Here is a 57,671-nt window from a genome sequence, read left to right on the forward strand (position 1 = left end):
AAGGCTAAAACCTTACTCAAACGAGCCTAGCTTCAATACTTAAACAAACACTCTGCTAGCACAGTCACCATCAAGCCTTCGCTCGGCTGCAATTCAGGTAAATAGCCTAATTTTATAAACTGAAAATAGGCGTTTGTAATAATCAACCAAAGTCTCAATCCAGAGCCAAAAAATCACTCATATATTGGTAATTAAATGGACGAACTTATATAAGTATTCTACCTTGGGTGTCTTATTAACTTTAACCTTGGGTGTCTTATTAACTTTATTAACTAATGAATATAGTGAAGTCTTCGCAGATAAAAAGTTGTGCAATTAGATTTATTTGGTCTTTACTATGAGTGCCTACCTCCCCTTTAGCTATCATTTGGGTGTTCGCAAAGGTTTTATATACGCAGTAAGTAAACTTACTGTATTAGTAACCGATAACATAAATAGATTTAACATTAAATTATGAATTAAGGATCTGAATGAGCACTTGGTCTATCAAAAAGAAGTTTATGATACTTTTGGCGTCTCTAGGGGCACTATGCCTAACTAATGTTATTAGTATGATAGAAATTTCAAAAACAGGGTATTTTACATACCTTGAACGGCAACACCTAGTTGGCGTAGAAACAATACGTTTAAGCTTAGAGCGCATAAAAGCAAGTAATCCAGATAATAATGAGTTCATATCGTTTCTAGATATTAATAACCCAGATTCTAGGCAGCAAGGCGTGAAGCAAGGCATTCGCTTTGCGGAGTTACAAGCTAACCTATGTCTTGATGCAGTCAACCCTGTTGAGGTGTTGCTGTTTAATATCCTTGGGTTTGGCAAAGCAATTGAAATTTGTAAGTTAGATATACTTGCCGCCCAGTCAGCCCTTGAGGTAGTTGATAGAGCACAAAATGAAGGGGTAAGTGCATTGCAGTTTTTGGATGACATATCCCCATTTATAAAAAAAATAGAAACTAATACTACTGAGTTTGCCATTCTTATTCCTGAAATTCGAAGCTTTATGGTGTCGTTGATCCTCTCAATTACAGTGATTGCGTCAATCATACTGCTTGTTTGCTTTGCCGTTGTATTACGGAGTGTGCGCGTAGAGTTAACTGAGTTGAAAGATGATATTAAGAAAGTAGAACTGCACAATGATTTAATACATGAGAGCGCAATTATAAGGCCAAATGAAATAGGTGAGGTATCTGCTTCATTTAATCAGTTAATTGAAAAGTTTGCGTCAATTATTCGTGAAATTAAATTAGGAAATTTAGATTTAAATGCAGAAAGTGATCACTTACAAAGTATGGTTTCTCAATTATTTCAAAGTACAGAATCACAGTTTTGTTTGACTGAAGAAGTGACAAGAATTGTTGCCGAATTTGTACAGTCTATTGATAGTATTTCCGATAATGTTGAAAAAGTAGTTAGTGAATCAGGTCAAATTGATTTAAAAGCGCATGAGGGACGAAATACAATAGAAACATCTTTACAAGATTTAGGTGTTTTAGAGAGCAGAATTTCAGAGGCTGCAACACATGTTAATGAACTTGCAAACAGTAGTGGTCAAGTTGGTAATGCACTTAACGTAATTAGTCAAATTGCTGAACAAACTAACTTGTTGGCGTTAAATGCTGCAATAGAGGCCGCAAGGGCTGGAGAGCATGGACGAGGGTTTGCTGTAGTTGCTGACGAAGTTAGAACACTTGCCACACGTACTCAAGCTTCAACTCAAGAAATAACCACCATTATAGACAACTTTAAGGCAGGCTCAGACGCGGCTGTATCTTCAATGCAAAAAAGCCAAGAGCAAACTGTCAAAACGGCTAATACTGCAAAGCTTGCTGAACAGTCTTTAAGTGACATTGTTGACTTGTCAGTAAATATAAAAGGTTACGCAGACCAAGTTTCTAAGTCAGTCCAAGAACAGTTCAGTTCTGTTAACAAAATCAACGAAAGTTTTGAGACGTTAATTACCACCTCTGAACAAGTTAAGAGTATTGCTAATGAAACAAATTCTAGTACTGAAGTGCTTAACCTCAATGTATCTAAAATGAAGGTTCTTGTTAGTGAGTTTAAAGTGTAATCGCCCGTATTATTAGATCTCATTGGTTGTTTGATACATCAACATGTGCCCCAGTGTCGGTGTGTTTTTTAACAATGCTACAACCTCGAATGAGCCTAGTAGCGTGGTTTTAACAAGAGCATGTTCTAGGCTTAAATTAAGCGCATTGTGATGAGCAATGCGTTATATCTTTACTTAAATTTTGATGTTTTTGACAAAACACTTCACAAGTATCCCCTTCGGCATATTTTTCCATGAGTTTATTATTACCCCTTCATATCACAACGCTCTTATATGTAACCTATACAATTGAAGGGAGAATATCACGTTGTATTACGCGCTCATTGTCGCGCAAATAACTGATACTTATTTCTTTTACCAGCTTACCAAGAAGGTTTCAGCCAACACATAAAAAGGAGGAGTACTCACAACAAAAGCGCTGATTTTCACCCTTTCATTATTTACATTAATGAGGGGGATTCTACTAATTTTTCCGACCTTAACCATTAGGTCAACGGCTAAATAGGGATATAAGACCAAGGTGGTATATCTGATAAAAACAAAGCTTGCTAGTGTTGCTTATAGTTGAAGTTGTATATGAATTGTTATTGTTTTAACAATTAGGTTACTTGATGCCTAGGTGACATTTCTATACTTAAACTTTTTCTCAAAACACACCGTTATTACAAAAAACTGCAAGGGTAATAAATAAAATGGCATCAGTGCTAGGAGAATAATGTGGAAAAGAAGACAACATATTGGCAGGAAAACCTGCGCTTGATAACAATATGTCTAGTCATTTGGTTTATCGTATCATTTGGCTTTGGCTTGTTATTAGTAGAACCTCTCAACGAGTTTCGTCTTGGGGGGTATAAGCTCGGATTCTGGTTTGCACAACAGGGGGCTATTTACGTTTTTGTGGGTTTGATTTTTTGGTATGGCTATAAAATGAACAAGCTCGACAAAAAGTATCAAGCTGAGGATGAATCATAATGGATGAATTAAAACTATATACCTACATTGCAGTATTTGGGTCTTTTAGTATTTATTTTGCTATTGCTTGGTGGGCTCGTGCTGCTTCTACAAGTGACTTTTATGTCGCAGGTGGTGGAGTAACGCCTATGCAAAATGGTATGGCAATTGGCGCAGACTGGATGAGTGCTGCTTCCTTTATTTCTATGGCGGGCTTAATTGCCTTTCTGGGATACGGTGGTTCGGTCTTCTTAATGGGATGGACTGGGGGTTATGTACTACTCGCCATGCTGCTAGCACCCTATATGCGTAAACATGGTAAATTTACTGTTCCTGAGTTTATATCAGATCGCTATTACTCAAAAACAGCCCGTATTGTTGCTGTTGTGTGTTTAATTTTAGCGTCATTAACCTATATTATTGGTCAAATGAAAGGGGTAGGCGTGGCCTTTTCTCGCTTCTTGGAAGTTGATTATGGCTTAGGTTTGGGAATAGGTATGGCTGTGGTTTGGTTTTACGCTGTACTAGGTGGCATGAAAGGGATTACCTACACTCAAATTGCTCAATACTGCGTGCTTATATTTGCATATACTATTCCTGCTATTTTCATTTCGTTCCAATTAACGGGTAACCCTATTCCACAATTGGGGTTAGGCTCTACGCTTGCGGATGGCAGCGGTGTTTATTTGTTAGATAAGCTCGATTTGGTCGTGACCGAATTAGGTTTTAAAGAATACACCACTAGCAATATGAACGGCTCATTAGATATGTTTGCTTACACTATGTCGTTAATGATTGGGACAGCTGGTTTACCCCATGTCATTATGCGTTTCTTTACGGTTCCTACTGCGCAGGCTGCGCGTTCTTCTGCGGGCTACGCCTTAGTATTTATTGCATTGTTGTACACCGTTGCTCCAGCTGTGGGGGCTATGGCACGCCTTAATCTGATGAATACTATTGAGCCAACTGCTGGCCAACATTTAGAGTATGAAAAACGTCCTCAGTGGTTCAAAGACTGGGAACAGACCGGCTTATTAGAATTTGAAGATAAAAACGGTGACGGCAAAATTCAATATTCTGCAGATGCTACAACCAATGAAATGGTTAAAGTGGATAACGACATTATGGTACTTGCTAATCCAGCGATAGCTAACTTACCAAACTGGGTGATTGCTCTAGTGGCTGCAGGTGGCTTAGCGGCAGCACTATCAACGGCAGCTGGCTTACTCTTGGCTATTTCGTCCTCTATATCCCATGACTTAATGAAGGGGGTTCTGACACCAGAATTGTCAGAGAAAAACGAGTTGTTGGCAGGACGTGTAGTGATGACACTAGCCATTTTAGTCTCTGGGTATTTAGGGCTGAATCCGCCTGGTTTTGCGGCTGGAACGGTGGCTCTTGCCTTTGGTTTGGCTGCCTCATCAATTTTCCCTGCGTTGATGATGGGTATCTTCTCTAAAAAAATGAGTGGTACTGCTGCAGTAGCGGGGATGTGTGCGGGTATCGGTATCACCATGCTGTATGTATTCCAACATAAAGGCATAATGTTTATCCTTGGCACCTCATTCTTAGGTGATATGGCACCAAATTGGTTCTTTGGTATTTCACCTAACGCATTTGGTGTTGTAGGGGCCATAGTTAACTTTGGTGTTGCCTTTATAATATTGCAGTTTACCGGCCCTGCCCCTGAAGAAATTCAAGACTTGGTAGAAAACATGCGAAGTCCGGGAGGTGAGGGGGCAATTAGCGATCATTAGTGGCAACCTGCCGATGGGCAGTTTGCTAACCTAATGTGATTAACATTAAGGGGTAAAGAGCTTTTCTTTAGCCCTTATTTTTCTAAAATGTCTTATAAAAAACGGTAGCATAGAACCATGTTATAGATACATTACGCTTTAACATGGCAATTGATCTTAGTGAATAACGTGGGCTTTTAAAAAGAATTAAAAATGAATAAACATACAAAAATCGCGTTTATGGTAGCTCCTATTTTAGCTGTGATTGGATATATAGCAGCTGATTATTATGTTGAAAATCAAGCTGAAAATGAAAAGGTAGTGCAGTTAATCCCTACAGATAATTGTGATGTTATTAGTCAAACATGTATTTTGAAGTCAGGCGATTTTGAAGTAAATGTGTTTGATAAAGATAACCTAACTAGTATTAATTCAACTTTTCCACTGGATAGCGCAACGTTATTTTTAGTGGATAGTAACAACGAACCAACTGCTTATCCATTAGGTATGATCCAAAGCCCGTATTACTGGCATACAGAAACAGACCTAAGAGAGCTTGTTGGCAATTCTGGACAAAGCTATAAACTGAGGTTGGTACTAAATATAAAAGGTGGCAGTTATATTGCTGAGTTTTACACCACTACCCAATAGTGGGTTATCGCATTAACAGGGCTGTGATCTTTGTTGTTGTAAGAATATAAATAGCTGAATATAAAAAATCAGAGTTAAGGTTAACTCTGATTTTAAAGGTGTGATACATTTAGATATTAAGCAGAGCGCTCTGTTATCTCTAAGAGGTGGTAACCAAATTGGGTTTTAATTGGGCCATGAACCACATTTAATTCGTCGTTAAATACAACTTTATCAAACTCAGGAACCATTTGGCCTTGGCTGAAGCTACCTAACGCTCCACCTTGCGCACCTGAAGGGCATGAAGACTGGCTAGCAAGCTCTTCAAATTTCGCACCATTTGCAATTTCTTGTTTCAACGCTAAACATTTTTCTTCTGTATCAACCAAAATATGGCGGGCGCTAGCTGTAGGCATAGGAGTTTTCCTCTCGTTAGATTAAAAATTTAAGTGGGTATGTGTTCCCCATTACGGTGGGCATTCTAGGTTAAATGAGAGGTGGTCTCAATAGCTAGAGTAATGTACTGAGTAGATTGTCTATCGCTACAGAGAAGAGAGGTGATTCTGTTCTATTAACACAGCTTTAGCGATTTATCTTCCTCTCTGGAGGATAGCAAACGGGAGAAACAGGTATTTGGGGTTTGGCATAGTGAGGAAGAGTTGCTTCATAAGGATTATTTAAATGAGATTAAAACGGCTAGTGGCGAGGATGTTTATTACAGTAATGGGGCTGTTGAAGGTTACATTATGTATGAATACCCTAATAAAACTCAAGTTTGGTCATACCGTGCAAAGTGGTTGATTGAAAATGGGTATTTATACATGTAACTAATTTGGGTTCGTAATGATAGCCTTGGTAAGGGACGTCAGTCAAAAGACACAAATTGTATCTATACCGGATAAAGAACTTATTCTGCTAGCTGAGTAGGGGGCTCGTTTGGTTCGATATAGAAAATAGATTTTTTAAACGTAGGTAAGACTCTTATCTCTTTTACTATTTCAAGAAGTTTCCCACTCTAGATAATATACCTGCACTATTTAATTGCAGTTCTGCATACATTTCCTGTTGCGTACCTTGCATAATAAACTCATCGGGTAGGCCTAGCTGTAATAGTTTGCAACTATGCTGACTTGCCATTAAGTGTTCACCAACAGCACTACCAGCTCCGCCTATTATGGCGCCATCTTCTAGGGTAACCAACAGCGCGTGGTTGGCTGCCAACTCATCAATTATTTGTGTATCTAGAGGCTTAACAAAGCGCATATCGATAACAGTGGCATTTAGTTCTTCAGCAGCGTGTATAGCCTGCTCTAGCAACACTCCAAAGTTAAGAATAGCTACTTTTTGACCTTGTCTAATCGTACGACTTTTACCTAATGCTAGTTCGCTCATGCTTTTTTCAGGTTTTACCCCTGTAGCTGAGCCTCTAGGGTATCGAACTGAAGCGGGCTTTTGTAGTTTATGCCCTGTGTACAGCATTTGCCTGCATTCATTTTCATCAGCTGGTGTCATGATGACCATATTTGGAATGCAGCGTAAAAATGGAATGTCGAAAGCACCTTGGTGGGTTGGGCCATCTGCGCCTACTATGCCTGCTCTGTCTATGGCAAATAGAACGGGTAAATTCTGTAAAGCAACATCATGAATAAGTTGGTCGTAGGCACGTTGTAAAAAGGTTGAGTAAATGGCTACTACGGCATTTAAGCCTTCTTTGGCAAGCCCTGCTGCAAACGTAACTGAGTGTTGTTCTGCTATTGCGACATCAAAATATTGCTCAGGAAATTTTTGTGAAAATGTCACCATGCCCGAACCTTCTCTCATGGCAGGTGTTACTGCCATCAATTTAGGATCTTGGGTTGCCATGTCGCAAAGCCAATCACCAAATACTGCTGAAAATGTCGGATCACCAGGAGGGGCTTTAGGCAGGCCGTGTGCATCTGGATTAAACTTAGGAACGGCATGAAATTTAATGGGATCTTGTTCAGCAAGTCCGTATCCTTTTCCTTTTTTGGTCACCACATGCAAGATTTGTGGACCTTTTATGCCACGCATATTTTTAAGGGTGTCTACTACGCCATTTACATCGTGGCCATCTATGGGGCCTATATATTTAAAGCCAAGCTCTTCAAAAATGGTGCCGGGTACTACCATACCCTTAATGTGCTCTTCTGCGCGGCTAGCAAATTCTTTGATTGGAGGAACGTTACTAAGTAGCTTTTTACTGCCATCGCGAATTGAGTTGAATACGTTTCCTGTTAAAAGTCTGGCAAGATGACTATTCAACGCTCCTACGTTTTCTGAAATTGACATTTCGTTGTCATTTAAAATCACAACTAGATCTTTGTTTATATCGCCGCCATGATTTAAGGCTTCAAATGCCATGCCTGCTGTCATCGCTCCATCGCCAATAACCGCCACTACTTTACGACCAAGTGCTTCTTTCTCTGCAGCGACTGCCATGCCTAATGCGGCGCTAATAGAAGTTGATGAATGTCCAACAGCAAATGTATCGTATTCACTTTCTGGGGGCCATGGGAAAGGGTGCAAACCGTCTTTTTTACGAATAGTTTGCATGCGCTCGCGACGGCCAGTAAGAATTTTATGAGGATAAGCTTGGTGGCCTACATCCCATAATAAGCGATCAAAAGGTGTATTGTAGACATAATGTAAAGCCACAGTTAATTCAACGGTGCCTAATCCAGAGGCAAAATGCCCGCTACTTTTACTTACACTCGAAAGCAAATATTCTCGCAACTCTTTAGAAAGTTGTTTTAGTTTTTCTTTGGGTAAGTCTCTCAATTGCTCTGGAGTGTTAGCTTCGGCAAGAGTAGGGTAGTGGGCAATATCTAGTGTCATTAAGTGTGTATCAACTCATTAATAGGCGCGATGAATAACAAAATTGGTAAATTCGGCCAGTATTTGCGTATTGTAAGGCAAAGTGTGCAAAGCTTGAAGTGCTTGTTTATGTAGATTGGCCAGATAAGTTTGAGCTTGCTCTAAACCCAGCATTGCAGGGTAGGTACTTTTATTTTGCTCTTGGTCTGAGCCTTGTGGTTTCCCAAGGACTTCTGAATCTCCAATGACATCTAAAATATCATCTTGAACCTGAAAAGCTAACCCAATAATTTGAGCGTACTTTTGAAGATTTTTACGACTCTCTTCGCTTACATTTTCGGATAAGACTATGGCCATTTCAACACATGCTGACAGTAATGCCCCAGTTTTTTTGTTGTGCAGTGCTTCTAACTGACTTTGGCTAATCAATTTATCAGTCGCTGCTAAATCCATTGCTTGTCCGCCACACATCCCTTTATAACCAGAAGCTTGACTTAATATGCTTACTAACTGAATACGTTTACTGTCGTTAGCCGAACTTAACGGGTGCTGACATAATATTTCGAATGCGAGGGTCTGTAATGCGTCGCCGGCAAGAATGGCAGTGGCTTCATCAAATTTTTTATGACACGTTGCATGGCCACGGCGCAGATCGTCGTCGTCCATAGGGGGTAAATCATCGTGTATTAATGAATAGGCATGAATTGCTTCTATGGCCGTGGCTGGACAATCTAAGTCTTCTTTAGTTACACCTAACATCTCGCCAGTGGCATGCAGTAAAAAAGGGCGCATCTTTTTGCCACCAATAAGTAGCGAATATGCCATTGCCTGTTTGAGCTTCTCAGCATGATTGGGTAGGGCTTGTATAGTTTGACTTAAGGCTTTGTTGGTTCTGTCACAAACCGCTGTTCTGTATGTATCTAAACTCATTTGATGAACTTAATTGTTTGCGTCAAATACATCAAGGTTTTGTTGACCATTTTTAGTCGTCAGTATTTGCACCTTTTGTTCTGCGTCTTTCAATTTTTGTTGACTGAACCTGGCTAATTCAATGCCACGTTCGAAGTTTTTTAACGCGTCTTCTAGTGGTAAATCCCCTTGTTCCATTTGGCTAACAAGGTCTTCTAATTCCTTCATTGACTGCTCAAAGGTAAGAGAGTCTGCTTTTTTACGAGTGGTCATAATATTCTTTATATCAATGATGGCGAATGCTGAGAGCCACGCACCATACCTGAGCTCAAAAATGGGGTCAATTACTTTTAGAAATACACATTACAAGAGACTTATATAAGATAATGGTTTTAATCCATCATTTATACTTGATGCCAGCTACAGAAAAAAAGAAGATAGTCGATATTAAAGATTAACAACTGATTCAACTGGTTAATTTTTAAAGTTGTATGTCGGGATAATCGGCATTAATCTTAACTAAATATTCAGACACGTTTTTACCACTGTTTTTGGAGCATAATGTGGATTTAGCAACCATAATCGGGATTCTTGGCGCTATAGGTTTCGTTGTAATGGCAATGATTCAAGGTGGCGATATTGCCATGTTTATCAATGTACCTTCTATCTTGATTGTATTTTGCGGTAGTTTATTTGTCGTTTTATCTCAATATACCCTTGGGCAGTTTTTTGGTGCAGGCAAAGTTGCCGGAAAAGCCTTTATGTTTAAAATTGATTCCCCAGAATCACAAATCGAAAAGATTGTAGAAATGGCTGATGCGGCCCGTAAAGGCGGTTTTTTGGCCCTAGAAGAAGCGGAGATTGATAACCCATTTATGCAAAAGGGGGTTGATATGTTGGTAGATGGGCACGATGTTGATGTGGTTAGAGCTACCTTGGGTAAAGATATTGCCATGAGTGCTGAACGGCATGAGTTTGGAGCCACCATGTTTAAAGGCTTAGGTGATGTTGCTCCAGCTATGGGCATGATTGGTACCTTAGTTGGTTTGGTGGCTATGTTGTCTAACATGGATGACCCAAAATCAATTGGTCCAGCAATGGCTGTAGCGTTATTGACAACCTTATATGGTGCAATGCTAGCGAATCTATTATGTTTACCAATATCCGTGAAATTAGGTAACCGCTCTGAAGAAGAAAAGTTAAATCAAAGTTTAGTACTTGATGGCATTATTGGTATAGCCGATGGTCAAAACCCCAGAGTAATTGAAGGCATTTTGAAAAACTATCTAGCAGCCAGCAAACGTGGCACATCAGAAGACGCTGAGTAAATAATGGAAAATGAATGCCCTAAATGTCCCCCTGAAGGGCTACCTGCTTGGATGGGAACCTTTGCTGACCTAATGTCACTATTGATGTGTTTCTTTGTTTTACTTTTATCTTTTTCGGAGATGGACGTACTAAAATTTAAACAGATTGCAGGGTCAATGAAGTTTGCATTTGGGGTGCAGAACAAAATTGAAGTAAAAGATATCCCTAAAGGTACCAGTGTGATTGCCATGGAGTTCCGTCCAGGTAGACCGGAGCCGACTCCTATTGACACCATTCAGCAACAGACTACTGATATGACTCAAGAAATGTTGGAATTTCAAGATGGTAATGAAGATTCTGCTGGCGGGCGTCAAAAACAAAGGGGTGAGCAAAAAGGTGGAGCAGCGCAACAAACTGCTTCAGAGCAAAGCACATCTAGTCAAGCTGCCAGTGATCAAGCAGTGGCAGAACGTATGCGTAAAGTGGCTCAAAAACTTGAAAAAGAAATCGTTGACGGAGCTATTGAAGTAGAATCTTTGGGACAACAAATTACGATTAGAATCAGAGAGAATGGCTCTTTCTCAGCAGGTTCGGCTTTTTTACAACCTCAATTTGTACCTATTTTACGTAAAATAGGCGTATTGTTAGCAGATATGCCTGGAGATATTGAAGTGTCGGGCCATAGTGACAGTCAACAAATTTCTAATGAGCTATATCGTTCAAATTGGGATCTTTCTTCACAACGAGCCGTCGTCGTAGCAGAAGAGTTAAGACGTGCTCAAGGATTCGATGAAAGTCGAATGTCTGTGGTCGGTAAAGCCGACACGGATCCTTTACTTGAAACCGATGATGCAACTAGCCGCAGTAGTAATCGCCGTGTTGAAATTGCAATCAATCAAGGCAAGCCTAAAATTTCAGATCCAATCTCTGTTTTAGAGTAATTCTTAACACTATTCCAATAGCATCCATGGGAGTATTTAAGGCAAGTCGCTTTGAATCATGCTTAGAAACTTTCTGACGTTTTGATGGTGATGATTTTCCGTTTTAATTTTTGATAAAGAGTGCATAAAGATTAATGAAAAATAAAACAGAACTGAGTATCGCTTCTCCCTGTATTGGAAATTGCTGCCTAGATGAGCAAGATATGTGTGTAGGGTGTTTTAGGTTAATAGATGAAATTTTGATTTGGGGCCAAGCTGATGACCATCGAAAAAAGCAAATTTTGCTGCTGTGTGATCAACGAAAAAAGCTAAAATTCTAATTTAAAATCAGCTCTTTTAGTTTGGTCAGTTGTTGGTCCTAGTGCTTATAAGCAATTGATATTACAATGCGCCGCTTTCTTGACCTATAACTTACAGTATAATATTTAATGCAAATTACTTTAGCCCCTATGGAAGGGGTCGTTGACCACCTTATGCGTGACATGCTAACCCAAGTGGGAGGCTTTGATTTATGTGTTACAGAGTTTGTAAGAGTGGTGGAGCTACTTTTACCTAAAAAGGTGTTCTATCGACTATGCCCTGAATTAAGAAATGGTGGTCTCACTCCAAGTGGTGTGCCTGTTAAAGTGCAATTGTTGGGACAGCACTCTAACTGGTTAGCAGAAAATGCAGTGCGGGCAATTGAGCTAGGCTCTCATGGCGTTGATCTTAATTTTGGTTGCCCTGCCAAAACTGTTAATAAAAGTAAAGGTGGGGCTGTGCTTTTAAAAGAGCCTGAAACCCTTTATCAAATCGTTGCTGCAGTGCGCAAAGCTGTCCCTTCTGACCAGTTGGTTACCGCTAAAATGCGCTTAGGTTTTGAAGATAGCTCATTAGCCATTGAAAATGCTCAAGCTATTGCCAGTGCTGGGGCCGACTCTTTAGTTGTTCATGCTCGTACTAAAGTGGATGGATATAAACCACCTGCATATTGGGATTGGATTGCAAAGATAAAACAACAGGTAGATATCCCACTTGTCGCCAATGGCGAAATATGGAATGGTCAAGATGCTATCGCTTGCCAACAACAGTCTGACTGCGAAAATATAATGTTGGGCCGTGGAGCTTTGGCTATGCCAAATTTGGCGCAGTCGATTAAACACAAGCAAGCGCCTATGCCTTGGGAGGAGGTGCGTGAGTTGTTGATTCACTATTCAGGTTATGAAATTTATGGTGATAAAGGCAGATACTACCCTAATCGTGTAAAACAATGGCTTGGATATTTAAGGCGTCAATATTTCCAAGCAGATGCCTTGTTTATGGATATTCGTGCTTTGCAGCATTCTGGAGATATTTTGAAATACATAAAAAGGTGATTAATTGAGCTTACTTATCATTAGTTTAATTTAAGAAATAAAAAACGAGTCAGTTGACTCGTTTTTTAGTGTAAGTTTTATATTAAACCGTGGTATTTATAATGCTACCAACTCGTTCGTTACCCTGAGGTTGGGTGCTCTCAATGGCTTGGTTAGCACCTGAGTCGGCACTTTCCTGTTGTTCAGCTCTTACAACTTGTTGTTGAGACCCTGTTTGTGTGGGAATGTTTTGTGAAACTGATCCAGCCCCTGCTGATCCTACGTCCATTATTAACTCCTCTAATTACATATCAATGTTGTTTAAAACTAGTGTAGTGGTTTGAATGCTATTCTGCTAGGGGAAGATTAATACTTCTAAGGTTTGTTGCATACCTTTTGCAATGATTACTTGAGCTTCTGCTGTAGGGTGAATACCGTCTCTTTGCATTAAACCTTCGTTTAACGCTATGTCTTCTAAGAAAAAAGGCAATAATGGGATGTGGTTGTCACTGGCCAATTGAGTGTAACTGGTTGTAAACGATTCGGTATAACGGCGGCCGTAATTAGTTGGAATTTGCATCTGTTGTAAAAAAACTTTACTGCCATTCTTCAGACTTAAATCAATGATGCTTTGTAAGTTATCACGCATCTTAGTGATAGGGTGTCCTTGTAATCCATCATTTCCGCCCAATTCAACAAACACATGGGTAGGTTGATGTGTCTCTAGCAATCGCGGCAGTCTTGCTAAGGCTCCGTCTGTGGTTTCTCCACTAATAGCGGCATTTATCACGGTTATAGGTTTGTTTTGCCACGCATCTTGTAACAAACTAACCCAACCTTGTTCTTGCTTTAACCCATAGGCTGCGCTTAGGCTATCACCAAGAATAAGTAATTTAGATTCTTTCGCCATTAACTGATCCGAAATCAGTATCAATGGTATAAGGATCAGTACTGTATAGAATTTATTAAGCAACGAATTGGTATTAAGAAAAACCACTATGACTCCTAAAGTAATGATAAAGACAAATAAAATTAGTAAAACAGTTCATACGTCTCAAGGTAAATTACAGATCCTCAAGCCTATTAGTTTCGATGTCAAGGCCGGTGAGTCAGTTGCCATTATCGGTGCGTCCGGTTCAGGTAAGTCTACTTTGTTAAGCTTGTTAGCAGGGCTAGATGAAGTGAGCGAAGGACAAATTGCATTGGATAGTGAAGCGATGGAAGCGATGGATGAAGAACAACGAGCGCAACTTAGAGGCGCAAAAGTTGGGTTTATCTTCCAAAGCTTTATGTTAGTGCAGAGCTTAACGGCCATTGAGAATATTATGCTCCCCGCAGAAATAGCTGGCCATTCAGATGCGAAACAAAGAGCCGAAAGAATTCTGGCATTAGTGGGGTTAGAGCACCGTGCTACCCATTATCCCAATCAATTATCTGGTGGTGAGCAGCAACGAGTTGCCATTGCTCGAGCGTTTATTAGCGAGCCCAAAATATTATTTGCAGATGAGCCTACAGGAAACTTAGATGCGGCCAATAGTGAAAAGATAGAAAAACTATTATTCGAGTTAAATCAAAACTCAAACACCACGCTTGTTTTAGTGACGCATGATCAAGGGTTAGCAGATCAATGCCAGCGCCAGTTGCATATGCAGGCGGGTGAATTAACTGAGGTATTTCCTGAGTCTGTAATTGAAAAGGTAAGTTAATGAACAACCAAGCATTTAGTTTAGCCTGGCGTTTATTTCGCCATGAAACCAAGCGCGGCGAGTTAACTATTATATTATTGGCAATTATTTTGTCTGTTGCTTCCGTTTTATCACTTTCACTTTTTAGTGAGCGTTTAGAAACAGCGCTCACAGAGAAAAGTGCTGAATTTATTGCTGCGGATAGGGTACTTGAGTCTGGTAAGCCTGTTGATTTAGCTTGGATAGAAAAAGCTAAGGAAATGGGTCTAAACACCGCTCACCAAACCTATGCTAGGTCCATGGTGTTTGCTAATGAGCAAATGGATTTAGTATCTTTACGTGCTGCTGGCCAAGGATACCCCTTAAAAGGGACGCTCAAAACTGCAGATGAACCTTTCAAAACAGGCACCGCTACCAATCGTTTACCTAATGAAGGCGAAGCTTGGATTGAATCTCAATTATTTCAAACCTTAGGGGTGGTTTTGGGGGATAGTATTGAGGTGGGCGACCAAGTTTTTTCTGTTACCAAAGTTTTGACTGAAGTACCCGACGCAGGATTTAGCGTATTTGGGGGTGATCCTAAAGTTTTGATTAGAAAAGCAGATCTAGCAGCAACAAATGTTGAAGGACCGGGTAGCAGAATTGACTATAGTTATTTTTTTACTGGTGACAGAGGGGATTTAGAGAGCTTTTATGATTGGCTAGAACCTCAATTAGATAAGGAAATTCATGATTGGGACTCTATTGAAGATGATGAGTCTGCAATTGGTCGTTCTGTTAGCAGGGCTGGGCAGTATTTTCTATTAGCCAGTTTATTAGCCATAGTTTTAGCTGCAGTGTCGATTGCTGTTGCGGCACAGCGATATAGTCAAAGGCATTATGATCCAGTGGCTATTATGAAAACCTTAGGGGCACCTAAGTCAATGGTGCAGCAAATTTACTTACTGCAAATACTGTTTATCACTACGTTAGGGATAGTGATAGGTACGATATTAGGTTACGCCATTCAGCAAGTAGTGGTGATGGCTGTCGCTGATAGAGTCGATGTGTCCATAGATGCGTGGCACTGGAAGCCATTGATCATTGCTATTTTTACAGGCTCTATTTGCGCCATTTTATTTTCTTTATATCCACTGATGAAGTTGTTTTCAGTTTCTCCTTTACGCGTATTACGTCGAGATTTAGGGGCAAATTTAAGTTCGCGCATGTTGCAATTTATAGCCTCTGGGGGCGCAATATTTTTACTTATGTGGGCATACAGTCAGAATCTGAAAATTAGTGCAATTTTGTTTGTATCTGGCATCACGTTAGTTACAGCCTTATTGTTTGTTACCTTTGGATTAATTAGAGTCGGCCGGAAATTTGCTCAAGGGAAAATGGGGCCTTGGCAATTAGCATGGGCTAGGATTAGTCGCCGAGCTATGGACAACAGCGTGCAACTGATTAGTTTTGCAGTAACTATAATGTTGCTGCTGGTGGTACTTGTGATGCGCAATGATATGGTGCAGCAGTGGCAAAATCAGCTGCCCGAAGGGACGCCTAATTACTTCTTAGTTAACATTAGCCACAGCCAGCAGCCTAATTTACAAGCTCACTTTTTAGAGCGTGAAGTTAATGTTGAAAAGTTTTATCCAGTAGTAAGAGGCCGTTTTGTTGCCGTTAATGATGAAAAAGTACGTACTTCTGTATCCAAGGAGGATCCTGATGAAAGGAGCAATGGCCGAAATGGCTTGGGGCGAGAAGCTAACCTAACGTGGAGTACAGAGCTACAAAAAGGCTCTGAAATAGTCGCCGGTCACTGGTTTGAAGAAGGGATTACGTTAACTGAAGCGCAACGGCCTTTTGAGGTGTCTATTGAAAAAGGGATCGCTGAACGTTTAAGGCTTGAGCTAGGTGACATGTTAACCTTTAATATTGGTAGTGAAATTGTCAATTTAAAGGTGACTAGTGTAAGAGATGTAAATTGGCAATCAATGCAGCCCAACTTCTTCTTTGTCATAGAGCCCAGAGCTTTGCAGAACTATATTCCTACTTATATTTCTAGCTTTAATTTACCGGGTGATCGAAAGTCAGACATTACAGCGTTAATGAGACCCTTTGCCAATGTTACTTTAATTGATGTTGACGCTAGAATTAATCAATTACGCAATATTGTTGATCAGGTCTCTGTGGCGGTAGAGTTCATTTTGGTGTTAGTACTTGCTGCTGGAGCATTAGTGCTAATTGCACAAGTTCAAGCGAGTATGGACGAGCGCCAAGAAGAGCTAGCTATTTTAAGAACCTTAGGGGCCAAAGGTAGGTTGATTCGCTCAAGTGTGGTCTATGAATTTATAATTATAGGTGTTGTGGCTGGTGTGATGGCGGCCGCGTCTAATGAGTTTAGTTTATATTTGTTACAAACTCAGGTGTTTCAAATGCCAGCAGGAATGCATTGGGAATACTGGGGAATTGCACCGGTCGTAGGCGCTGTTGTTGTTGGCTGCTTAGGAGCAATAGGCTGTTGGCGTTTGTTATCTTTGAATACCAGTCACCTGTTACGGAAAATGGTTTAAGTCCTATTATTAAAGCAGGGCGTTGTTTAATGCTCTGCTTTAAATTATTTTCGAAGGCAGTCAAAAACCCTCGACAACTCTGGATACACAAACTTATATCCACTATCTAGCAGGCGAGTTGGTACAACTCTTTGACCATAAACAACCAGGTCAGCCATTTCTCCCAGCAATCCTCTTAGCATAAACTCAGGAACTCTCACCAAACAGGGACGGCTCAATGACCTTGCCAGTTCTTGGCTAAACTCTTGATTGGTTACGGGGTTTGGAGCTGTAAAATTGTATACTCCTTGACAGTCTTTGTTTTCGATTAGGTGAACTATTCCTTGCAGCATATCCTCCAGGTGGATCCATGACATATATTGTTGACCGCTGGCGATCGGGCCTCCTAATCCTAGTCTAAAAGGAAATAGCATCTTTGCTAATGCCCCGCCTCTTTTACTTAGAACTATACCAGTCCTCAGTATGCACACTCTGGTTTTATCTGATTCAGCTTGTTGGGCTAGAAACTCCCAATGAGCACATAACTTATGGCTAAACTCATCATTTTCAACAGTGAACTGTTCATCAATTGCATCATTAGTTTGATTACCGTAATAACCAATAGCAGAGCCACTAATGAGAATATTAGGAGGGTTGTCTCCAGCTTTGATTAAGTTGACTATTTTTTCAGTCAGTTCCCACCGACTTTTTTCTATAATGCGCTTTTGATCTTGAGTCCACTTCTTGTCAACTATTGGCTCGCCAGCTAAATTGATGACCACATCGTATTCGTCTAAGTTCTTAAGATGGGATAGAGTCGATAAAAAATGAATTTTGTGACCGAGTATCTGCTCAGCTTTAGCCACATTACGGGTATAAACCGCTATGTCGCAGGGGCGCAAAATTGGTACTAGGTTAGAGCAAATCAACCCAGAACCGCCAGTCATCAGTATTTTCATAATAGTTTCATGGTGTGGTGGCCACCTTAGTGTTTGTTACATGATAAACATAAAAACAAGGAATCACAAAAACGTGATGCATGGGTTTTATCAACTTCAGCATAGTTCACCCAAGCACGTTCTGCAGCTATAGTTAACACCTGAGCTGTTAATTTCTTGAGGAATGAAAAAAGATTGTTCTCAACTAAGTTGCTAACATGTTTAATAATGACTTCACAATTCAGAGCGTTAGCCATTTCGTAATCATTAGTATCAATATAAGTACGAAGTCGTGAGCTTTTAATTTCTTTTTGTTCTTTGCTACAAAATACTACATAGATCTGCTAGTTTGCTCACAAGGTATTTATCAAGACTCAATTTATGCAGATCAATTCTCAAAGACCCGTCAAAATTTTATTAATACTCGCGAGTATTGTGGTCATTTTAGCCGGTATTAAAGCCGCCAGCGCTATTGTTGTACCCTTTCTATTATCAATCTTTATCGCAATGGCATGTAGTCCAATTATTACATGGGCTAACCAGTACAAGTTACCTAGAGTCCTCGCCGTAATAATAGTCATACTGCTAATTGTTGTTTTTGGATTAGTTTTGGCAGGTTTAGTTGGGCAGTCAATGAACGAGTTCAGTCAGAATGTGCCTAAATATAGAGAGCAGCTAGTGCAAGAGTTCGGTTGGGTGATAGGGCAACTTGATAAAGTGAATATCAAGATCAATAAAGATACGCTGATTTCTTACCTTGACCCAGGCGCCGCAATGAATATGGCAACTAACCTGTTATCAAGTTTAGGGGGCGTGTTAACCAATTTTTTACTTATTTTATTAATTGTGGTTTTTATGTTGTTTGAAGCAGAGTCTTTTCCTAAGAAAATACATATTGCTTTGTCAGATCCAGATATGAAAATGCAACAAATTGATAAGTTTCTCACATCGGTTAAAAACTACTTAGTTATTAAAACTCTCGTAAGCTTGGGAACTGGCTTTATTATAGGCGTGTGGTTGTATGTATTAGGTGTTGATCATTTCTTACTTTGGTCTGTACTCGCATTTTTGCTGAATTATGTGCCAAATATAGGCTCTATTATTGCTGCTGTTCCTGCTGTATTACTCGCATTTGTTCAATTAGGACCAACTACTGCGGGGCTAACTGCGATAGGGTTTATTGCGTCTAATATGGTGATGGGGAATGTGATTGAGCCAAAGTATATGGGCCGTGGCCTTGGGTTATCTACTTTGGTTGTCTTTTTATCTTTGATTTTCTGGGGATGGTTGTTAGGTACGGTTGGTATGTTGTTGTCGGTTCCGCTTACTATGATTGTAAAAATAGCTCTAGAGTCTAACCCTGATACACATTGGTTTGCGTTATTACTCGCTAGTGAAGATGTAAAGCAACCTAGCAAATAAATATAATGTAGCCCTCTTTTATTGAATAAAAAAGGGCTCACCGTTGGTGTTTAGAACTTCCTAGCTTAGGTTTTGTTATTGAAAAGTGTTTTCATTTGATTAGCAAAGGTCACAAACTTTTCTTTTATTGTGCGTTTTATCTTTATGTCTAGTCCACCAAATAAAACTAAGCCTTCAATGGTGAGAGTAGGGGCTTGGCGAGAGGCAATTGATGGCGCTTTATTATCTATGCCACCAAAAATGCAAAATGCTTTTGAGATGACATTTATGTTCTCTGGTATGTAAATATTATCACCACCAAATATACAAAGGACTTTTACAGTGACATCTGGGCTTGAAAATATAGCGTCAGTAAAGTCTATATCCCCTCCTCCAAAGACGGTTAAAACTCTTATCTCTCGCGGTACTGTCCATTGCCCACTTCGGTTAGAGCCGCCAAAAATATTGACTATGCTTTCGGTTTCAACACTATTTTCAGCAGAATAATTGATATTGAATTTTTGTTCTTTTTGAGAGGTAAACTCTTCACTGGTGTTTTGTTTTAAGTCTGAAACCAAGTCAGTTAATTCATGATGATGCTTACTTGCCATGGCTGAGTCTAATCTTCGCTCAAAGGCTTCATTAGATAACACCCCATGACTGTAGTTGAAAATAAGCTTATCAATGACTTCTTCTCTTACTTGTTCAATAGGTCTATCTTCTAATTTTACAGCCATGTTTATTCCTTATGTAATCTCAATCAGATAGTTAATGAAAAGCAAATACAACGCCAAATATAAATTCTAATTAAATCAGAAGGTTGCATTTTTATGTCAATCAAGGATATAAAAATTTAACCAATAATTAGTGAGTTTCACTATGTAATGGGAAGGTCAATGTAAGCTTTGCTCCGCCTAGGTTTCCTGTATTTATATCAAGACTTCCTTGATAAGCCGCTACTAAATCGGCTACTACAGCCATACCTATGCCTTGTCCTTCTTTGTAACTATCTAAACGTGTGCCTCTTTGTAAAAGGTGTTCTCGTTTATCTTCAGGGATCCCCGGGCCATCATCTTCTATGGTGAGGTTTAACGTATTTTGCTTGGCAATAACAGATATTTTGACTTGGCTGGCAGCAGCTTTACAAGCGTTATCCAATACGTTTCCGAGTATTTCCATAAGGTCAGTTACGTCGCCATGAAACCCAATGTCTTGTGGCTGAATGGTTTGCGTTAACAAAAGCTGTTTATCAGCATAGACCTTGGTCATAGCATTAAATAGTTTATCTACCACTGGTTTCATCGGGGTGGCTTGCTCAAATGAGCTGGTGTTGCCTGCCACCGCACGTTTTAATTGTCTTTGTATTTGCAGATTAATTTGGTTAATAGGTTCATTAGCTTGTGGTGGAAGTCCTCGTGTCCCTGATAACACCGCCAATGGGGTTTTAAGGCTATGGGCTAAATCACTTAAGCTATTTTTGTATCGGCTACGTTGCTGTTGTTCCGTGTCTAATAAGTTATTAATACTACTTTTTAATTTTTCTAATTCAGGAGGGTAAGTTTGGTCAATTCGATTTAATTGCCCACTCTCTGCTTGGCGTATTTGTTTGTTTAAGCGGCTGATAGGGAGTAAGGCTGCATTTAAACTCACTAATAATAATATCAGTAAAAGCAGAGCTATCAGTCCAAGCCAGTTCCATAAAGTGGTCGCAAACTTTTCTTTTTCTACGTTGAAGGTTTGCTTATCTTGTAGAATATAAAAGCTGATAGGTTGGTAACCCTGTGAGGTTTCAAACTCGGCAGTATAAGCATATAAAAAGTAGCTTTTTTGCATGTGGAAATCTTCAATAAAGTCTTCTGCACCAATTTTAGGAGGCGAAAATTGCGGGGTTAATTGCCAATTTAAGGTAGACAAAGATTGCCATAGTGTGGCGTTGTTAGACTGAATAAACGCATACAATCCAGAACCAGGCATGTTGAACTCATCGTTATATAGTTGTTCTGGCATGATAGCACTCTCGCCAATTTCATCTAATTCAAACTCTGAAATTAACGTTAAGCTTTGCACTCGAAGTTGTTCTAGCATGGACTGACTTAAACTGCTGTTGAAAGCTTTTTCTAGCGTAACAGCAGTAAGAGGGATGAAAATTAACAGTGCTAAAAGCGCAGCGGCAAAGCTTCTAAGTCTTAAAGAAAGGTTACGCATCAATAAGTGGGTGTATTAGAGTTCACGGTTAATCCTGTAGCCTCTACCTCTTAGGGTTTCTATTGGGTTGACATTGCCATTTGGGTCGATTTTCTTGCGTAGTCTACCCACAAAAACTTCAATGACATTACTATCAAGATCAAAGTCTTGGTCGTAGATATGCTCCGTTAGTTCTGTTTTCGAAATAATCTTTTGTGGATTTAATAAAAGGTATTCGAGAACTTTGAATTCGTATGCGGTAAGCTCAACGTACTCACCATTTACCGTAACTTCTTCACTAAGAGTATCTAAAGTGATGGGGCCTTTTTCTATGATTGGGTGGGCTTTACCTGCTGCACGACGAATTAGTGCGTTAATACGAGCGAGAAGCTCCTCATTGTGAAAAGGCTTAGTTAAATAGTCGTCGGCTCCCGCATCGAGTCCTTCGACTTTTTCTTGCCATCTATCTCTCGCTGTTAATATCAATATGGGGCAGGTGACATCATTTTTTCTGGCTTTTTGAATGACCTCAAAACCATCAACAACAGGTAAGCCAATGTCAATAACAGCTAAATCATATGAGTGCTCTTGTAGTAAAAATAAGGCTTTAGCGCCATCATCGGCTAAGTCAACACTGTAACCATTATTTTGTAGTAACACATCTAGTTGAGTCAGTAGACGACTATCATCTTCAACGATTAAAATACGCATGCTTGTGTTGACATCCTTAATTTTTAACTTTTTTCTTACTCTTTTTGACGGATTTTTTATTGATATCTACAGACACCACACGACCTGATTTTTGTAGAACTTTCACGCGATATTTATTTTTATTTTGATCAACCTTAAGTACGCGCCCGCTAACTCGCTTCTGCGCCTTTTGTGCGGCCTCTGATTTACTTTTTGCCGAAATTTTATCTTCTTTGGCAAATGCTGGAGTACTATTTAACATCAGCAATGCAAGGCAACCGGCTAGTAACATAGAGTTGGTTTTTGACTTCAAAATATCACTCTCGAAAAAAATTATAAAATCAGTTTACCTTAATCATGAATCGACGTAAAAATTATTGATACAGCGCGTTCATGATTATATAAAGTGCGGATTTGACCGCCTACTAGAAACAATTACTATCTATAGTCTAATGATGGGGCTTTTTATGAATAACTTTTCTGTATACATTTGCTTTATGTGTACTTGTTAGTTTTTCAACTTGATGACCTATGGTACTTCCGATAATCACTCCAGCTACAGTACTTAGGATTTTATCGCGGCCAGTACTGGCATTATGTCCAATTACGCCTCCAATAAGACCTCCAATGTTTACCCCCGTTCTTGGGTTGTTTTTGGAAATAGTGTTTGTTTTTACTTTTACGTACTTTTGCTGTTTAACTTGGTGGTATTTATGAGTAGGACTTATCTTAACAGCCTTAATTGTGTGGTGGCTTTTAGCGTGAGCTAAAGGTGAAAGAGCCATTAATAATAGTGTGATACTGAATATAGTTTTCATGTTATTACTCCGTTTTGAAAGTGATAACAATGTTAATATTTCTTGCCTGAACTTTAGCTGAACTAATTTTGAACCTTAGTTATTTATTACTTAGCTCCTTATAAAGTGCAGTAGCTGCCTCTTTTTCAGTAAAATTTTGCTTTTTATCAAAAAGTGATTCTAGCTCAGACTTTGCTTCATTAACTAGACCTAACATATTCAAACTAACAGCTATGTAATAGCGTAAAGCTAGGTTTTTCTGGTCTCGCGAGTAGGCTCTTCTTAGTAACTCCAGTCCTTGCTTAGGTTGTTTATTTTGAGTCAACAACCAACCATAAGTCGTTAACGTGTTTGGTTCTTTATTATTTATCTCATAAGCCTGCGCTGCATATTGCATACTCTTTTTTATGTCAGAATTCATGTATATTTTTGCTAATCTATTTAAAATCCCTTGAGGATCTTTTAAATCTGAGTGTTGTAATAGGCGCTCATATTGTTGTGCTGCTAGCTCGTATTCTTTTTGATAATAATGGTACTGGGCGAGCAAATTACGAGGAAAGAAACGCTCTGGGTTATTATTAACTATCTGCTCAATTTTATTCTTAAATGGGCTAGAAGGAACCCCTTTTAACGTTAATGCATACATCTTGGCTAATGCTAGTTCAAAGTTTTCGTTTATATCTAAGGTTTTTAAATAAAGCTGGTTAGCCGTGTTTAAATCACCTTGTTGTTCAGCTAATCTACCTTGTAAGAACGATACTTGAGCTTGTTTAGGATACTTATTCGCCAGCTTGTCGAGTTCAACGGCCGCAGCTTTAGTTTCATTTTCATTAAGTAAAAATTCAGATACTTGCACTGCCAACCTAAGACTACCTGGCTGCAATTTTTGCGCTCTAATTAGAGACTGAGTTGCGGCTTGTCTATCACCCGTTAGTAATTGTAACTTATGTAGTGCAATCATTAGTGCTGCATTATTATTACTTAGCCTTTGCAATTCCTGCATTGTTCGTTGACTGTTTTCTTTGTCGTTTTGAGCAACGTAAATCTGTGCTTTTTGGATAACATATTTGGGGTTCTCTTGGTCACTACTACTCAGTCGATTAAGCTGAAGCAATGCGCTTTTATATTCTTTCCGAGCAACATAAATAGACGTTAGCCCTTCTAACGCAGCTACATTCTGTTTGTCGCTTAAAAGTACTTTTCGATAGTTTTTTAACGCGTCTTCGGGGGCGTTCTGCTTGATCTGTATTTCAGCAAGTAATAAAAGCGCAGCTTGATAGTTAGGGGTACTAGTTAATATGCTTGCAATTAATTGTTTAGCTCTAACCGAATCTCCAAGCAAATACCAAGTAGATGCTAAATTATAGGTCGCTGATGTAAAATCAGGGTGTATTGATAGGGCTTTGTTAAGGTAAGTTTGTGCCTCGGCAACTTGGTTCAGCTTGATTAATATTGCACCTTTAATATTTAAGGATACTGGATCATCTGGTTGTAGCGTTAATAGTTTAGTCACACTTGTATCGGCGCGAGAAAAACGTTTCGCTTGTAAATTTAATATACTGTGAACCAATAACACAGCTTGATTATCAGGCGCTTGTTTTAGTAGTTCATCAAGGTTTTGCAGCCCTTGGTGTATTTTTCCTCTAGCAATTAACAACTTTGTCTGTAGCAGTTTTACCTGAATGTTGTCTGTGTGGTTTTCATTTAGTGTTTCTATTAATGATAGTGCTTTAAAGTTTTTATCATTATTTATGTACAAATCTCCTAGCATTATTAAAGTATCAGGAAGCGCTTTAAACATATGCTGATTGTCTTCTAATATCGCCATAGCTTTCTTTTCTTTATTAAGTGCTATATAGCTTTTAGCTAAGTAAATAATTGGTGATAAATCGCTTTCATCAAATTTCCGAAGTGCAATAAAGTCTCGTATAGCAAACTCATAGTTTTCTTCTCTAAATTCAATCAAGGCCCTTAAAAATAGTAGAGATTGTTCTTGTTTAACTAGTTGATTAGGATAGTTTTTAATTTTTGCTGATAACTCATTAAATTTTATCTCAGCGTCGGGCGCTAAAACTGTTCCCTGTTGTAACCAACTATTTACCAAAATCGCAAACGGATCATTTGGGTCAGCAGTTAATATGGTATTGACGGTTTTCTTAGCCGCTTCTTGATTACTTGATGCTAAATAGACATCAGCAAGGTGCCTCAAGATGTAAGGGTTGTCAGGATTTAACTCAAATGCTTTTTCAAGGTAGATAAGTGCATCTGCTAAGTTATTTTGCTGTCTTGAAACTAAGCCTTTTAATTGCCAAGTAACTGGGTTTTTGGTGTTAATATTTCCCGCTTGTGATAAATAGCTTTGTGCTTCTAAATAGTTTTTTTGCGTAAGTGCAATATTTGCTAAGCCGTTTAATTGTTCAGTTTTATCTTTTGAAACCTCGCCCAACTCTACATAACTCTCAGTTGCACACTCGTAGTTTTTGGCTTGCATACAAGCATTGGCTCTTAGCCTTAACCAATCTTTTAATTGAACATTTGGAAATGAGTTATAGTCGGCATAGTCAATAACTCTTTGATACTCTTTTAGTTTTATAAGCGTAATTCCCCAAGAAGTGGCAAATAAGCTTACATCTGCGCCTTGAAATATAGCTTCTTTAAATTCAATTTCTGCAGTTCTATATTGCCCTTGTTCCGTTAATAGCTGACCCATTAACACTTTTGAAGGAAGGTTTTCGGGGTTCTCATGCAACGCATTTTTAAGGTGAATCATTGATTCGTCGAACCGTTCTGCTTTATATGCCGATAATGCATTTTCGTAGTGTAATTGAGGATCTGCAAATACTAGCGTGGAAGTAAAAACACCTAACGCTATTACTACTCTTCGATTCCAAGTAATAGTCAGAATATCTCTCAATTTCTTGTGCATTTATTTAACCTTTAAAAATAAAAAAGACGGATAAATCCGTCTTTTTTATCATACCAGTTATGTTATTTTAACTGAAATCAAACATTACTTTTTAAACTGTCGACGGGTAATAAATAACAACCCTAGACCCATCAGGGCTAGCCCAGTTGGAGCGGGAACTTCTGTTGGAGTTGTGGTACTTGTGTCTGGTGTATACGCAAACAAAGAGTTATGAAGTTCAACATTTCCACTATATGACTTGGCCGCCAATGCCCCTTCTAAATGACCTGTAGAGCTTGATACATCTGCATAAGGAGCGAGTATAGAGCCAACCCAACCATCTCCTTGAAAACTAATAGATGTGGCTGTATTAAAATTCCACAAAACTAAAGAGGCTAATGAGTCACCTTGAAGGCCAGCTCCTTTATTACCAATTTTAGTCGTTATGACTATATCTCCACCACCAATGACATTAACTACGACAGGGACGTCAGGTATTTGTGCAAGGTCAAGTTCTCCACCATTACTTAAGTCACTAGCATTGATATTAATAACATTTAAGCCAGAAGTTTCATTTGCTGTGATTAACTTGTTGTTTTGATCAGAGCCGTCAAAGCTGCCATTTGTTTCTAAACCTGCAAAATAGTTACTATCACTTATGACTTGGTCATAGATGCTGTTAAATTCAGATGCGAGTGTTGATTGTGAAACGTTAGTGGCGCTACCGCCACCGTTTAGGTTAAAGCCATTGGCTGATGTGCCGCCATAAACTGCATTATGCCCGTTTTGAATCGTTAATTTAGGACTAATATTTCCAACAACGGTAACAGCGTCAACATTAGTCTCAGAAGACAAAGCGGCGCCAAATACAATTGTATTTCCATTTATGTTACCACCTATATATGCACTGCCTTCAACTTCAGCATTCGTTTGCAGGTCATTCTTAAGAATCAGATTGTACGATCCCACATGGGATTGGGTGTTAACAGTTGCATTTACCTGACTACAAAGCCCACCTAGTAAAATTAACGCAGTAAATAAAATTTTGAACTTCATAAAATATACCTGAGAAATCGACAATAACACATTTTCTTGGCGTATAGCATAAATCATGCCGAATTTGCATCCTTTTGTTTTTAAAGATTTTTATTTCATTTTTTCTTTATGTTTTGAAATTTATGTAAAAATACTCGACAGTTTAATATACATAAAGAGACTAAATATTGTACTTTTGTAAAGAAATCATACAAGTAGTAGAGTGGTCAAATGTATGTTTATAGTATAAATATTGATACTGAGCCGTATTAATAGTCTACTCTGCGTCGCAATGCTTTAGTCTTTCCTGATTTTACTTTTCTGTCGACTCGTTTTCTTTGAGAGCTACGAGTGGGTTTGGTGGCTCTGCGGGATTTTTGCAATTTACCCGCTTCTACCAATATTTCAGTTAATCTTTCTAGTGCATCCTGCTTGTTCATTTCTTGTGTACGATGATTTTGTGCTTTGACAATTAAAATACCTTCTTGGGTAATACGTTTATCATTTGCTGATAACAACTTTTGTTTTACATACTCCGGAATAGATGCATGTTTGATATCAAACCTTAAGTGAATAGCGCTAGATACTTTATTGACGTTTTGCCCCCCAGCCCCCTGCGCTCTCATTGCACTCAATTCTATAGCGGGAGATAGTAACTCTAAATTGGGGGTGTACAAATTTTGCTCCTAAAGATCAAATTTTCATTAGCCTTAAACAAGATGCATCGACAAATTGCTTTTGGGTATTAAGCGCCTTTTATTAAGTAGCGTCATTAAACCTCGCTTTTTATTTATAATGGCAGCACTACTTTATAGGGCTTAACCACAACTTTTTGATATACGCCTGCCAGGGCGTAAGGGTCTGTATCTGCCCAAGCTTTTGCTTCTTCTAAACTTGGAAAGTCGATAATAACCACCGAACCTGTAAAGCCCGCTTCTCCTGGATCTTCGCTATCGATTGCAGGGCAGGGGCCAGCGACTAGCACTCTACCTTGATCTGCTAATCCTTGGATCCGTTCTAAATGCGCAGCTCGAGTTTGCTTACGCAAAGGTAAGCTGTTTTCTACATCTTCAGAATAAATGACGTACCACATGGTGTTTCCTTAGTGAAAGCCCTTAATGATTGACGTATATCAAGGGCATAATTTGTTACTTATGGGTTGCAGCTTTCATACTTGAAACAAAGCCTTTGAGTTTTTCTAACATTACTTTAGGTTGCTCTAAGTTTTCTGCAATGATATTTACCGTTGCTGAGCCAGAAATTGCCCCCGCAGCACCGGAGTATATGGCGTCTGCTACTTGGTCTGGGGTGGATATTCCAAAACCAAGCAAAGGTGGTGCAACTTTAAATTTAGTCAGTTTATTGATTAATTCACTAGTAGGAATACTCACTGCAGTTTCGGCACCAGTTACACCTGCTCGACCAAGCAGGTAGGTATAGCCTTGTGATTTTTCACCAATCTCAGCTAAGGTTTCATCACTGGCATTTGGCGGAGCAATTAATATTTGTTTAATACCGGTTTGTTCAGCCATGGCTATAAAACGGTCAGCTTCACGTAGTGGTACATCCGCTATTAAAATTGAGTCAACGCCCGCATCAGCGGCGTCTTGATAGAATGTTTCAATGCCACGTTTTAGCACTAAATTACTATATAAAAGCAAACCAATAGGAATGTTCTTATTACCATTTCGCACTTTTTTTATGACTTCAAAACATTCTGACGTTTTAATGTTGTGACTTAATGCGCGAATTGCTGCATTTTGAATGGTAGGACCATCGGCAATAGGATCTGAATAAGGAAAGCCTAATTCCAGTGCATCTGCTCCTCCTTCGATGAGGGCATTAATTATATCAACTGAGGTATCTGCATCAGGGTCACCTACCATAACAAAAGGGACAAATCCTCCTTGATTTTTTTCTTCTAAGCTTTTAAACATATCGTTGTAGCGATCGATAGAGTTAGTCATGGTTATTATCTCCCATAAAGGCATCACCAAGAATGCTATGAACATGGGCTAAATCTTTGTCGCCTCTGCCTGATAAATTAACCACAATTATCGTCTCGTCTTCAGTCTCATCAGCCATATTTAAAGCATGAGCTAAAGCATGAGATGACTCAAGAGCAGGGATAATGCCTTCTTTACGAGATAAAATTTGAAAAGCGTTTAATGCTTCATCATCTGTAACAGACACATATTCAGCGCGGCCAATATCAGATAAATAAGCATGTTGAGGGCCAACTGCTGGGTAGTCTAACCCCGCAGATACAGAGTAAGACTCTTCAATTTGGCCGTCTTCGTCTTGCATAATATAGCTATAGGCACCGTGTAATATTCCAGTCGTACCGTTACCTAGCGGCGCACCATGTTCTTTGGTGTGAACGCCTTTACCAGCAGGTTCCACGCCTATTAATTTCACACTTGGTGTGTCAATAAAATCGGCAAACATGCCAATAGCATTGGAGCCCCCGCCTACACATGCCACCACAGCATCTGGCAAACGGTCCTCTTTTTCTAATATTTGAGCACGAGTTTCTTCACCTATCATGCGATGAAACTCTCTCACTATAGTCGGGAATGGGTGAGGGCCCGCAGCCGTACCTAAAAGGTAGTGAGCTTTGTCATAATTCGCAGACCAGTCACGCATTGCCTCGTTTACAGCATCTTTTAAAGTGCCAGAGCCCGCAGTGACGGGGATAACCTCAGCTCCCATCAAACGCATTCTAAATACATTTGGTGCTTGACGCTCTACATCTTTGGCCCCCATGTAAATTTTTGCTTTCAAACCCATTAAAGCACAGGCTAATGCCGTAGCTACACCATGTTGTCCTGCGCCTGTTTCGGCAATAACCTCAGTTTTACCCATTCGCTTGGTAAGTAATGCTTGGCCTAAAACTTGATTGGTTTTGTGGGCTCCACCATGTAATAAGTCTTCACGTTTGAGGTAAAGTTTTACCTTTGGGTTGCTGACTAAATTACGGGTTAAGGTCATGGCTGTTGGGCGGCCAGCGTAATCTTTTAATAGGCCCATAAACTCAGCCTGAAACTCAGGATCTTTTTGAGCGTCAATAAAAGCTTGTTCAAGTTGGTCTAATGCAGGAATTAGCAACTCAGGCACATACATGCCGCCGTATTCCCCAAATTTACTATCTAAATGATTCATTTATTACTCACTCACTTTAACTTTTGTAGTTTTTGAGACTTTCGCTTTGGCTACAGTCACAAATTGCACTTAATATTTTCTTAATTCACTAAACGCTTGGTCAACTTTTGCTTGCGCTTTAATACCCGGAGCGCTTTCTACTCCTGAGTTTAAATCAAGCATGGCAAGTCCATAATTAGCAGCTTGTTTTATATTGTCGGGATTGATGCCACCGGCTAAAACAATGTTAGATTTACCAGCGATCCCATCTAGCAATTGCCAACCAAATGTTTGGCCTGTGCCCCCAGATTGCTCACCTACTTGGCAATCTAATAAGAATAAGTCGACATTTTTTTCGTCCATGTCTGGCAGGCTGTCTTTGACACCTTTAGCTAACCATATTTGACAATTTGGGTGCAATAGGACACCTAGTTGGTCTATATATTTTTGGTCTTCTCGACCGTGTAACTGCACAGCAGCTAAGCTAAATTCTTTAGAGTACCTAACGACTTTTTCGATAGGTGCATTCACAAACACCCCAACGTAGTTAAATGGCACAGCATAGGTAATTTGTCTAGCTTGCTCTAAGGTAACGTAGCGCTTAGATTTCTCAGCAAATATTAAACCGGCATAGCTCGCGGGACTGTCCTTAACCATTTTTGCGCCAGACAAACTGGTGGTACCGCACACCTTTACTGTTCCGTAAATCAACTGTTTGGTAGCAAGCTTAACGTCATCTTCTGCCATTAATGAACTGCCCACTAAGAAGCCATCAGCAATAGGAGCAAGCCTTAATACATCTTGATGAGTGTAAATACCAGACTCAGAAATGATCACATGGTCATGACTGGCATATTCTTTAATAAGCGGAACTAAACGTTCGGTGGTAGCCAAATCGGTACTTAAATCACGTAAGTCACGATTATTAATACCGATAATCTTGGCTTTTAACTGGCACGCTCTTAGTACTTCTTCTTCGTTACTGACTTCTGTTAATACGTCTAGTTGGTAACGCTCAGCTAGGGTTGCCAAGGTGGTGTAATCTTCATCGCTTAATACAGATAGCATGAGTAATACGGCATCTGCATTATGATAACGGGCCAAGTAAATTTGATAAGGCTCAATGAAAAAGTCTTTATTGATAACAGGCTGAGTGACATTGGCACGCACATACTCTAAGTATTCAAATTTACCCTGAAAGTATTTCTCATCGGTCAATACCGATATACATGCGGCATAAGGGCCGTAAGCTTGAATAATTTCATCTAGGTTAAAGTTTTCACGTATTAACCCTTTAGATGGAGACGCTTTTTTACATTCTAAAACAAAGCCCGCATTAGGCTGTGCTAAGGCATCATAAAAACTTCTATCAGATGAAGTTAAGTCATCAATAAAGGTTTCTAGCGGTAAGTCTAGTTTACGTTGTGTGATTTCTTGCTGTTTGTCTAAAACAATTTTTTCTAATACGTTAGCCATCTGACTTAATTATCCCCTTATGAATGTTGGCTGATATCAGCAGATTGGTTAATGGTGGCTAAAGGTAATTTTTGTGCCATGGCCGCTATTGCCATCTCTGCACCTAGTGCATACGTGTCAGTTTTGCCACACAATTTAAGCAGTGCACCGGTATTCATGGCGACGGCTGCTTGGTGTGCAGGTTGACCATTTCCTACCAACACATCTTCGATTAGGGCTTTATTTTCTTCAGGCTCTCCACCTTTAATGGCCTCAAGTGGATAGTTTTCAAGACCAAAGTCTGCTGGCGACACAGAATATTCAGTGAGTACTTCGCCATTTACCTCTACCACCTGTGTTTCTCCGTGCAAAGCAAACTCATCTAAGCCGCTGCCATGCACAACAAGTGCTTTTTGATAACCTAAAAGTTGCAAGGTTTGTGCAAACGGCTTTAAAAGTTCAGGGGCATAAACCCCAATGATGATATGACTGGGACGAGCGGGGTTAACTAAAGGCCCTAACAAATTAAAGAGGGTTCGTGTTTTAAGGGTGGTTCGAACTGGCATCGCATGACGAATTCCCGAGTGATAATTAGGAGCAAACAAAAAACACAAGTTTGAATCATCAAGGCACTTACGAGCAATATCCGCTGACATGGGAAGTGCTAAGCCAAAGGCATTAAATAGGTCTGCAGAGCCAGATTTGCTTGATACGCTGCGGTTACCATGTTTTGCCACTCGCAAACCACAACTGGCAGCAACAATAGCCGAGGCTGATGAAATATTAATAGTGTTGTGGCCATCACCCCCAGTGCCTACAATATCTGCAAAGTCATAATCAGGGCGAGGAAAAGCAGCGGCATTAGCTATTAAAGCATTGGCTGCACCAGCGATTTCGCTAGGTTGTTCACCTTTTATTTTTAACGCAGTTAGCAAAGAAGATAAAATAATATCGTCTACTTGGCCTGTGACTACCTCAGAAAAGATCTGGGTAACGTCATCTTGTTTTAAGTCTTGGCCTTGATATAGCTGTTCAAGAATAGTGTGGATCATCTGCTTTATACCTTATCCTGAGTTAAAAATTGTATGCTTTGCATCAGTAATTGACTGCCATGAGAAGTCAGAATTGATTCTGGATGAAACTGAAAACCCAGCATTTTATCTTGTAAGTGCGCCACCGCCATAGGGATCTGTTCATAGTTAGCTAATAAAGCCAGCTCTTCTGGCATTTCACTTGCCATTAATGAGTGATATCGAGCAACTGGCAAAGGTTGTGGCATATCAGCGAACATTTTATCACCGCAGTGCTCTATAAAAGAAGACTTACCGTGCATGACTTTATTGGCTCGAATAATTTTACCACCATAGGCTTCAACAATAGCTTGATGCCCAAGACAAATACCCAATACAGGGAATTTACCTTTCACCAAATTAAGTAAGGTTAACATTGAACCCGCTTGAGCAGGGGTGCCAGGCCCAGGAGAGAGCATTAACATGACTTGTTTTGTGTGGCCTTGAGAGTCTTTCTCTGTGGCCTTTTGCTGCATCTTTTGTAAGATTAATTCAGCAGGGACTGAGTTGCGATATACAATTAACTCTAGGCCTAGGGTTCTAAGTTCATCTACAAGGTTGTATGTAAATGAATCAAAGTTATCTAACAAGAACACGCAGGTTTTTTGGTTTACAGTAGCTGTATTCATTACGCATCTCCTTGAGTTTGTGAGCTTGAGATAATGGCGCTAATCACGGCCTGTGCTTTACCACGGGTTTCGTCTGCTTCAGATTGCGGGTCTGAATCAAATACCACTCCCGCACCTGCTTGAATGTATGCGGTGTTATTTTTAACAAAGGCAGAACGAATAACGATACAGGTATCCATATCTCCATTGTTGTTTAAATACCCAACAGCACCACCGTAACTGCCGCGACGCTCTTGCTCAACTTCTCGAATCAGAGTCGCTGCACTTACTTTAGGCGCGCCTACCAAAGTGCCCATGTTCATGCATGCTTGATAAGCATTTAAAGCGTCTAAATCTTCACGTAGTTGGCCCACCACTCTAGATACCAAATGCATGACGTGTGAATAGCGATCAACTTTAAGTAGGTCTGTAACATAACGGGTGCCAGGTTTTGATACTTTAGCTACGTCATTTCGGGCTAAATCTACCAACATGATATGTTCAGCTCGTTCTTTTTGATCTTCTTGCAGGTTTAGTTCTAAGCGACAATCTAAGTCTAAGTCGAGACTACCGTCAGCCCGCTTACCTCTTGGGCGAGTACCCGCTATAGGGTAAATTTCGACTTGATTAGTTTGCTTGGTATATTTTAAGGCTGACTCGGGGGATGCCCCAAAAATACTAAAGTCGTCATCCTGTAAAAAAAACATATAGGGGCTAGGGTTTTGTTTTTTAAGCTCACGATAAGCGTCGTGTGGGTGTGGACAAGGTAAACTAAAGGTACGAGAAGGTACGACTTGAAAAATATCTCCAGCCAAAATATCTTCTTTCAAACGCACCACATCTTGCTTGTACTCTTCGTCAGACTTATTAACCGTTAAGCTGTTGGTGTCTATGGGGTTTTTAACCACCACGGCAAGAGGCTTGATAGTGCTGAGCTTATGTTTTATCTGTTCTAAACGCTGACTAATCGTAAAAAAGTTATTACCAATGTTTTTACCACTAAAAACACTGCCAATAATATCGGTTTGTTTAGTTTGATGGTCGATTACCACTAAGCTTTCAGCAAGATAAAACACGAAATCAGGACAGGTATTAGCGCTGCCTTTTACATCGGGTAATTTTTCAAAGCTAGCGAGTAAGTCGTAAGCTAGCGCGCCTCCTAAGAATACCGCATTAGGATGATTACGAATGGCAGTAATCTTATTGGTGATTAACCTAAGTACGTCAAATACTGCGGGGGCTTTTAGGCGACTGTCTTCATCTAACTCAGAATCTGCTTCGGGAAAGGTTAACGTCACCACTCCCGCTGAAGGGGCATAGTGATGGTTCACACCCACTGGGCAGTATTCATCAAACATGGGTAAAACGGCGTGGCCGTTATCTGTTAATGCTCGGCAAGTTACCACTGAACCATTGCACTCAAGTTTTACCGCGGCATCAACTAAAAGTAAACTTTTTAGGTTGTCTTTACTGTTAATCTCGGCTGATTCAAGCAGAAGGTTATTCGTTTTTCCTTGGCACAAATACTGATACGCATGGAGTGGGTCAGCAATATAATCTGCTTGAATGACTAGGGTTTCTACTTTACCTGTCTGCTCTGTTAACTGGGCTAAACTCATTATTTTATTCTCAATTGATATTTTTCTTGGCGAGCAGATGTAAAAAAGCCCGCATATTATACGGGCTTTCTTGGAATTTTATTTGCAAAAATACAAACACTCACAGCCCGTTAGTTCAGGTTGTGCCACCACCAAATGATGTGTGCTTGAATATTTTTCATGTATCTCAGTTCTCTTTTTGTTATTTCTGATAATCAAAGTCGAATCAGTGTTAATATATTAAAATCTTTCGACGGGTATAGAAGAAAACAAAAAGGCTTCTGTGTCAACACCCTAATGATTCTTTAATATAAAAAAAGTTACTTATAGCATGAAAATCGATCTCCATAGCCATACTCATTATTCTGATGGGCACCTGTCTCCAGAAGAGCTGATTAACCGCGCTCACACTATGCAGGTTAATGTGTTGGCTATTACTGATCACGATACGGTAGATGGTATTAATCAAGCTATTGATTATCAAGCTCTGCAAAAACGAGATATGAAAATATTACCTGGCGTTGAAATTTCAACCTCTTGGCATAATTTTGATATTCATATTTTAGGTTTAAATGTTGATCATACCGATGAGTTATTCCTACAACGCTTAGATTTACAAAGCAAAGAACGGGATAGGCGCGCCCAAAAAATGTCTGACAAGCTAGCAAAAGTTGGTATTCATAATGTATTAGATGATGCTAAAACACTTGCTGGCGTTGGGCAATTAACCCGAGCTCACTTTGCTCGTGTTTTAGTTGATCGCCAAGTGGTAAAAGATTTTGATAGTGTTTTTAAAAAGTATCTAGGTAAGGGTAAAAAAGCACACGTAAAGCCGCAATGGATCAGCATAGAAGAAGCCGTAAAATGGATACAAGAAGCGGGAGGCAAAGCAGTATTAGCTCACCCCGGTCACTACGATATAACCACTAAATGGTTAAAACGCCTTGTGAATGAGTTTACTTTAGCCGGTGGCGAAGGCATGGAAGTAACCCATTCTCATCTGTCTCGAGATAAAAAAGCCCTGTTAACTAGCCTTGCACAAGCGCATAATCTACAAGCTTCGAGCGGTTCAGATTTTCACTACCCTAATCGCTGGACTGAGTTAGGTAAAAACCTTTCTCTTCCTGAACAACTTGTGCCAATATGGCATGATTGGGATTTAAACATACAATAATTGGCTAAATAATCTAGCCATTTGTTAGGCAATACTGCTGTGATAGTAGAATAGGAGAGACCCATGAGTCAGTTTTTTTATATCCACCCCGATAACCCACAAGCACGTTTGATTAAGCAGTCGAGTGAGTTGATTCACAAAGGCGAAGTGGTTGTGTACCCAACAGATTCTGGATATTCGATTGGCTGCCACATGAATGATAAAGCCGCCCTTGAGCAAATTTGCCGTATTCGACAAATTGGTAAAGATCACAACTTCACATTGATGTGCAGAGATATGTCTGAGTTATCTGAATATGCAAGGGTCGATAACACCGCGTTTCGTATGATCAAAAATAATACTCCAGGGCCTTATACTTTTATTCTTAAAGCCACTAAAGAAGTGCCTAAACGGCTACAAAACCCTAAACGTCGTACTATAGGTATAAGGGTGCCAGATAACAAAATTGCTCTCGCTCTATTAGAAGAATTGGGTGAGCCAATGATGTCAACCACCCTAATTTTGCCAGACAGAATAATAGCAGAATCAAACCCTGATGACATTCGAGATGAACTTGAAAAACAAGTAGGCTTGATTATCCACGGTGGCTTTTTAGGTGAACATCCTACCTCTGTGATTGATTTATCAGAAGGTGAAACCACCGTTATCCGTGAGGGTAGTGGCGACTTAACACCTTTTATTTAGAGTATAAGTTACCCATGTCTGCTGATAATTCTTCATTTTCAAACCCAGATGGTGCAAACGAGCCTGTTCAACAACCTTTGCCGCTTGCGTTTATTAATGGCGAAGCATTAGTTGAAAAGCCCGAAGATTTATATATACCACCAGATGCGCTAGAACTTATTTTAGAAGCTTTTGAAGGGCCGCTAGACCTATTATTGTATTTAATTCGTAAGCAAAAATTCGACATAGTGAATATCCCAGTATATCAAGTTACCCAGCAATACATGGAATATGTTGAGCTGATGAAAGATTTAAAATTAGAATTAGCCGCGGAATACTTGTTGATGGCAGCTATTTTAGCTGAGGTGAAATCACGACTTTTATTACCTAAAAGGCCAGACGCAGAAGACGACGAAGACGACCCAAGAGCAGAGCTTATAAGGCGTTTAAAAGAATACGAAAAAATTAAACTGGCGGCACAAGAGCTAGATAATATTCCACGGCAAGACCGAGATTTATTTAACGCTAGCGCCGAGCCTGCGCCATCGGTTAAACCGCTAAAAATATTACCAAGGGTAAGTTTGCAAGAACTTGTTTTAGGATTTCAAGGGGCTATGCAGCGTTCAGAAGCCTTTGAACACCATCAAATAGAGAAAGAAACCCTATCTACCCGTGAGCGTATGAGTTTAATTTTAGAAAAGCTATCGTCTGAGCATTATACAGGGTTTGATGAGTTGTTTTATAACAGAGAAGGTAAAGCAGGTGTGGTGGTAACATTTTTGGCTATTTTAGAATTAGCCAAAGAAGGGTTAATAGAATTAGTGCAAGCGCAGCCATACGCTAATATTCATGTAAAAGTAAGCCTCGATAAAGGGCAATTAGCAGAGGGCGAACATGGCTAAAATATCTAGGGTACAACTTAAGCAGTTGATTGAGTCAGCTATTTTTGTTGCTGATGAGCCCCTTAGTCAAGAAAGGTTACAACAAACGGTACTAGAGGGCTTGGCCGTGAGTAAAACTATGCTAAAAGATGTGTTAGCTGAACTTAAGTTAGACTACCAAGCTAGAGGCATTCAGTTAGTAGAAGTGGCTAGCGGCTATCGCTTTCAATCTATGGATAGTCTCAGCCCCTGGTTAAGCAAACTATGGCAAGAGCAAGCTCCTCGCTACTCAAGAGCCAGCCTAGAAACCCTATCGTTAATTGCTTATCGTCAGCCAATTACTCGGGGTGAAATTGAAGATGTGCGTGGCGTATCGGTTAGTAGTCAAATTATGAAAACCCTAAGCGAACGTGGTTGGATTAAAGTCGTTGGCCGTAAAGAAGTGCCGGGTAGGCCAGCACTATATGCCACCACTAAAGAGTTTTTGGACTATTTTTCACTTAAAAGTTTAAGTGATTTACCCAGCAGTGACGAATTTATCGCTTCATCAGAAAGCGAAGAACAGCGTAAGCAACTTTTAACCTTGACCGAAGACCACGAGTCAAACACACAAGAGTTGCCATCAATAACAACTGAAGACCCTGCAAGCGATTTGCCGGATGGATCAGAACAACCAGAGCAATTACATTAATGAGTGATAAATTACAAAAAGTCCTAGCCAATGCAGGCTTGGGTTCACGCCGCGAAATGGAACGATGGATTGAAGCCGGCCGTGCTTCGGTAAACGGCAAGTTAGCCACTCTAGGTGACAGAGTCGAGCCAACCGATAAAATTAGAGTAGATGGTAACCCAGTCAATACAATTAATGACTCGCCAATATGCCGCGTACTCATGTACAACAAACCAGAAGGGGAGTTGTGTAGCCGCAAAGACCCTGAAGGCCGAGCCACAGTATTTGACCGTCTGCCCAACATTAAAAATGGCCGCTGGATAGCGGTTGGCCGTTTAGATATTAACACCAGTGGCTTGTTATTGTTTACCAATGACGGTGAGCTAGCTAACCGGCTAATGCACCCAAAACATGAAGTTGAGCGCGAATATTCTGTGCGAGTGTTTGGTGAAGTAGAAGACATGATGCTAAAGCGCCTCACTGATGGCGTAAAACTAGAAGATGGTGAAGCCAAATTCACCCAAATAGTGAAAAAGCCCAGCGACGAAGAAAGCCAAAATAGCTGGTATAACGTGAGTCTGTCAGAAGGGCGTAATCGTGAAGTTCGTAGACTTTGGGAGTCTCAAGGTTTGCAGGTTAGCCGTCTTATTCGGGTGCGGTACGGTGAGCTGGAGCTTAAAAAGCGCTTACCTCAAGGTGGTTGGGTTGAATTGCCTTTACCTGATTTAAACACCTTGCGTAAAAGTGTGCAGCTACCAGAAGAAAAAGAAACCCTTATTAAAGTCGAGGCTGATAACAAGCTTGACCATGTTAAGTTAAGCCGTATGCGTAGGTCAGTTAAAAAGCATCGTGTTAGACAGGCTAATAAAAAACGAGGATAAGTGGTCTTTTTTTTTAATAAGAGCAAAGCATTCGCTTTGCTCGCAGTAATCTCGGTAACTGCCCCTGAATTACCTTATCTTCAGCCACCTATGTAAACAGTTCATAGTTAATATTCCGAATAACAGCAAGACCTAGGAAATTTACATCTTTTTCCAGTGCGTTATTTGTAAGGTGGTAATAAATCCAACCTGTACAGTAGGTTGAATAATGTGCTAAACAGTTTCATTTAGAAATGAAGGAGCAGCGTGTTAAATAGCTTATTGTAAAAATGGAAGGTAATGGCAACTTATAAATGCATCATTGTGGGACCTTTATTCGCTGATAAAGCGCTCCTAAAATCTCTATATTTTGGCAATAACTCATTATCTTTGATACCTAATTTATTGGCACAGCAAAAAGCTGGGACGTTGGAGGCTGGTAAATACAGCGTGACTTTTACATATGGAAATAAGTTAGTTGAAGGGCAAAAGAATGTTAAAAATAGTAACTTTGACTGTTGTGGTGGTTTTTTGTACGTCTTGTGTGTTTTACCCAACGACTTCAGACAATCAGAAGTACTCTTCGAATTGCAGTATGGCAACGAGAATGTTGGAGCTTGATAGTAAATATGTGGGGATAGTAGGCGGTTCATCATTTGATGAAAAGCACATTAATGATGAGGATGATTTAAAGTTTTTTTTAGTTGCTGAAGGTTTTGTGTCTGCTACTACATTAATCGTGTCTGGAAGTATTGCCGTCATTGGGAATACTATTCATTGGTTAGAGTATCAAGTTAGTTGTTAGTTACTGCGGGCCTTTACGGTATTAATTAGAGGATGCTGATTAGGGAGGTTCACTGAGAATCAAGTTATTCAATCAGCCCTAAAATCGGTGGCAGGATCGCTATGTTTCAATCGTTTAAGAGGGGGGGTACATGTGGATACTAAACTGTGAAGACAATACTTATTCTGCTTTTATCATTAACGTAACCTTTGTACCGTAATGTTATTAAAAGTAATGCCCCTATTGGCTCTGAACTACTTGAAAATGTCTGTAGTCTTGTTTAGCGCTTTATTAACGTTTTACTTTGGTAGATTGTTGACATTGCTTGTCTTTTTACAGGGTAATTTATTGCTAAAGTATAAAAGTAGTCATAATCTAGCACTTCATACAGAGTTTGATAAAAGATAACTATGAAGATGATAAAAACACTTGTAATACTTATTGCTTTACTCGTCTGTCATCAGGTTTTAGCTGATGGCACAAATAAACAGGTTGAGGTCACTACTCTGTCGATTGGGGAGAGAGTTGTACTGCAGTCTGAGGTGTTAAATGAAAATAGGGTGATAAATGTCTATTTGCCTCATGGATATTCAAACGTTTTATTAAAAAAATACCCTGTTATCTATTTATTAGATGGTTCCATTGAAGAAGATTTTATTCATATTGCTGGGCTAGTTCAGTTTGGTTCTTTTTCATGGGTTAAAATGTTGCCCGATTCTATTGTTGTGGGTATTTCTAATGTAGATAGAAGAAGGGACTTTACGTTTCCAACGCATAATGAGCGGGATAAGCAAGATTTTCCTACTACGGGGCACTCTCAAAATTTTATTAATTTTATAGAAAGTGAACTACAGCCTTATATAGATGAAAGATATAGTACGACGTCATCAAAAACCTTGATAGGGCAATCATTTGGAGGGCTTTTAGCCACTGAGGTTTTATTTAAAAAACCCCATTTATTTGATAACTACATTATAACTAGCCCAAGTTTATGGTGGGATGGTGAGTCTTTATTGCAACACACGCCAGCTTTATATACTTCCCAAAAGTCGGTATTTATCGCTGTAGGTAAAGAAGGGGAAGTTACAGAAAGAACGGCAAGAGAGTTGTATGACAAATTGAAGGTTTTAGAGAACACAAACACTAGTGTTTATTTCGAGTATTTAAAAAAACAGGATCATGGTGATGCTCTGCATTTAGCGGTGTACAACGCCTTTAAAAAAATATTTGAGCAGTAGTCTTAGGGGTAAACTGCTGTGGTGCCTGTCACGAATTTGTGTGTAGGCTGTGTACTTCAGGTTGTGCCGTTATCTTATGGCTTATATACACTGATGAGTAAGGGATAAAATGAGACATATAAAAGTGACGTTATTTGTTTTGATTGGGATTATGTTTGTAGGTTCTGTTAGTGCAACGCCGACATCTAGCGAGTTTATACCTTGTAAAAAGTTGGCAGTGGCTGAGCTCGAATACTGCTTAAATGGTGATAATAATAGCTGTTGGTCTAAATCGAAGGTCAGTTATGAGTCTTGTCGCAAAGCAATAATTGAGAGACATGGCGTTAAAAGTAGCCAAATAGAAAAAGCAAAAAATAAAAGTGATATTCATAAAGGGTAGATGAGTTGTCTAATAGGTTGGCAACAGTTAGCCTAAAATTAAAGACTTTAGAGCAATGTTAAGAGGCTTTAAAGTCTAGCCACTGTGCTAATGTGTTGGCTAATACGTCTCGTTTCAAAGGCTTAGTTATATATTTGTTCATTCCCGATTCGTTAGCTTTTTCATAATCTTGCTGCATAGCATTTGCAGACAACCCACATATTGGTAGTGTAGTGAAGCCTAACTCTCGTAATAATTTTGTTGCAGAATAGCCGTCCATGACAGGCATTTGTATGTCCATTAAAATAACATCGTAGTAAGGGGAGTTAGTGATTTTTGTCACGGCTTGTTGGCCATCTTCTGCTATGTCGAAGGTCACTCCTAATGATTTTAGCATTTCACCCGCAACGGCTTGATTGATGCTGTTGTCTTCAACTAATAACACATGGCCTTTTAACTTATGCTCTACTGTTTGGTCCTGAATTGGTAATAGGGAATCTGTAGAGGCAGAAATTCCTTGGATTTCATCAACAAATATACTGAATTCCCTTGGTGTGAATGGATGAGTCAATACTGGTGTATGCCAAGTTTTTATCAGTTCAGGTGCTAATTGTTGAGGTTGTGTATCTGTTATAAAGCCAAATTTAATGGCTTTAGCTTTACAATATTCTAACGCGGGTTCTAAATCGGTCAGGTGTTCTTTACTTTTTGCATCAAAGACTGCGATGGCTTGACTGCTAGACTCTGCCAAAGAAGATTTTTGAATAGATGCTAATGTTTCGATGTGACAGTGTTCTGTTATTGTATCTAAATACTCACGGCTGATTAAGTGAGACTCAGGCACATAGTAAACTCTTTTTGGTGACGATATTGTTTGACTTAATATGCACGGCTGTCCTTTAAATGCTCTGAGTTTGAGCTGTAAAGTAAAGGTACTTCCCTCATTTTTAGTTGATGTTACAGTTACCTTGCCATTCATTAAGCTTATCAATTGTTGAACAATGGCTAAACCAAGACCTGTTCCACCAAACTCTCGGCTTGTTGTCCCATCAGCTTGGGTAAAAGGATGAAATATTTTCACAAGCTGCGCGTCTGTCATGCCAATACCGGTATCTTTTACCTTTGCATGCAAAGTGAAGGCACCTGCTTTACCGCTACTTTCGCCCCAAAACCTAATAAATACAGTACCATTTCGTGTAAATTTAATAGCATTTGTGCAGAGGTTTAGCATTATTTGGCAAATACGTTGGGGGTCGCCAACTAACTTTTTAGGCAAGCTAGGGTCTGCAAACAATCGTACGCTCAAGTTTTTTTCTCTTGCTCGCATAGCAGTGCTGGCGAGTATACTGTTAAAAATAGAGTCCAATGAGAAGTCGGTTTGTTCTATATCGAGTTTACCTGCTTCTATTTTAGAAAAATCTAAAATATCGTTGATGACTGTCATCAACAGTTGACTAGAGTTACTTACTTTAACTAAATACTCTCGAAGTTTGTCAGACATGTTCTCGTTTAGGCCCAGCTCCACGAGACCAATAATGCCATTCATCGGAGTGCGAATTTCGTGACTCATATTGGCTAAAAAAATACTTTTTGACTGAGTGGCTTTTTCGGCAATAGCTTTTGCGCTATTTAGTTCTAAATTTAACTGCTCTTGTCGTTCAATAAGGTGTTGTGACTCAGTCAGTAATTCTGTGGTTCGTAGGTTATTTTGACGAAATACATCAGCTGCCTTAGCGAGTTTTCCTATATCGTCTTTGCGATTCAAACCGGGGATAGAGCTAATCTTTTTACTTCTGATTAACCGCTCAAAAACGTCTGTGATAGCATTGATTGGAACAATTATTCTTATTCCTAAAAATAAAGCAGCGCCAACAGCGAATACGATACCAAATAGCGAAGTGATGTCGTTGCGTATTTGGGTTTGCTCAATATTTTTGACAATAACTGTATTTGTTTGCTCAGATAAAAGTGCAACGTTTTCACTTAACTGCGCAGTCAAGTACAGAAACTCATTTGCTGAGCCTGTCATAACAACATTTACTAGATACAAGTACCCTCGAGTAACTTGAGTTAGCTGTATAAAATTTTGTTCAATTTGGTCTATTGAACCTTCTATTGTCGGTATTAGTTCAGATATTGCAGGATATTGACTTAGAATGTCTCTTATCTTTTTTATTTGAGACTCAAATTGTTCAAGATGTGCTAGTTCTGGACTCAATATGTAATTAAATGCATCATTTTCGACTCGTGCTAAATGAAACTCTATTCGAGTGATGGGAAGTGATTGTAAGTTATGTATTTCATCACGACTGCCTAACATGGCTACTAGAGCGTTGATTTCTATGAGTAAGCCATTTTCAAATAGTGCTTCACGGCGTGTTCTGCCTTTTTTAACATCATTAAAATTATCAGAGTAGTCAGCTAGATGTTGGCGCATTCTGCTAAGCAGCTTTAATCCGGACTCCTCATGCATTTCTGGTAACACAGAGTGTTCTAATATCTGCAGTTTCTCTTCAATGTCTTTTATTAAGCGACTGTAGCGAATAGCCGCTGACTGACTAGCTGACTCTTTATAGATCAATACATTACGTTGTAAGTTGGCTACATCACGTTCGAGTTCTCGAACAATATTTACATCAAGCAATGATTGTTGCGATAGATTTAAACCTTTAAATAAGGTTGCTTGATTATTGCGAGTAGTAATAATTTGCAAAACTAATAAAAAAATTAGAATTGATAATACGGCACTGACCTGCACTTTAAGTGATGAAAACATAACACTCCTTTATTTTTACAACTATGAGCTTATAAATTCATACCATTTTTGCAAGCTATAATCATAAGTGGGCATGACAGTATTCCATACGGCGACGTTACTAAACCGCTTTTTGTAGCTGCCGCCAGTTCGAATGTCACCTTGTAAAACAGAAGTCTTGTTATCAGTCCCAAGAAGAGGTGTAGATGCTGGTTTTCCATCATACCAATAATCCCACTCAGCCTCTGTCAACAGTGGTTTTGAGCGTTGAGGGTTAGATATGTAATAGCCTTGTCTGGCAATAAATGCTCCAGGCCAGCCTGATAACCACCAATTCATGTATTCATAGGCTATGTCTTTTACTTTGCCTGTTGTAGCTGCTGATAAACACATAACACCGTGCCATCCACGATACCCTTCTTTAGGTGCTGCAAATGTAACAGGAATATTTTGACTATTGAGCTGCGTGACTGCGGGAGAGAACATGCTTTCAATTACGACACGTTTTGTTCGCATAAACTCTACTGACTCTGGCACAGATGTCCAAAATCCACTAAAGTGCCCCTGAGCTTTTAGGTTATTTAATACCTTAAATAACGCATTTAATTCTGCTTTGGTCATAGCTCCAATATTAGCAAATGTGACTAAGCCATTTGCTTGTGCTGCCAGTGCCAAGTCAAATAATCCGATAGTAGGTGCGTTAACGACGCCTACTTTTCCAGAAAATTTCTCATCTAATAACCACCCCCAACTTTCGGTTTTATAGGGAGTGCCTTTATCAATGATATCTGTGTTGTAACCAAAAGAATCCACATTATGCACGTAAGGTAAAAAGCTGATTTGGTTAGTGTGATTGGTACCTAGTTTGCCATCGGGTTGAACGTGAAGAATCTTATAGGGTGCATCTCCTGCACCATAGTTTGCATGAGGTGTTACTTTTCCGGTTTTAGTTAATGGGTTGATTTCGTCCCAGTATTTCAAACGCTTTTTATCAATACTTTGGATGGCTTTAGAGCGCCATAAAACATTAATACTGTTTGACCATTGTTCGTACAAGTCGAAACTATAAGGAGATAGCGAGGCTTTTTGAAGGACAGACGCGCTACCTCTAGGCTCAAAGGATATATTAATTCCTAAGTCACTCATGGCCTGTTGTCTTAACTCTTCTTGCAGGGTTACATGGGTGCCCAATACTCTTAAGGTAGGCGTGCTCTTTGCAAAAACATAAGGGGGGCTAACAATAGCTCCTGCAGAAATTCCGACTTTTGCAATTGTTTTAAGGGCTTTACGGCGATTACTATCAATACTTTTAGGGTTTTTATTGGTAAGTTTCATAAACGCTCCTTATTATGCCAAACTATAAATGTGTATGGTACGTATTACAATTAACCTATAGTAACAATGACTAAAAGTAACCTTACTGATCACTCACCTCCATATTGAGGCCTTACCTGTTTTTGTTGCTTAACAAATCAATATGAACCACAAATAAGATGCAGAGTTGCTTTGGTAAGAGTTAAGGAACGATTTGATAAATAATTCCTTTGCTAAACCCTGCTAAATATAATTCTCCTTGGTTATCTACAGCAAACGTAGAAATATTACCTTGATTAGATAGTAGCTTAGTTGGATTGGTAAAGTCAGGATATTTAACACCCCATATATTGCCAGACACAAAATCAGCATATATATAGTGGTTTATTAGCCTGCTGTTTACATTACCAGTGTAAATGTAACCACCCGTTATAGATTGACCTTCTGAGCGGCCATATTCAAGTTTAGGTAGAGTCAGGTTATCAGTGTTACACAGTGTTTTGGGTTGATAGCAGTGGCTTGCTTCCATTGTGTTCCAGCCGTAATTCTGCCCTTTCTCTATTACAGAAATTTCTTCATATTTGTACTGTCCTACGTCGGCTGTTATTAGTACGTTTGCTGAAAATGAAAAGCGCCATGGATTTCTTAAACCGAAAGCCCAAATTTCGGGTTTAAAGTTTGAGTGTTTAACATAAGGGTTATCGGAGGGAATACCATAAGGGACGTTATTTGTTGTGTTTATATCAATGCGTAACATATTCCCAAGTAGGGTTTGAGTATTCTGCCCATGTCCTTGAGGGTCGCCAGCAGAGCCGCCGTCTCCCATCCCAATATATAAATAACCATCTGGACCAAATGCAATTTGGCCGCCATTGTGATTACTGTAGGGTTGTTGTATTTCTAAAATAACTTTTTCGTTTGATAACCTATACTCTCGATCTTTTTTTGTTAATAAAAATCGAGATATTCTAGTCCTGCGAGTTCCTTCTTTAGGAAAGTAATTTACAAACAAAAAATTATTTTTATCGCCTGCAGTTATCTGTGTACTATGGGAATAGTCAGGGTGAAAAGCTAGGCCTAGTAACCCCATTTCTGAGCCACTTTTTACATGGAACGTATGTACTGAATATTGTTCATTTTGATTTAGGTGGGCGAATGTCAGTTGCCCTTTTTTGCCAGCAATTAGTAATTCAGAATGGGAGCCTGGGAAAAACTTTATATCAACAGGTTGTTCAAGACCTGTTACAACCTTTTTTAATTGTATGGCTTGGACGGAAAAAGACACAAAAAGTATAAATGCAAAAATGAGTTTCATAGGATTGGAGATTAATTTGGTTGTAAATATTATCTTACCTTTAGAATCGGCTTTTTCAAGTGGCTTTAGGATCTTACCTTTTGGTTAATTTGTTTCATTCTAAATATCACTTTTAAATAGTAATAATCAGAATTTTGTTAGAGTCGCTCATAATAGATTGAGAGTTTACTAATATGATTTCCATACTTATTTGGTCCTTATCATGTATGGGTTGTTAAACCTAATGTTCGCGAGGTGAATTCCCATTCCTAGGTTGCCTTCATCTCGTGGCACCGTTATTCTTAGTTAATCAAAAGATTCAAAGAGCAAATTATGAAGCCAGTTATTGCCAGTATGTTTGTCTTAGTACTTTTATTGAGAACTTTGTTTGCTAATGCAGAAACTAAAGTACTGTTTATTGGAAATAGTTTTACATATGGTTATGGCTCGTCTGTTAAATTCTACCGTCCTGATTATGTAACTGATCTTAACAATGAGAAGGTTGGAGGCGTCCCTGCATTGTTTAAGTCATTCACTAAACAAGCGGGCTTTGATTATGATGTTTATCTAGAAACAAAGGGCGGTAGTGACCTAAATTTTCATGTGCACAATAAGTTAGAGGTGATTGGTAAACACCCTTGGGATATGGTGGTAATGCACGGCTATAGTACGTTAGATCGTAAAAAACTTGGCGACCCTGCTAGGCTTATTGAATCGACTAAAAAAATGTCTTTATTTTTAGAAAACCTTAATCCGAAAGTTGATGTGTTTCTTACGTCTACTTGGTCGCGAGCTGACTTGATTTATAAACCACAGAGCCCTTGGTCTGGAGTGTCTATCGCAAAAATGGCGTTAGATATCCGCGCCGGATACGATAAAGCGGTCACAACATCACCAGTAATTAAAGGGGTGAATGCTGTGGGAGAAGCTTGGACAAAAGCGATAGTCTTGAATATTGCTGATGCTAATCCTTATGATGGTGTTGAATTTGGCAAGGTTAACCTTTGGACTTGGGATAGTTACCATGGCAGTAACTATGGGTATTATTTGCATGCTCTTGTAGTGTTTGGAAATTTGACTGGTGTTGACCCTCGCTCATTAGGGCCAAATGAATGTTCAGGTTATGAGCTTGGTATGTCACAGCATGAAATCAGTATGTTACAACTGGCCGCATTTGAGCAATTATCAGCAGAGAGAGCGATGAGCGGCTCACCCCAAATTATATCAAAGGAAGTGTGGCCACAAAGCTGTGTTTAATTTAGAACTTTACACCTGTGTTTCATTGGTTTTGAGAGCGAGTTCTTTCAATTGAGTGGTAACTTTTGCTAACCATAAGCCACTAACTACTAGAATAAAAAATAATATATGCGACCAGAGCTTACCATCCCACTCAGAGTGTGGTGGTGGAAGTAAACTGATAGAGGTGAAGTGCCTTGTAGTAATAAATTTGATAACCCATTCGTTTGCAGGAGTGGCGATTAAGGTTGTAAGCCAGCCTAGAATAATTACTTGGCTTATTGTCATTAACATCGATTGATTATAATGATAGATTAATGTCGACATTCCTCCATAAACAAACGATACACTCACATGTACGATCCAAGACAACAATACGGCAGCAACTTCATTATATCCGCCTAAGTTAACGTATGTAGCAGAATGCTTCGAGGTCAAGGTTGTCATTTCAAATAACGGTTGAATTAGAATAAAGGCAATACTTGCACAAAGGCTAATTAAAAACGTGCGGATTAAACTTTTGAAGGTCATTAATGAGCCTTAATTGCTTTATATGTTACAAAGACAGGATTGTAGACTAATTAATTTCAACCTCCGACTTTACTGGCTATTCATGATGTATTGTACTTACTTTGCCTCCTGACCTAACTATAGAGGTGGTTACAAGGTGTAAGTTGTCAATATAATAGGGTATGAATATAGGATTGAGTCAAATCAATGGGTTTATAGGATGTTATGGTGCGTCGTCTAGCTAAAGAGCAAGTAAATCAGCTGCCTTTGTATGGTGGCCTTAAACTTTCTGATATCAAAATTATAGAAACCGAGTTAGATGCTTACGAAGCTAAGAGTGCCCTAGAGAGTGAGTCTCATTTAGGATTTGATACCGAAAGTAAACCCATTTTTAGTCGTGGTGAAAGTAGTCCTGGGCCTACATTGATTCAACTTGCAACGGACTCTTGTGGTTTTCTATTTCCTGTTAAGTTTGCAGCAGCTTTATCTGCAGTAAGAGGTATATTGAGTAATCAAGCTATTCAGAAGGTGGGGTTTGGTCTTACAGGTGACAGTAAAGAATTACGTAAACTTAATATAGATATTGTTAATACTTTAGATTTGTCGGTTAAGTTAAAAAGTTTAACTAGTGATAAAAATCCAATTGGGGCGAGGGCAGCTGTTGCCATGGTGCTTCGTGAACGATTAGGGAAAGGTGCACAACGCTCAAATTGGGGGCAATATCCATTGCAACAACATCAAATTTTGTATGCCGCTAATGATGCCCACGCTGCTATTTGTGTTAAGCAGGGTTTAGACAGACTCTTAAGGTGAGTGTAGCGATTTATTTCGCTACTAGGATTAGCTCATAATAATCACACAACTTGTGTTGCTTGTTAGTAAAGTCAGTGTCGAATGTTTACCCGTCGAGTTTATTTTTATCGTACGATTAGATCATAAACTTATGTATTTCTGCTTAAAATATTCAACCAAGTTAAATCTTTAGTTTTTATATGGAGTTGTAATGATCGATTATTTAGCCGTTTTTATTGTGTTTTTTGCGGTTATAGACCCTATTGGAACCCTACCTGTATTTATTGCAGTGACTGATAAATATGAACTCAAGATAAAGCGCCGAGTCGCGCTACTTGCGACTATAGTGGCTGCATGTGTGTTGCTGTTTTTTATGGGAATTGGGGAGGTTATTTTAAATGTACTTTCTATACCTTTGCCAGCGTTTCAAATTTCTGGGGGTATTGTTTTATTCTTATTTGCTCTGAATATGATATTCGGTGATAGTAAACCCGAAGAGGAAATAAAGCTATTAGAGAACTCTCATAGAGAAACTGCAATTTTCCCTCTTGCTGTGCCTTCTATTGCTAGCCCTGGTGCTATGTTAGCCGCGATATTATTAACCAAGAATGCGGTTTACACTATATGGGAACAAGCTCAAACCGCTTTAGTGATGCTATCTGTTTTACTATTAACTTATATTTTAATGTTACTTTCTGGTGTTATTGCTCGGGTGATAGGCAGTAGTGGGGCAAGTGTTATTAGTCGAGTGATGGGGTTGATTCTATCCTCCATAGCTACAACAAACATATTGGTTGGGTTTCAGGACTATTATACGTTGATCCAATCATGAGCTTTCTTTAGAAATATTCTAGTTATTAGATTTTCCTAAAAGTTTATCACGGACTTTTGGATAACTAGCGTGTTCGTCTAACCATATTCGCAAAAAGCTCTCTCCAAATTGTTGATCAGTTATTACACCTATGGATTTTTGATTCAAGAAAAACTCACTGCTTTTCTCATCGTTAACTGTTAATAGCAAAGTGTCACTTTTGTTTATATTCGGAAATATATCTTTGAGCTGCGGTATCCACTTGTCAATTTGGTTTGATGGTATGCCTAATTTTTGCCACTCTTCTTTAGTGTGTTTCACTAAATCCTTACTATTGATAGCACGTAGGTAAGATATTTCTAATGCCTGAGGGAACTCATTGGCATCATATATTCCATTACTACTATATAGCTTAGAGTGATATATATCCCAAAAGATGACCCTGAGCTTTGCTTCACCTATTTTAGTAAAGCCTGCTAACGGATTACTTAAAGCTTGGCATGAAAAAAATAGAGTAAAAAAGATAAGTGTTTTATAAAAACACGTAGGGCGACGTTTTTTATTTGCTTTGAACTTTAAATGGGTCATTTATTCTTAAGATAGTGAAACTAAAGTAAATGAATGTACGTGAGGTGTGAGTAAATAGTTTACTCAGTCAAGTTACTTTGCAGGTATTCATTTTGAAATTAGGTACATAAAAGTTGTGAGAATGTATGGCGAGTAAATATTGGAACCGAATGATTGTCACCATAAAAAACGCGCTCAATAGAAGCGCGTTTTTATGTAGCACGTATAATTATTAACTTATAAAACTACTTTCTGGATAATTCAATTTAAGAGTTTTCATGACGTTATTTTTTAACTTATCTAGTTTAAGCTGATCATAACACTCAACCATTATTTCTAACGCTTCTCGAACATGCTGTGTATCTGGGTAATGTTCAATTACGTATTTACCTCGATTAGCAGCAGCTACATAAGCATCACGTCTCATATAATAGCGGGCTATAGCTATCTCATATCTAGCTAAACGACTCTTTATATGTAGCATTCGCTTCTGGGCATCAGCTGCATATTTACTATTTGGAAACTTTTCAATTAAACGTCTGAAATCGGAAAAGGCCTGCCTAGAACTGCTTGGGTCTCTATCTGATCTGTCAATTCCAGCTAAGTCTTGAAATAGATTGTTATCGACTTCCATGTTCGCTAAACCACGCATATAAAACGCATAATCTACATCTGAATGATTTGGATTGAGTCGCGTGAAGCGATCAATGGCTGCTAAAGCTTCGTCAATTCGTCCCGTTTTATAATAGCCATAGATTAAATCCAATTGTACTTGATGAGACAATGGACCAAAAGGAAATCGAGAGTCTAAAGCTTTTAGGGTTTCTGTTGCTGCGTTAAAGTTGCCCAAGATCATCTTTTCTTTTGCTTCTTGATACAAACTTTGTGCACTTCTATTTTTAAGTACCAAATCGATGTCTTCGTCTTCTGGCACTGAAGAACAGGCCACTAACATCACTAAGGTACTGCTTACTAATATATTTCTTACATTAACTTTACTTATCATATTGCTCTTATTTGCTCTTATTTGACTATTCGATTAGTGATGTTTGATTCATTAAGGACAAAAATCCGTTAGAATAGTAGTTTAGCTAATCGATAACTGCAGCGCATTCTACCCCACCAAATTGGGCTATGCACACATAAATCGTTACGAAACACTTTCAGGATGTTTAATGCATGTCTACCTCACATGAAAAAATACAACTTCAGGCACATGTGCCTGATAATTTATTTGGTAAACGCTTAGATCAAGCTTTGGCCGAAATGTTCCCCGATTATTCAAGATCTCGCATAAAAGAGTGGATTTTGAGTGATAAAGTTACCGTTGATGGTGGAATTTCCAATAAACCCAGAGAAAAACTCATCGGTGAAGAGTTTATAGAAATTGATGTGGAGCTTGAAGTGCAAGTTCAACATCATGCTCAAGATATAGATTTAACGGTGGTTTATGAAGATGAAGATATATTAGTAATCAACAAACCCACAAATTTAGTTGTGCATCCAGGGGCAGGTAATGCCGATGGCACAATTTTAAATGCGTTGTTAAGCCATGTACCCGGTATCGAGAATGTACCAAGAGCTGGTATTGTTCATCGTTTAGACAAAGACACAACAGGTTTAATGGTGGTAGCCAAAACTATTCCAGCACAAACTCATTTAGTCGAGCAGCTGCAAGCTCGAGAGATCAGCCGTGAATATGAAGCAGTAGTGATTGGCACTATGGTGGCTGGCGGTACTATCGATGAGCCTATCGGCAGGCATCCAACTAAACGCACTAATATGGCTGTTCGTGAGTCTGGCAAACCTGCAATGACACATTATCGAGTTAAAGAAAAGTTTAGAGCGCATACTTACCTTAGACTGAAGTTAGAGTCAGGTAGAACTCACCAAATTCGTGTACATATGTCGCATCTTAGATATCCGCTGGTAGGCGATCAGGCCTATGGCGGTCGCCCTAAACCTCCTAAGGCTTGTAACGAGAAAATGGTGGATATGTTAAGAGGCTTTAGACGTCAAGCTCTCCACGCTGTTCAATTAGAGTTAACGCACCCTATTACTGGGGAGTGGATGTCTTGGAAAGCTCCTTTACCTGAAGACTTCGTTGAATTGTTAGATGTGTTAAGAGAAGACAAGGCTGAACATGGAAGTGGAGAAATTTAATAGTGTCAGCTCCTTGTTTTATTTACCCTGACTGGCCAGCGCCAAAAAACATTAAAGCTTATGTAAGTACTAGAAAAGGAGGGTTTAGTCGGTCTCCTTTCGATAGTTTTAACGTTGGTCAGCATGTGAAAGATGATGTGACAATTGTTAATAAAAATCGTAGCTTATTGCCTTTACATGAAAATATCACGTGGTTAAATCAAACTCACAGTACTACTTGTATCAATTTAGACATTCCTCAACCCATACAAGTTGAAGCTGATGCCAGCATTAGCCGCACTAAACATCAAGTGTGTGGAGTCATGACAGCCGACTGCCTCCCTGTATTATTATGTGATAAAAAAGGAACTATTGTAGCTGCCGTTCACGCTGGTTGGCGAGGGTTAGCTGCTGGAATAATTGAAAATACAATTATCGCAATGAATAGCAAGTCATCAGATATTATTGCTTGGTTGGGCCCAGCCATAAGCCAAGAGTACTTTGAAGTGGGTAAAGAGGTGAAAGCAGCTTTTGATAAATATCCAGACGCATTCGTTGCAAAGGACTCGGTAAAAACTGATAAGTTTTTAACTGATCTATATTTAATTGCAAAACAAAAGCTTCAATTCCTAGGCATTGACAACGTATATGGTGGTGATTTTTGTACTTATGGGCAAAAAGATTGCTTTTTTTCTCATCGAAGAGCAACCCATGAGTTAAATGATGGTTCGGGACCCGCCACAACTGGTAGAATGGTGAGTGCAATTTATATTGGTTAACTATTTTGTAACCAGTATATCAGAGGTTGATCTGAATCAATTATAATAAGCTCTCTATTGTTAATTGCCTATAACCCACTTGATTAGCCAATAAATTGTACCCATTACTATGTAATCTAAAGTAGAGGTGGAGTACTTTATGCAATTAGACAGTTTTACAAGTAAATTTCAATCGGCTCTTTCTGATGCGCAATCTTTAGCGCTTGGACGCGACCATCAATATATCGAACCTGTTCATTTAATGACATCTCTGTTAAATCAGCAGGGAGGCTCTGTGCGCCCATTGCTAGATCTTGCGGGTATCAATGTGAACAGTTTACGTTCAGCTTTAGCAGAAGCAATTGAAAGGTTACCAAGAGTTGAAGGGGTTGGTGGTGATGTCCAGCTTAGTAAGAGTACAGTTATACTTCTAAATTTAAGCGATAAAATTTCTCAAAAGAGAAAAGATGAATATATTACCTCAGAAGTATTTGTTTTAGCTGCGTTGCAAGACAAAGGTTCACTAGGTCAGGTTCTACAGCAATCCGGTGCTGATGAAAAAAACATTGAGCAAGGCATTGAAAAAATCCGTGGTGGACAAAAAGTAACCGACCAAAATGCTGAAGATGTACGCCAAGCCTTAGAGAAATTTACTACTGATTTAACTGAGTGTGCTGAGCAAGGAAAACTCGATCCAGTGATAGGCCGTGATGATGAAATACGCCGTACTATTCAGGTCTTACAGCGACGCACTAAAAATAATCCAGTGTTAATTGGTGAGCCTGGAGTGGGTAAAACAGCCATTGCTGAGGGATTAGCTCAACGTATCATCAATGGTGAAGTTCCAGAAGGTTTAAAAAATAAGCGTGTGTTGTCTTTGGATATGGGAGCTTTGATTGCTGGTGCTAAATTCAGAGGTGAGTTTGAAGAACGTTTAAAAGCAGTGTTGAGTGAGCTAAGTAAAGAAGAAGGTAGGGTTATCCTCTTTATCGATGAACTTCATACCATGGTTGGGGCTGGTAAAGGTGATGGTGCCATGGATGCAGGTAATATGCTAAAACCTGCGCTGGCAAGAGGAGAGTTACATTGTGTCGGAGCCACAACTTTAAATGAATATCGTCAATTTATAGAAAAAGATGCGGCTTTAGAGCGCAGATTTCAAAAGGTATTAGTCGATGAGCCCAGTGTAGAAGATACCATCGCTATATTAAGAGGTTTAAAGGAACGGTATGAACTTCATCATTCAGTCGAAATCACCGACCCTGCGATTGTTGCTGCTGCGACTTTGTCACACCGCTACATTAGTGATAGGCAATTACCGGATAAAGCTATAGATTTAATTGATGAAGCTGCTTCTAGTATCCGCTTGCAAATGGACTCGAAACCAGAAGACATGGATAAGTTGGAACGACGAATTATTCAACTCAAACTTGAAGAGCAAGCTTTAGCTAAAGAAAAAGATGAAGTCAGTCATAAACGTTTAGAGTTGATTGAATTAGAACGAGAACAAGCCGAGCACAAGTTTTCTGAATTTGAAAAAGTATGGCTTACTGAAAAACAAGCGGTGCAAGGTACCCAAACTATTCGTTCTGAGTTAGAACAGGCCAAATTAGATTTAGAAATAGCCAGAAGAGCATCTGACTTAAGCCGCATGTCTGAGTTGCAATATGGACGTATTCCTGAGCTTGAGGCAAAGCTTGAGTTGGCCACTGAGTCTGAAACAGAAGAGCCAACACTACTTAAAAATAAGGTTTCTGATAACGAAATTGCAGACGTTTTATCCCGCTGGACCGGAATACCTGTTTCAAAAATGTTAGAGGGGGAAAAAGCTAAATTATTATCTATGGAAGATGCACTTAAAGAAAGTGTGATTGGTCAACAAGAGGCGGTTGAAGCGGTATCAAATGCAATTAGACGTTCAAGAGCTGGTCTTTCTGACCCTAATAAGCCAATTGGATCTTTCTTGTTCTTAGGGCCTACTGGTGTGGGTAAAACTGAGCTCTGTAAAACGTTAGCTACCTTTTTGTTTGATACCCAAGATGCCATGGTACGTATTGATATGTCTGAATTTATGGAAAAACATTCAGTGTCTCGTTTAGTTGGAGCTCCTCCTGGTTATGTGGGCTATGAAGAAGGCGGCTACTTAACAGAGGCTGTTAGACGTAAACCATATTCTGTAATTTTATTGGATGAGGTTGAAAAAGCTCACCCCGACGTTTTTAATATTTTGTTGCAAGTTTTAGACGATGGTCGTTTGACGGATGGACAGGGTAGAACTGTCGACTTTAAGAATTCCGTAATTATAATGACCTCTAATTTGGGCTCAGATATTATTCAAGAAGTTAGCGCTGAGAAAAATTACCAACAGATGAAAGGCTTGGTAATGGGAGTTGTAGGAGAACACTTCAGACCAGAGTTTATAAATAGAGTAGATGATACTGTGGTATTCCACCCATTAGGTAAAGAGCAAATTAAATCTATTGCGAAGATTCAATTGAGAGCCCTAAGGGATCGCTTAGCTGCCAAAGGTTATAAGTTAGAGATTAGCTTATCAGCATTAGATAAGTTAGCAGAAGCGGGGTTTGATCCGGTATTCGGAGCAAGACCTTTAAAACGTGCTATCCAAATAGAAATTGAAAATCCTTTAGCTCAAAAGTTACTATCTGGTGAATTGGAAAGCCACGACTGCATAAAGATTAATGTTCAGGATGATATATTAACTATCCAATAACCTGCTTGTTGTATTGTTAAAAAGGCCTGAGCGTCAGGCCTTTTTATTTGAGTCTTGTTAATAAATCCTGTGCTTGTGTTCTTTCAGTAAAGGCCTTATCAGAGCCTAGCGCTAACCTTAACTCGGTTTTAGCTTCTTGGGTTCTGCCAAGTTTATTTAAAGTATAGGCAAGGTGGTACCTAATTGTTGGGCTGTCAGAGTTTAAGGTAAAAGCTTGCCTAAGAATATTGAGCCCTTGCTCAGGCTCACTGTTGATAGTGTGCAGCCAGCCTAGAGTGTCTAAAATAGAAGATGAATTTGAGTTTAACTTGACTGCTTCATTAGCATAGAGCATGGCTTTGCCAATATCATTACTACTTTCTATATTTGCCAAGTTATTATAAATAATAGATTTTTTAGGGAGTGCATCTACTAAAATTAGCTTTTCATAGTGTGTTCTTGCTTGAGCCATTTTACCTTGCATGAATAATAAATCGGCATACAAGTGGCGACTAAAGTGCTGTTCTGGTTGAGAATCAATGGTTTGTTTTAAAGTAGATATTACGTCTTCTCTATGGATATCTTTAGTTGCAAGCTTATAGAGCTCAATTAAAGCTGCGGTAAAATTATTTGACAATGTAAATGCTTTATTATACTGAGTATAAGCACTTTTAGACTTTCCTATTGCAGTATAATAGTGCCCTTTTATTAAATACACATTTGCATTATCAGGGTAAGCCGTTTGCATTTCGTTTATTCGAGTATTTGCCTCAGAGAATTCCTTAGTACTTAAAAGTAGTTTTATGTATTCAAGTTGGGCAATTAAGTATTTTGAATTTTGTTGTAGAGCTTTTTTTAAGCTCAACTTGGCTGCTTCTGTATCCCTATTTTTAATTTGTAGTTGACTCAGTAATACAAGTTTATCGGGTTGGTTGGTCCACTGAGAAAATAATGTATTGAGAGCTTCTTCAGCATTGGTTGTTTGATTTAACGAAAGGTATAACCTGGCTTTTTGATAAATATACTCCGACTCTAAACGACGAAGTTTGAGAAGTTGGTCTAACTCTTTAATAGCCAATTCAGGTTTGTTTTGTTGTCTGTACACACTGACTAATAACTCTCGTGGTGATACGTTGCTGCTATCCACTATTTTTGCATCTATTAACTGGTTTATCGCATCATCTAGTTTATTTTGTTTTATCAGTATCTGCGCATTCAATAGTAAAGCTGTGAAATTTCCTTTGTCCTGGGAGAGGGCTTTTTGAATACTGTCAGAAGCACCTTGCAAATCTTTCATTGAAAAACGTATACGGCTGTCGTGGACAAGACCAGCAATATTTAAAGGTGCTTGTTGTTGTACTTTTTCTAGCAACACATTCGCTTTTTGAAAATTTTCTAATCGA

General features: G+C 39.2%; 55 protein-coding genes (1 of these 55 running past the window's edge). 25 read left to right on the forward strand and 30 right to left on the reverse strand.

Translation table 11 applies throughout. The annotated features are described in order from the left end of the window. Positions 1 to 470: 470 nt before the first annotated feature. From ABJD71_RS01620 to ABJD71_RS01635, 4 genes are all read left to right on the forward strand, one after another. Positions 471 to 2,069: a methyl-accepting chemotaxis protein gene (locus tag ABJD71_RS01620; RefSeq protein WP_348163525.1), complete on the forward strand. Its 1,599-nt coding sequence runs from the start codon at positions 471 to 473 to the stop codon at positions 2,067 to 2,069. A gap of 717 nt (positions 2,070 to 2,786) precedes the next feature. Beyond that, complete coding sequence (locus ABJD71_RS01625; protein ID WP_348163528.1) at positions 2,787 to 3,041, forward strand: DUF4212 domain-containing protein; 255 nt, start codon at positions 2,787 to 2,789, stop codon at positions 3,039 to 3,041. Further along, entirely contained in the window at positions 3,041 to 4,777 is a 1,737-nt protein-coding gene (locus ABJD71_RS01630; RefSeq protein ID WP_348163531.1) for a sodium:solute symporter family protein, read from the forward strand. Before ABJD71_RS01625 ends, ABJD71_RS01630 begins: the two co-directional genes overlap by 1 nt. Before the next feature lie 192 nt (positions 4,778 to 4,969). Continuing rightward, entirely contained in the window at positions 4,970 to 5,407 is a 438-nt protein-coding gene (locus ABJD71_RS01635) for a hypothetical protein (RefSeq protein WP_348163534.1), read from the forward strand. 116 nt (positions 5,408 to 5,523) lie between these two features. Here the strand turns inward: ABJD71_RS01635 and ABJD71_RS01640 are convergent, their stop codons facing one another. The 4 genes from ABJD71_RS01640 to xseB all read right to left on the reverse strand — a co-directional run bounded on the left by ABJD71_RS01640 (position 5,524) and on the right by xseB (position 9,403). After that, on the reverse strand, positions 5,524 to 5,802 hold the full coding sequence (locus ABJD71_RS01640) for a peptidylprolyl isomerase (protein ID WP_348163537.1): 279 nt from the start codon (positions 5,800 to 5,802) through the stop codon (positions 5,524 to 5,526). Between the two features lie 577 nt (positions 5,803 to 6,379). Then, complete coding sequence (dxs, locus tag ABJD71_RS01645; protein WP_348163540.1) at positions 6,380 to 8,242, reverse strand: 1-deoxy-D-xylulose-5-phosphate synthase; 1,863 nt, start codon at positions 8,240 to 8,242, stop codon at positions 6,380 to 6,382. 18 nt (positions 8,243 to 8,260) lie between these two features. Further along, positions 8,261 to 9,151: a (2E,6E)-farnesyl diphosphate synthase gene (ispA, locus tag ABJD71_RS01650; RefSeq protein ID WP_348163543.1), complete on the reverse strand. Its 891-nt coding sequence runs from the start codon at positions 9,149 to 9,151 to the stop codon at positions 8,261 to 8,263. A gap of 9 nt (positions 9,152 to 9,160) precedes the next feature. Further along, positions 9,161 to 9,403 (reverse strand): exodeoxyribonuclease VII small subunit, encoded by a 243-nt coding sequence (xseB, locus tag ABJD71_RS01655; protein WP_348163546.1) that lies wholly within the window; start codon positions 9,401 to 9,403, stop codon positions 9,161 to 9,163. Positions 9,404 to 9,693: 290 nt separating this feature from the next. Here xseB and pomA point away from each other — a divergent pair, with 290 nt between their 5' ends. From pomA to dusC, 4 genes are all read left to right on the forward strand, one after another. After that, positions 9,694 to 10,458, forward strand: a complete 765-nt coding sequence (gene pomA, locus ABJD71_RS01660) for a flagellar motor protein PomA (RefSeq protein ID WP_348163549.1) — start codon at positions 9,694 to 9,696, stop codon at positions 10,456 to 10,458. 3 nt (positions 10,459 to 10,461) lie between these two features. Then, positions 10,462 to 11,379, forward strand: a complete 918-nt coding sequence (locus tag ABJD71_RS01665) for a flagellar motor protein MotB (protein WP_348163552.1) — start codon at positions 10,462 to 10,464, stop codon at positions 11,377 to 11,379. A 134-nt stretch (positions 11,380 to 11,513) separates the two neighbouring features. After that, a complete protein-coding gene (locus ABJD71_RS01670; protein ID WP_348163555.1) occupies positions 11,514 to 11,699 on the forward strand; it encodes a DUF1289 domain-containing protein in 186 nt (61 codons plus the stop codon). A gap of 108 nt (positions 11,700 to 11,807) precedes the next feature. After that, positions 11,808 to 12,734, forward strand: a complete 927-nt coding sequence (gene dusC / locus ABJD71_RS01675) for a tRNA dihydrouridine(16) synthase DusC (RefSeq protein ID WP_348163558.1) — start codon at positions 11,808 to 11,810, stop codon at positions 12,732 to 12,734. Between the two features lie 82 nt (positions 12,735 to 12,816). Here dusC and ABJD71_RS01680 read toward each other — a convergent pair whose 3' ends face one another. After that, positions 12,817 to 13,002, reverse strand: coding sequence for a hypothetical protein (locus tag ABJD71_RS01680; RefSeq protein ID WP_348163561.1), 186 nt, complete (start codon positions 13,000 to 13,002; stop codon positions 12,817 to 12,819). A gap of 66 nt (positions 13,003 to 13,068) precedes the next feature. Next, the gene (locus ABJD71_RS01685) at positions 13,069 to 13,710 is read right to left on the reverse strand and encodes an arylesterase (protein ID WP_348163564.1); all 642 of its coding nucleotides are present in this window, start codon (positions 13,708 to 13,710) and stop codon (positions 13,069 to 13,071) included. A 16-nt stretch (positions 13,711 to 13,726) separates the two neighbouring features. On the opposite strand from ABJD71_RS01685, the gene ABJD71_RS01690 reads away from it, so the two are divergent. Next, a complete protein-coding gene (locus tag ABJD71_RS01690; RefSeq protein WP_348163687.1) occupies positions 13,727 to 14,419 on the forward strand; it encodes an ATP-binding cassette domain-containing protein in 693 nt (230 codons plus the stop codon). Then, a complete protein-coding gene (locus tag ABJD71_RS01695) occupies positions 14,419 to 16,950 on the forward strand; it encodes an FtsX-like permease family protein (RefSeq protein ID WP_348163567.1) in 2,532 nt (843 codons plus the stop codon). Before ABJD71_RS01690 ends, ABJD71_RS01695 begins: the two co-directional genes overlap by 1 nt. A gap of 44 nt (positions 16,951 to 16,994) precedes the next feature. On the opposite strand, the gene ABJD71_RS01700 is transcribed toward ABJD71_RS01695, so the two are convergent. Both ABJD71_RS01700 and folX read right to left on the reverse strand, forming a co-directional pair. Beyond that, on the reverse strand, positions 16,995 to 17,888 hold the full coding sequence (locus ABJD71_RS01700) for a TIGR01777 family oxidoreductase (RefSeq protein ID WP_348163570.1): 894 nt from the start codon (positions 17,886 to 17,888) through the stop codon (positions 16,995 to 16,997). Between the two features lie 26 nt (positions 17,889 to 17,914). Further along, the gene (gene folX / locus ABJD71_RS01705; RefSeq protein WP_348163690.1) at positions 17,915 to 18,172 is read right to left on the reverse strand and encodes a dihydroneopterin triphosphate 2'-epimerase; all 258 of its coding nucleotides are present in this window, start codon (positions 18,170 to 18,172) and stop codon (positions 17,915 to 17,917) included. Positions 18,173 to 18,248: 76 nt separating this feature from the next. Here folX and ABJD71_RS01710 point away from each other — a divergent pair, with 76 nt between their 5' ends. Continuing rightward, complete coding sequence (locus ABJD71_RS01710) at positions 18,249 to 19,289, forward strand: AI-2E family transporter (protein ID WP_348163573.1); 1,041 nt, start codon at positions 18,249 to 18,251, stop codon at positions 19,287 to 19,289. A gap of 65 nt (positions 19,290 to 19,354) precedes the next feature. On the opposite strand, the gene ABJD71_RS01715 is transcribed toward ABJD71_RS01710, so the two are convergent. From ABJD71_RS01715 to ABJD71_RS01785, 15 genes are all read right to left on the reverse strand, one after another. Further along, complete coding sequence (locus ABJD71_RS01715) at positions 19,355 to 20,005, reverse strand: LiaF domain-containing protein (RefSeq protein ID WP_348163576.1); 651 nt, start codon at positions 20,003 to 20,005, stop codon at positions 19,355 to 19,357. Positions 20,006 to 20,132: 127 nt separating this feature from the next. Further along, on the reverse strand, positions 20,133 to 21,473 hold the full coding sequence (locus tag ABJD71_RS01720; protein WP_348163579.1) for an ATP-binding protein: 1,341 nt from the start codon (positions 21,471 to 21,473) through the stop codon (positions 20,133 to 20,135). Between the two features lie 15 nt (positions 21,474 to 21,488). Further along, positions 21,489 to 22,163, reverse strand: a complete 675-nt coding sequence (locus ABJD71_RS01725) for a response regulator transcription factor (protein ID WP_348163582.1) — start codon at positions 22,161 to 22,163, stop codon at positions 21,489 to 21,491. A 16-nt stretch (positions 22,164 to 22,179) separates the two neighbouring features. After that, entirely contained in the window at positions 22,180 to 22,404 is a 225-nt protein-coding gene (locus ABJD71_RS01730; protein ID WP_348163693.1) for a peptidase, read from the reverse strand. A 187-nt stretch (positions 22,405 to 22,591) separates the two neighbouring features. Continuing rightward, entirely contained in the window at positions 22,592 to 22,960 is a 369-nt protein-coding gene (locus ABJD71_RS01735; RefSeq protein ID WP_348163585.1) for a glycine zipper 2TM domain-containing protein, read from the reverse strand. A 79-nt stretch (positions 22,961 to 23,039) separates the two neighbouring features. Further along, positions 23,040 to 25,865 (reverse strand): XrtA/PEP-CTERM system TPR-repeat protein PrsT, encoded by a 2,826-nt coding sequence (prsT, locus tag ABJD71_RS01740; protein ID WP_348163588.1) that lies wholly within the window; start codon positions 25,863 to 25,865, stop codon positions 23,040 to 23,042. A gap of 84 nt (positions 25,866 to 25,949) precedes the next feature. Next, complete coding sequence (locus tag ABJD71_RS01745; RefSeq protein ID WP_348163591.1) at positions 25,950 to 26,900, reverse strand: choice-of-anchor A family protein; 951 nt, start codon at positions 26,898 to 26,900, stop codon at positions 25,950 to 25,952. A gap of 248 nt (positions 26,901 to 27,148) precedes the next feature. Continuing rightward, complete coding sequence (gene arfB, locus ABJD71_RS01750; RefSeq protein WP_348163594.1) at positions 27,149 to 27,556, reverse strand: alternative ribosome rescue aminoacyl-tRNA hydrolase ArfB; 408 nt, start codon at positions 27,554 to 27,556, stop codon at positions 27,149 to 27,151. A 113-nt stretch (positions 27,557 to 27,669) separates the two neighbouring features. Next, positions 27,670 to 27,972, reverse strand: coding sequence for a YciI family protein (locus ABJD71_RS01755; RefSeq protein ID WP_348163597.1), 303 nt, complete (start codon positions 27,970 to 27,972; stop codon positions 27,670 to 27,672). 55 nt (positions 27,973 to 28,027) lie between these two features. Next, positions 28,028 to 28,846 carry a tryptophan synthase subunit alpha gene (gene trpA, locus ABJD71_RS01760; protein WP_348163600.1) on the reverse strand — a complete coding sequence of 273 codons (819 nt, stop codon included), beginning with the start codon at positions 28,844 to 28,846 and terminating at the stop codon, positions 28,028 to 28,030. Continuing rightward, positions 28,839 to 30,041 carry a tryptophan synthase subunit beta gene (gene trpB / locus ABJD71_RS01765; protein ID WP_348163603.1) on the reverse strand — a complete coding sequence of 401 codons (1,203 nt, stop codon included), beginning with the start codon at positions 30,039 to 30,041 and terminating at the stop codon, positions 28,839 to 28,841. The genes trpA and trpB overlap by 8 nt, the downstream gene beginning before the upstream one ends. A gap of 69 nt (positions 30,042 to 30,110) precedes the next feature. Further along, positions 30,111 to 31,496 carry a bifunctional indole-3-glycerol-phosphate synthase TrpC/phosphoribosylanthranilate isomerase TrpF gene (gene trpCF / locus ABJD71_RS01770; RefSeq protein ID WP_348163606.1) on the reverse strand — a complete coding sequence of 462 codons (1,386 nt, stop codon included), beginning with the start codon at positions 31,494 to 31,496 and terminating at the stop codon, positions 30,111 to 30,113. Between the two features lie 17 nt (positions 31,497 to 31,513). Next, complete coding sequence (gene trpD / locus ABJD71_RS01775; RefSeq protein ID WP_348163609.1) at positions 31,514 to 32,527, reverse strand: anthranilate phosphoribosyltransferase; 1,014 nt, start codon at positions 32,525 to 32,527, stop codon at positions 31,514 to 31,516. A 5-nt stretch (positions 32,528 to 32,532) separates the two neighbouring features. After that, positions 32,533 to 33,174: an aminodeoxychorismate/anthranilate synthase component II gene (locus tag ABJD71_RS01780; RefSeq protein ID WP_348163612.1), complete on the reverse strand. Its 642-nt coding sequence runs from the start codon at positions 33,172 to 33,174 to the stop codon at positions 32,533 to 32,535. Then, the gene (locus ABJD71_RS01785) at positions 33,174 to 34,772 is read right to left on the reverse strand and encodes an anthranilate synthase component 1 (RefSeq protein ID WP_348163615.1); all 1,599 of its coding nucleotides are present in this window, start codon (positions 34,770 to 34,772) and stop codon (positions 33,174 to 33,176) included. The genes ABJD71_RS01780 and ABJD71_RS01785 overlap by 1 nt, the downstream gene beginning before the upstream one ends. Before the next feature lie 310 nt (positions 34,773 to 35,082). On the opposite strand from ABJD71_RS01785, the gene ABJD71_RS01790 reads away from it, so the two are divergent. The 8 genes from ABJD71_RS01790 to ABJD71_RS01825 all read left to right on the forward strand — a co-directional run bounded on the left by ABJD71_RS01790 (position 35,083) and on the right by ABJD71_RS01825 (position 41,400). After that, a complete protein-coding gene (locus ABJD71_RS01790) occupies positions 35,083 to 35,925 on the forward strand; it encodes a PHP domain-containing protein (RefSeq protein WP_348163617.1) in 843 nt (280 codons plus the stop codon). A gap of 63 nt (positions 35,926 to 35,988) precedes the next feature. Beyond that, positions 35,989 to 36,609 (forward strand): L-threonylcarbamoyladenylate synthase, encoded by a 621-nt coding sequence (locus tag ABJD71_RS01795; RefSeq protein ID WP_348163621.1) that lies wholly within the window; start codon positions 35,989 to 35,991, stop codon positions 36,607 to 36,609. A gap of 14 nt (positions 36,610 to 36,623) precedes the next feature. Next, positions 36,624 to 37,490: a ScpA family protein gene (locus ABJD71_RS01800; protein WP_348163624.1), complete on the forward strand. Its 867-nt coding sequence runs from the start codon at positions 36,624 to 36,626 to the stop codon at positions 37,488 to 37,490. Beyond that, entirely contained in the window at positions 37,483 to 38,160 is a 678-nt protein-coding gene (scpB, locus tag ABJD71_RS01805; RefSeq protein ID WP_348163627.1) for an SMC-Scp complex subunit ScpB, read from the forward strand. The genes ABJD71_RS01800 and scpB overlap by 8 nt, the downstream gene beginning before the upstream one ends. Continuing rightward, entirely contained in the window at positions 38,160 to 39,020 is an 861-nt protein-coding gene (gene rluB, locus ABJD71_RS01810) for a 23S rRNA pseudouridine(2605) synthase RluB (RefSeq protein ID WP_348163630.1), read from the forward strand. The genes scpB and rluB overlap by 1 nt, the downstream gene beginning before the upstream one ends. A gap of 472 nt (positions 39,021 to 39,492) precedes the next feature. Then, entirely contained in the window at positions 39,493 to 39,804 is a 312-nt protein-coding gene (locus ABJD71_RS01815; protein WP_348163633.1) for a hypothetical protein, read from the forward strand. A gap of 389 nt (positions 39,805 to 40,193) precedes the next feature. Continuing rightward, the gene (locus ABJD71_RS01820) at positions 40,194 to 41,021 is read left to right on the forward strand and encodes an alpha/beta hydrolase-fold protein (protein ID WP_348163636.1); all 828 of its coding nucleotides are present in this window, start codon (positions 40,194 to 40,196) and stop codon (positions 41,019 to 41,021) included. A gap of 109 nt (positions 41,022 to 41,130) precedes the next feature. Further along, the gene (locus tag ABJD71_RS01825) at positions 41,131 to 41,400 is read left to right on the forward strand and encodes a hypothetical protein (protein WP_348163639.1); all 270 of its coding nucleotides are present in this window, start codon (positions 41,131 to 41,133) and stop codon (positions 41,398 to 41,400) included. Between the two features lie 58 nt (positions 41,401 to 41,458). On the opposite strand, the gene ABJD71_RS01830 is transcribed toward ABJD71_RS01825, so the two are convergent. From ABJD71_RS01830 to ABJD71_RS01840, 3 genes are all read right to left on the reverse strand, one after another. Further along, positions 41,459 to 44,155, reverse strand: a complete 2,697-nt coding sequence (locus ABJD71_RS01830; RefSeq protein ID WP_348163642.1) for an ATP-binding protein — start codon at positions 44,153 to 44,155, stop codon at positions 41,459 to 41,461. Positions 44,156 to 44,176: 21 nt separating this feature from the next. Continuing rightward, the gene (locus ABJD71_RS01835; RefSeq protein ID WP_348163645.1) at positions 44,177 to 45,469 is read right to left on the reverse strand and encodes an extracellular solute-binding protein; all 1,293 of its coding nucleotides are present in this window, start codon (positions 45,467 to 45,469) and stop codon (positions 44,177 to 44,179) included. Positions 45,470 to 45,650: 181 nt separating this feature from the next. After that, the gene (locus ABJD71_RS01840) at positions 45,651 to 46,733 is read right to left on the reverse strand and encodes a PQQ-dependent sugar dehydrogenase (RefSeq protein ID WP_348163648.1); all 1,083 of its coding nucleotides are present in this window, start codon (positions 46,731 to 46,733) and stop codon (positions 45,651 to 45,653) included. A gap of 342 nt (positions 46,734 to 47,075) precedes the next feature. Here ABJD71_RS01840 and ABJD71_RS01845 point away from each other — a divergent pair, with 342 nt between their 5' ends. After that, positions 47,076 to 47,999, forward strand: a complete 924-nt coding sequence (locus ABJD71_RS01845) for a PEP-CTERM sorting domain-containing protein (protein WP_348163651.1) — start codon at positions 47,076 to 47,078, stop codon at positions 47,997 to 47,999. Positions 48,000 to 48,008: 9 nt separating this feature from the next. On the opposite strand, the gene ABJD71_RS01850 is transcribed toward ABJD71_RS01845, so the two are convergent. Further along, a complete protein-coding gene (locus tag ABJD71_RS01850; RefSeq protein ID WP_348163654.1) occupies positions 48,009 to 48,509 on the reverse strand; it encodes a hypothetical protein in 501 nt (166 codons plus the stop codon). Positions 48,510 to 48,713: 204 nt separating this feature from the next. On the opposite strand from ABJD71_RS01850, the gene ABJD71_RS01855 reads away from it, so the two are divergent. Then, entirely contained in the window at positions 48,714 to 49,301 is a 588-nt protein-coding gene (locus ABJD71_RS01855) for a 3'-5' exonuclease (RefSeq protein ID WP_348163657.1), read from the forward strand. 190 nt (positions 49,302 to 49,491) lie between these two features. Beyond that, positions 49,492 to 50,112 carry a MarC family protein gene (locus ABJD71_RS01860; protein WP_348163660.1) on the forward strand — a complete coding sequence of 207 codons (621 nt, stop codon included), beginning with the start codon at positions 49,492 to 49,494 and terminating at the stop codon, positions 50,110 to 50,112. 18 nt (positions 50,113 to 50,130) lie between these two features. Here the strand turns inward: ABJD71_RS01860 and ABJD71_RS01865 are convergent, their stop codons facing one another. After that, complete coding sequence (locus tag ABJD71_RS01865; RefSeq protein WP_348163663.1) at positions 50,131 to 50,679, reverse strand: chalcone isomerase family protein; 549 nt, start codon at positions 50,677 to 50,679, stop codon at positions 50,131 to 50,133. 211 nt (positions 50,680 to 50,890) lie between these two features. Beyond that, positions 50,891 to 51,664, reverse strand: a complete 774-nt coding sequence (locus tag ABJD71_RS01870; protein ID WP_348163666.1) for an outer membrane protein assembly factor BamD — start codon at positions 51,662 to 51,664, stop codon at positions 50,891 to 50,893. Between the two features lie 173 nt (positions 51,665 to 51,837). Here ABJD71_RS01870 and rluD point away from each other — a divergent pair, with 173 nt between their 5' ends. From rluD to clpB, 3 genes are all read left to right on the forward strand, one after another. After that, complete coding sequence (gene rluD, locus ABJD71_RS01875; protein ID WP_348163669.1) at positions 51,838 to 52,821, forward strand: 23S rRNA pseudouridine(1911/1915/1917) synthase RluD; 984 nt, start codon at positions 51,838 to 51,840, stop codon at positions 52,819 to 52,821. A 2-nt stretch (positions 52,822 to 52,823) separates the two neighbouring features. Then, the gene (pgeF, locus tag ABJD71_RS01880; RefSeq protein ID WP_348163672.1) at positions 52,824 to 53,579 is read left to right on the forward strand and encodes a peptidoglycan editing factor PgeF; all 756 of its coding nucleotides are present in this window, start codon (positions 52,824 to 52,826) and stop codon (positions 53,577 to 53,579) included. A 139-nt stretch (positions 53,580 to 53,718) separates the two neighbouring features. Then, on the forward strand, positions 53,719 to 56,289 hold the full coding sequence (gene clpB, locus ABJD71_RS01885) for an ATP-dependent chaperone ClpB (protein ID WP_348163675.1): 2,571 nt from the start codon (positions 53,719 to 53,721) through the stop codon (positions 56,287 to 56,289). Positions 56,290 to 56,332: 43 nt separating this feature from the next. On the opposite strand, the gene ABJD71_RS01890 is transcribed toward clpB, so the two are convergent. Further along, positions 56,333 to 57,671: the end of a tetratricopeptide repeat protein gene (locus ABJD71_RS01890; protein ID WP_348163678.1), read on the reverse strand. Its footprint extends 1,457 nt past the window's final position; only the last 1,339 of its 2,796 coding nucleotides appear in the window; its start codon lies off the right edge, out of view; its stop codon occupies positions 56,333 to 56,335.

Source organism: Paraglaciecola sp., from assembly GCF_039943935.1.
Lineage (GTDB): Bacteria > Pseudomonadota > Gammaproteobacteria > Enterobacterales > Alteromonadaceae > Paraglaciecola.

Excerpts from the sequence above, each read along its gene's own strand:
- ABJD71_RS01800 (WP_348163624.1), top strand. The coding sequence starts at position 36,624 with ATGTCTGCTGATAATTCTTCATTTTCAAACCCAGATGGTGCAAACGAG.
- ABJD71_RS01820 (WP_348163636.1), top strand. The coding sequence starts at position 40,194 with ATGAAGATGATAAAAACACTTGTAATACTTATTGCTTTACTCGTCTGT.
- ABJD71_RS01855 (WP_348163657.1), top strand. The coding sequence starts at position 48,714 with ATGGTGCGTCGTCTAGCTAAAGAGCAAGTAAATCAGCTGCCTTTGTAT.
- rluB (WP_348163630.1), top strand. The coding sequence starts at position 38,160 with ATGAGTGATAAATTACAAAAAGTCCTAGCCAATGCAGGCTTGGGTTCA.
- ABJD71_RS01640 (WP_348163537.1), bottom strand. The coding sequence starts at position 5,802 with ATGCCTACAGCTAGCGCCCGCCATATTTTGGTTGATACAGAAGAAAAA.
- ABJD71_RS01680 (WP_348163561.1), bottom strand. The coding sequence starts at position 13,002 with ATGGACGTAGGATCAGCAGGGGCTGGATCAGTTTCACAAAACATTCCC.
- ABJD71_RS01715 (WP_348163576.1), bottom strand. The coding sequence starts at position 20,005 with ATGGCTGTAAAATTAGAAGATAGACCTATTGAACAAGTAAGAGAAGAA.
- trpB (WP_348163603.1), bottom strand. The coding sequence starts at position 30,041 with ATGAATCATTTAGATAGTAAATTTGGGGAATACGGCGGCATGTATGTG.
- ABJD71_RS01670 (WP_348163555.1), top strand. The coding sequence starts at position 11,514 with ATGAAAAATAAAACAGAACTGAGTATCGCTTCTCCCTGTATTGGAAAT.
- ABJD71_RS01735 (WP_348163585.1), bottom strand. The coding sequence starts at position 22,960 with ATGAAAACTATATTCAGTATCACACTATTATTAATGGCTCTTTCACCT.
- trpD (WP_348163609.1), bottom strand. The coding sequence starts at position 32,527 with ATGATCCACACTATTCTTGAACAGCTATATCAAGGCCAAGACTTAAAA.
- ABJD71_RS01630 (WP_348163531.1), top strand. The coding sequence starts at position 3,041 with ATGGATGAATTAAAACTATATACCTACATTGCAGTATTTGGGTCTTTT.
- dusC (WP_348163558.1), top strand. The coding sequence starts at position 11,808 with ATGCAAATTACTTTAGCCCCTATGGAAGGGGTCGTTGACCACCTTATG.
- ABJD71_RS01870 (WP_348163666.1), bottom strand. The coding sequence starts at position 51,664 with ATGATAAGTAAAGTTAATGTAAGAAATATATTAGTAAGCAGTACCTTA.
- ABJD71_RS01690 (WP_348163687.1), top strand. The coding sequence starts at position 13,727 with ATGATAAAGACAAATAAAATTAGTAAAACAGTTCATACGTCTCAAGGT.
- xseB (WP_348163546.1), bottom strand. The coding sequence starts at position 9,403 with ATGACCACTCGTAAAAAAGCAGACTCTCTTACCTTTGAGCAGTCAATG.
- ABJD71_RS01780 (WP_348163612.1), bottom strand. The coding sequence starts at position 33,174 with ATGAATACAGCTACTGTAAACCAAAAAACCTGCGTGTTCTTGTTAGAT.
- ABJD71_RS01850 (WP_348163654.1), bottom strand. The coding sequence starts at position 48,509 with ATGACCTTCAAAAGTTTAATCCGCACGTTTTTAATTAGCCTTTGTGCA.
- scpB (WP_348163627.1), top strand. The coding sequence starts at position 37,483 with ATGGCTAAAATATCTAGGGTACAACTTAAGCAGTTGATTGAGTCAGCT.
- ABJD71_RS01825 (WP_348163639.1), top strand. The coding sequence starts at position 41,131 with ATGAGACATATAAAAGTGACGTTATTTGTTTTGATTGGGATTATGTTT.
- trpCF (WP_348163606.1), bottom strand. The coding sequence starts at position 31,496 with ATGGCTAACGTATTAGAAAAAATTGTTTTAGACAAACAGCAAGAAATC.
- dxs (WP_348163540.1), bottom strand. The coding sequence starts at position 8,242 with ATGACACTAGATATTGCCCACTACCCTACTCTTGCCGAAGCTAACACT.
- ABJD71_RS01790 (WP_348163617.1), top strand. The coding sequence starts at position 35,083 with ATGAAAATCGATCTCCATAGCCATACTCATTATTCTGATGGGCACCTG.
- ABJD71_RS01700 (WP_348163570.1), bottom strand. The coding sequence starts at position 17,888 with ATGAAAATACTGATGACTGGCGGTTCTGGGTTGATTTGCTCTAACCTA.
- ABJD71_RS01720 (WP_348163579.1), bottom strand. The coding sequence starts at position 21,473 with ATGCGTAACCTTTCTTTAAGACTTAGAAGCTTTGCCGCTGCGCTTTTA.
- ABJD71_RS01835 (WP_348163645.1), bottom strand. The coding sequence starts at position 45,469 with ATGAAACTTACCAATAAAAACCCTAAAAGTATTGATAGTAATCGCCGT.
- ABJD71_RS01745 (WP_348163591.1), bottom strand. The coding sequence starts at position 26,900 with ATGAAGTTCAAAATTTTATTTACTGCGTTAATTTTACTAGGTGGGCTT.
- ABJD71_RS01665 (WP_348163552.1), top strand. The coding sequence starts at position 10,462 with ATGGAAAATGAATGCCCTAAATGTCCCCCTGAAGGGCTACCTGCTTGG.
- ABJD71_RS01695 (WP_348163567.1), top strand. The coding sequence starts at position 14,419 with ATGAACAACCAAGCATTTAGTTTAGCCTGGCGTTTATTTCGCCATGAA.
- ABJD71_RS01845 (WP_348163651.1), top strand. The coding sequence starts at position 47,076 with ATGAAGCCAGTTATTGCCAGTATGTTTGTCTTAGTACTTTTATTGAGA.
- ABJD71_RS01865 (WP_348163663.1), bottom strand. The coding sequence starts at position 50,679 with ATGACCCATTTAAAGTTCAAAGCAAATAAAAAACGTCGCCCTACGTGT.
- ABJD71_RS01815 (WP_348163633.1), top strand. The coding sequence starts at position 39,493 with ATGTTAAAAATAGTAACTTTGACTGTTGTGGTGGTTTTTTGTACGTCT.
- ABJD71_RS01710 (WP_348163573.1), top strand. The coding sequence starts at position 18,249 with ATGCAGATCAATTCTCAAAGACCCGTCAAAATTTTATTAATACTCGCG.
- ABJD71_RS01785 (WP_348163615.1), bottom strand. The coding sequence starts at position 34,772 with ATGAGTTTAGCCCAGTTAACAGAGCAGACAGGTAAAGTAGAAACCCTA.
- ABJD71_RS01755 (WP_348163597.1), bottom strand. The coding sequence starts at position 27,972 with ATGTGGTACGTCATTTATTCTGAAGATGTAGAAAACAGCTTACCTTTG.
- rluD (WP_348163669.1), top strand. The coding sequence starts at position 51,838 with ATGTCTACCTCACATGAAAAAATACAACTTCAGGCACATGTGCCTGAT.
- ABJD71_RS01725 (WP_348163582.1), bottom strand. The coding sequence starts at position 22,163 with ATGCGTATTTTAATCGTTGAAGATGATAGTCGTCTACTGACTCAACTA.
- ABJD71_RS01830 (WP_348163642.1), bottom strand. The coding sequence starts at position 44,155 with ATGTTTTCATCACTTAAAGTGCAGGTCAGTGCCGTATTATCAATTCTA.
- ABJD71_RS01860 (WP_348163660.1), top strand. The coding sequence starts at position 49,492 with ATGATCGATTATTTAGCCGTTTTTATTGTGTTTTTTGCGGTTATAGAC.
- ABJD71_RS01730 (WP_348163693.1), bottom strand. The coding sequence starts at position 22,404 with ATGTTAAATAGTACTCCAGCATTTGCCAAAGAAGATAAAATTTCGGCA.
- ABJD71_RS01635 (WP_348163534.1), top strand. The coding sequence starts at position 4,970 with ATGAATAAACATACAAAAATCGCGTTTATGGTAGCTCCTATTTTAGCT.
- ABJD71_RS01795 (WP_348163621.1), top strand. The coding sequence starts at position 35,989 with ATGAGTCAGTTTTTTTATATCCACCCCGATAACCCACAAGCACGTTTG.
- ABJD71_RS01620 (WP_348163525.1), top strand. The coding sequence starts at position 471 with ATGAGCACTTGGTCTATCAAAAAGAAGTTTATGATACTTTTGGCGTCT.
- trpA (WP_348163600.1), bottom strand. The coding sequence starts at position 28,846 with ATGACTAACTCTATCGATCGCTACAACGATATGTTTAAAAGCTTAGAA.
- prsT (WP_348163588.1), bottom strand. The coding sequence starts at position 25,865 with ATGCACAAGAAATTGAGAGATATTCTGACTATTACTTGGAATCGAAGA.
- ispA (WP_348163543.1), bottom strand. The coding sequence starts at position 9,151 with ATGAGTTTAGATACATACAGAACAGCGGTTTGTGACAGAACCAACAAA.
- clpB (WP_348163675.1), top strand. The coding sequence starts at position 53,719 with ATGCAATTAGACAGTTTTACAAGTAAATTTCAATCGGCTCTTTCTGAT.